The organism is Bathymodiolus heckerae thiotrophic gill symbiont (genome assembly GCF_900128515.1).
Lineage (GTDB): Bacteria > Pseudomonadota > Gammaproteobacteria > PS1 > Pseudothioglobaceae > Thioglobus_A.
This window is the reverse complement of the sequence record NZ_FQTP01000002.1, coordinates 1-42,330: the sequence shown is the minus strand read 5'-3', so window position 1 is coordinate 42,330 and position 42,330 is coordinate 1. Positions and strand designations below refer to the sequence as shown.

50 protein-coding genes and 2 pseudogenes are annotated in these 42,330 nt (G+C 38.3%); 17 read left to right on the top strand and 35 right to left on the bottom strand.

The window, feature by feature from the left end; translation table 11 throughout:
- From ubiB to BTHERMOSOX_RS00525, 13 genes are all read right to left on the bottom strand, one after another.
- A partial coding sequence (gene ubiB, locus BTHERMOSOX_RS00585) for a 2-polyprenylphenol 6-hydroxylase (RefSeq protein ID WP_138118490.1) occupies positions 1-1,284 on the bottom strand: 1,284 nt, incomplete at its 3' end.
- Between the two features lie 2 nt (positions 1,285-1,286).
- Positions 1,287-1,799 (bottom strand): ubiquinone biosynthesis accessory factor UbiJ, encoded by a 513-nt coding sequence (locus tag BTHERMOSOX_RS00580; RefSeq protein ID WP_138118478.1) that lies wholly within the window; start codon positions 1,797-1,799, stop codon positions 1,287-1,289.
- 9 nt (positions 1,800-1,808) lie between these two features.
- Complete coding sequence (ubiE, locus tag BTHERMOSOX_RS00575) at positions 1,809-2,549, bottom strand: bifunctional demethylmenaquinone methyltransferase/2-methoxy-6-polyprenyl-1,4-benzoquinol methylase UbiE (RefSeq protein ID WP_138118477.1); 741 nt, start codon at positions 2,547-2,549, stop codon at positions 1,809-1,811.
- A 5-nt stretch (positions 2,550-2,554) separates the two neighbouring features.
- Positions 2,555-3,691 carry a citrate synthase gene (locus BTHERMOSOX_RS00570; RefSeq protein WP_138118476.1) on the bottom strand — a complete coding sequence of 379 codons (1,137 nt, stop codon included), beginning with the start codon at positions 3,689-3,691 and terminating at the stop codon, positions 2,555-2,557.
- 16 nt (positions 3,692-3,707) lie between these two features.
- On the bottom strand, positions 3,708-4,055 hold the full coding sequence (gene erpA, locus BTHERMOSOX_RS00565) for an iron-sulfur cluster insertion protein ErpA (protein WP_138118475.1): 348 nt from the start codon (positions 4,053-4,055) through the stop codon (positions 3,708-3,710).
- Between the two features lie 13 nt (positions 4,056-4,068).
- A complete protein-coding gene (argC, locus tag BTHERMOSOX_RS00560; RefSeq protein WP_138118474.1) occupies positions 4,069-5,106 on the bottom strand; it encodes an N-acetyl-gamma-glutamyl-phosphate reductase in 1,038 nt (345 codons plus the stop codon).
- Positions 5,107-5,145: 39 nt separating this feature from the next.
- A complete protein-coding gene (locus tag BTHERMOSOX_RS00555; RefSeq protein ID WP_138118473.1) occupies positions 5,146-5,562 on the bottom strand; it encodes a hypothetical protein in 417 nt (138 codons plus the stop codon).
- The gene (locus tag BTHERMOSOX_RS00550; protein WP_138118472.1) at positions 5,559-6,848 is read right to left on the bottom strand and encodes an AAA family ATPase; all 1,290 of its coding nucleotides are present in this window, start codon (positions 6,846-6,848) and stop codon (positions 5,559-5,561) included. Before BTHERMOSOX_RS00550 ends, BTHERMOSOX_RS00555 begins: the two co-directional genes overlap by 4 nt.
- Before the next feature lies 1 nt (position 6,849).
- A complete protein-coding gene (accC, locus tag BTHERMOSOX_RS00545; protein ID WP_138118471.1) occupies positions 6,850-8,208 on the bottom strand; it encodes an acetyl-CoA carboxylase biotin carboxylase subunit in 1,359 nt (452 codons plus the stop codon).
- Positions 8,205-8,633, bottom strand: a complete 429-nt coding sequence (gene accB / locus BTHERMOSOX_RS00540; protein ID WP_138118470.1) for an acetyl-CoA carboxylase biotin carboxyl carrier protein — start codon at positions 8,631-8,633, stop codon at positions 8,205-8,207. Before accB ends, accC begins: the two co-directional genes overlap by 4 nt.
- Positions 8,634-8,639: 6 nt before the next feature.
- Positions 8,640-9,083, bottom strand: a complete 444-nt coding sequence (aroQ, locus tag BTHERMOSOX_RS00535; RefSeq protein ID WP_138118489.1) for a type II 3-dehydroquinate dehydratase — start codon at positions 9,081-9,083, stop codon at positions 8,640-8,642.
- A gap of 95 nt (positions 9,084-9,178) precedes the next feature.
- Entirely contained in the window at positions 9,179-11,401 is a 2,223-nt protein-coding gene (locus tag BTHERMOSOX_RS00530; protein ID WP_138118469.1) for a protein-disulfide reductase DsbD, read from the bottom strand.
- A gap of 129 nt (positions 11,402-11,530) precedes the next feature.
- On the bottom strand, positions 11,531-12,169 hold the full coding sequence (locus tag BTHERMOSOX_RS00525) for an adenylate kinase (RefSeq protein ID WP_138118468.1): 639 nt from the start codon (positions 12,167-12,169) through the stop codon (positions 11,531-11,533).
- Positions 12,170-12,505: 336 nt separating this feature from the next.
- On the opposite strand from BTHERMOSOX_RS00525, the gene BTHERMOSOX_RS00520 reads away from it, so the two are divergent.
- Positions 12,506-12,670 carry a PIN domain-containing protein gene (locus BTHERMOSOX_RS00520; protein ID WP_138118467.1) on the top strand — a complete coding sequence of 55 codons (165 nt, stop codon included), beginning with the start codon at positions 12,506-12,508 and terminating at the stop codon, positions 12,668-12,670.
- A 152-nt stretch (positions 12,671-12,822) separates the two neighbouring features.
- Complete coding sequence (locus BTHERMOSOX_RS00515) at positions 12,823-14,055, top strand: DUF711 family protein (RefSeq protein ID WP_138118466.1); 1,233 nt, start codon at positions 12,823-12,825, stop codon at positions 14,053-14,055.
- Positions 14,056-14,068: 13 nt separating this feature from the next.
- Here BTHERMOSOX_RS00515 and BTHERMOSOX_RS00510 read toward each other — a convergent pair whose 3' ends face one another.
- The 5 genes and pseudogenes from BTHERMOSOX_RS00510 to grpE all read right to left on the bottom strand — a co-directional run bounded on the left by BTHERMOSOX_RS00510 (position 14,069) and on the right by grpE (position 15,847).
- On the bottom strand, positions 14,069-14,353 hold the full coding sequence (locus BTHERMOSOX_RS00510) for a type II toxin-antitoxin system RelE/ParE family toxin (protein ID WP_138118465.1): 285 nt from the start codon (positions 14,351-14,353) through the stop codon (positions 14,069-14,071).
- Positions 14,353-14,619, bottom strand: a complete 267-nt coding sequence (locus tag BTHERMOSOX_RS00505) for a CopG family ribbon-helix-helix protein (RefSeq protein ID WP_138118464.1) — start codon at positions 14,617-14,619, stop codon at positions 14,353-14,355. The genes BTHERMOSOX_RS00510 and BTHERMOSOX_RS00505 overlap by 1 nt, the downstream gene beginning before the upstream one ends.
- A 179-nt stretch (positions 14,620-14,798) precedes the next feature.
- The gene (locus tag BTHERMOSOX_RS00500) at positions 14,799-14,993 is read right to left on the bottom strand and encodes a type II toxin-antitoxin system RelE/ParE family toxin (protein ID WP_249360559.1); all 195 of its coding nucleotides are present in this window, start codon (positions 14,991-14,993) and stop codon (positions 14,799-14,801) included.
- A 5-nt stretch (positions 14,994-14,998) separates the two neighbouring features.
- A pseudogene (locus tag BTHERMOSOX_RS12025) lies at positions 14,999-15,218 on the bottom strand (ParD-like family protein).
- A gap of 83 nt (positions 15,219-15,301) precedes the next feature.
- Positions 15,302-15,847, bottom strand: a complete 546-nt coding sequence (gene grpE / locus BTHERMOSOX_RS00490) for a nucleotide exchange factor GrpE (RefSeq protein ID WP_138118463.1) — start codon at positions 15,845-15,847, stop codon at positions 15,302-15,304.
- 80 nt (positions 15,848-15,927) lie between these two features.
- Here grpE and BTHERMOSOX_RS00485 point away from each other — a divergent pair, with 80 nt between their 5' ends.
- Together BTHERMOSOX_RS00485 and recN are read left to right on the top strand one after the other, a co-directional pair.
- The gene (locus BTHERMOSOX_RS00485; protein ID WP_138118462.1) at positions 15,928-16,749 is read left to right on the top strand and encodes an NAD(+) kinase; all 822 of its coding nucleotides are present in this window, start codon (positions 15,928-15,930) and stop codon (positions 16,747-16,749) included.
- A gap of 14 nt (positions 16,750-16,763) precedes the next feature.
- The gene (gene recN / locus BTHERMOSOX_RS00480; RefSeq protein WP_138118461.1) at positions 16,764-18,431 is read left to right on the top strand and encodes a DNA repair protein RecN; all 1,668 of its coding nucleotides are present in this window, start codon (positions 16,764-16,766) and stop codon (positions 18,429-18,431) included.
- Positions 18,432-18,472: 41 nt separating this feature from the next.
- Here the strand turns inward: recN and BTHERMOSOX_RS00475 are convergent, their stop codons facing one another.
- Complete coding sequence (locus BTHERMOSOX_RS00475; protein WP_138118460.1) at positions 18,473-19,759, bottom strand: NAD(P)/FAD-dependent oxidoreductase; 1,287 nt, start codon at positions 19,757-19,759, stop codon at positions 18,473-18,475.
- 170 nt (positions 19,760-19,929) lie between these two features.
- Here BTHERMOSOX_RS00475 and BTHERMOSOX_RS12020 point away from each other — a divergent pair, with 170 nt between their 5' ends.
- Genes BTHERMOSOX_RS12020 through BTHERMOSOX_RS00430 form a run of 9 tightly spaced genes read left to right on the top strand, consistent with a single transcriptional unit; the run spans position 19,930 to position 26,659 of the window.
- Positions 19,930-20,193, top strand: a complete 264-nt coding sequence (locus tag BTHERMOSOX_RS12020) for an ATP synthase subunit I (protein WP_171004604.1) — start codon at positions 19,930-19,932, stop codon at positions 20,191-20,193.
- The gene (gene atpB, locus BTHERMOSOX_RS00465) at positions 20,175-21,038 is read left to right on the top strand and encodes a F0F1 ATP synthase subunit A (RefSeq protein ID WP_138118458.1); all 864 of its coding nucleotides are present in this window, start codon (positions 20,175-20,177) and stop codon (positions 21,036-21,038) included. The genes BTHERMOSOX_RS12020 and atpB overlap by 19 nt, the downstream gene beginning before the upstream one ends.
- Positions 21,039-21,078: 40 nt before the next feature.
- A complete protein-coding gene (atpE, locus tag BTHERMOSOX_RS00460) occupies positions 21,079-21,315 on the top strand; it encodes a F0F1 ATP synthase subunit C (RefSeq protein ID WP_138118457.1) in 237 nt (78 codons plus the stop codon).
- Between the two features lie 36 nt (positions 21,316-21,351).
- Entirely contained in the window at positions 21,352-21,822 is a 471-nt protein-coding gene (locus tag BTHERMOSOX_RS00455) for a F0F1 ATP synthase subunit B (protein WP_138118456.1), read from the top strand.
- A gap of 9 nt (positions 21,823-21,831) precedes the next feature.
- Complete coding sequence (locus tag BTHERMOSOX_RS00450) at positions 21,832-22,380, top strand: F0F1 ATP synthase subunit delta (RefSeq protein WP_138118455.1); 549 nt, start codon at positions 21,832-21,834, stop codon at positions 22,378-22,380.
- Positions 22,381-22,407: 27 nt separating this feature from the next.
- Positions 22,408-23,949 carry a F0F1 ATP synthase subunit alpha gene (gene atpA, locus BTHERMOSOX_RS00445; RefSeq protein ID WP_138118454.1) on the top strand — a complete coding sequence of 514 codons (1,542 nt, stop codon included), beginning with the start codon at positions 22,408-22,410 and terminating at the stop codon, positions 23,947-23,949.
- Between the two features lie 9 nt (positions 23,950-23,958).
- On the top strand, positions 23,959-24,822 hold the full coding sequence (gene atpG, locus BTHERMOSOX_RS00440) for a F0F1 ATP synthase subunit gamma (RefSeq protein ID WP_138118453.1): 864 nt from the start codon (positions 23,959-23,961) through the stop codon (positions 24,820-24,822).
- 37 nt (positions 24,823-24,859) lie between these two features.
- Positions 24,860-26,242 carry a F0F1 ATP synthase subunit beta gene (atpD, locus tag BTHERMOSOX_RS00435; RefSeq protein WP_138118452.1) on the top strand — a complete coding sequence of 461 codons (1,383 nt, stop codon included), beginning with the start codon at positions 24,860-24,862 and terminating at the stop codon, positions 26,240-26,242.
- Positions 26,243-26,659: a F0F1 ATP synthase subunit epsilon gene (locus tag BTHERMOSOX_RS00430; RefSeq protein ID WP_138118451.1), complete on the top strand. Its 417-nt coding sequence runs from the start codon at positions 26,243-26,245 to the stop codon at positions 26,657-26,659. It begins immediately after the preceding gene.
- Here the strand turns inward: BTHERMOSOX_RS00430 and BTHERMOSOX_RS00425 are convergent.
- From BTHERMOSOX_RS00425 to rpmH, 8 genes are read right to left on the bottom strand one after another with little or no spacing between them, the layout of a single operon-like run.
- A complete protein-coding gene (locus tag BTHERMOSOX_RS00425) occupies positions 26,656-26,955 on the bottom strand; it encodes an MGMT family protein (protein ID WP_138118450.1) in 300 nt (99 codons plus the stop codon). The two genes, BTHERMOSOX_RS00430 and BTHERMOSOX_RS00425, sit on opposite strands and share 4 nt — an antisense overlap.
- Positions 26,952-27,485: a 3-deoxy-manno-octulosonate-8-phosphatase KdsC gene (gene kdsC / locus BTHERMOSOX_RS00420; protein ID WP_138118449.1), complete on the bottom strand. Its 534-nt coding sequence runs from the start codon at positions 27,483-27,485 to the stop codon at positions 26,952-26,954. Before kdsC ends, BTHERMOSOX_RS00425 begins: the two co-directional genes overlap by 4 nt.
- Complete coding sequence (gene ampD / locus BTHERMOSOX_RS00415) at positions 27,482-28,000, bottom strand: 1,6-anhydro-N-acetylmuramyl-L-alanine amidase AmpD (protein ID WP_138118448.1); 519 nt, start codon at positions 27,998-28,000, stop codon at positions 27,482-27,484. Before ampD ends, kdsC begins: the two co-directional genes overlap by 4 nt.
- Before the next feature lie 18 nt (positions 28,001-28,018).
- The gene (locus tag BTHERMOSOX_RS00410; protein ID WP_138118447.1) at positions 28,019-28,882 is read right to left on the bottom strand and encodes a TauD/TfdA family dioxygenase; all 864 of its coding nucleotides are present in this window, start codon (positions 28,880-28,882) and stop codon (positions 28,019-28,021) included.
- Positions 28,875-30,506, bottom strand: a complete 1,632-nt coding sequence (yidC, locus tag BTHERMOSOX_RS00405; RefSeq protein ID WP_138118446.1) for a membrane protein insertase YidC — start codon at positions 30,504-30,506, stop codon at positions 28,875-28,877. Before yidC ends, BTHERMOSOX_RS00410 begins: the two co-directional genes overlap by 8 nt.
- Positions 30,507-30,525: 19 nt before the next feature.
- Positions 30,526-30,747, bottom strand: a complete 222-nt coding sequence (yidD, locus tag BTHERMOSOX_RS00400; RefSeq protein WP_138118445.1) for a membrane protein insertion efficiency factor YidD — start codon at positions 30,745-30,747, stop codon at positions 30,526-30,528.
- Positions 30,747-31,088, bottom strand: a complete 342-nt coding sequence (rnpA, locus tag BTHERMOSOX_RS00395) for a ribonuclease P protein component (RefSeq protein WP_138118444.1) — start codon at positions 31,086-31,088, stop codon at positions 30,747-30,749. The genes yidD and rnpA overlap by 1 nt, the downstream gene beginning before the upstream one ends.
- Positions 31,089-31,101: 13 nt before the next feature.
- Positions 31,102-31,242 carry a 50S ribosomal protein L34 gene (gene rpmH / locus BTHERMOSOX_RS00390; protein WP_053951347.1) on the bottom strand — a complete coding sequence of 47 codons (141 nt, stop codon included), beginning with the start codon at positions 31,240-31,242 and terminating at the stop codon, positions 31,102-31,104.
- Between the two features lie 153 nt (positions 31,243-31,395).
- Here rpmH and dprA point away from each other — a divergent pair, with 153 nt between their 5' ends.
- Genes dprA through topA form a run of 3 tightly spaced genes read left to right on the top strand, consistent with a single transcriptional unit; the run spans position 31,396 to position 35,362 of the window.
- Positions 31,396-32,490, top strand: coding sequence for a DNA-processing protein DprA (dprA, locus tag BTHERMOSOX_RS00385; RefSeq protein ID WP_138118443.1), 1,095 nt, complete (start codon positions 31,396-31,398; stop codon positions 32,488-32,490).
- Entirely contained in the window at positions 32,487-32,978 is a 492-nt protein-coding gene (locus BTHERMOSOX_RS00380) for a Smg family protein (protein WP_138118442.1), read from the top strand. Before dprA ends, BTHERMOSOX_RS00380 begins: the two co-directional genes overlap by 4 nt.
- Positions 32,978-35,362 carry a type I DNA topoisomerase gene (topA, locus tag BTHERMOSOX_RS00375; RefSeq protein WP_138118441.1) on the top strand — a complete coding sequence of 795 codons (2,385 nt, stop codon included), beginning with the start codon at positions 32,978-32,980 and terminating at the stop codon, positions 35,360-35,362. Before BTHERMOSOX_RS00380 ends, topA begins: the two co-directional genes overlap by 1 nt.
- A 547-nt stretch (positions 35,363-35,909) precedes the next feature.
- Here topA and BTHERMOSOX_RS00370 read toward each other — a convergent pair.
- The 8 genes and pseudogenes from BTHERMOSOX_RS00370 to BTHERMOSOX_RS12015 form a co-directional block, all read right to left on the bottom strand.
- Positions 35,910-37,178 (bottom strand): APC family permease, encoded by a 1,269-nt coding sequence (locus tag BTHERMOSOX_RS00370; RefSeq protein WP_171004603.1) that lies wholly within the window; start codon positions 37,176-37,178, stop codon positions 35,910-35,912.
- A complete protein-coding gene (locus BTHERMOSOX_RS00365; protein WP_138118439.1) occupies positions 37,171-37,491 on the bottom strand; it encodes a cupin domain-containing protein in 321 nt (106 codons plus the stop codon). Before BTHERMOSOX_RS00365 ends, BTHERMOSOX_RS00370 begins: the two co-directional genes overlap by 8 nt.
- Positions 37,481-38,212 (bottom strand): YqcI/YcgG family protein, encoded by a 732-nt coding sequence (locus BTHERMOSOX_RS00360; protein ID WP_171004602.1) that lies wholly within the window; start codon positions 38,210-38,212, stop codon positions 37,481-37,483. Before BTHERMOSOX_RS00360 ends, BTHERMOSOX_RS00365 begins: the two co-directional genes overlap by 11 nt.
- 240 nt (positions 38,213-38,452) lie before the next feature.
- Positions 38,453-38,749, bottom strand: a complete 297-nt coding sequence (locus BTHERMOSOX_RS00355) for a sulfurtransferase TusA family protein (RefSeq protein ID WP_171004601.1) — start codon at positions 38,747-38,749, stop codon at positions 38,453-38,455.
- A gap of 4 nt (positions 38,750-38,753) precedes the next feature.
- Positions 38,754-38,906, bottom strand: a complete 153-nt coding sequence (locus BTHERMOSOX_RS00350; RefSeq protein ID WP_212744621.1) for a hypothetical protein — start codon at positions 38,904-38,906, stop codon at positions 38,754-38,756.
- Positions 38,907-39,125: 219 nt separating this feature from the next.
- On the bottom strand, positions 39,126-39,500 hold the full coding sequence (locus BTHERMOSOX_RS00345; protein WP_138118436.1) for a heme oxygenase-like domain-containing protein: 375 nt from the start codon (positions 39,498-39,500) through the stop codon (positions 39,126-39,128).
- 84 nt (positions 39,501-39,584) lie between these two features.
- Positions 39,585-40,601: a thioredoxin family protein gene (locus BTHERMOSOX_RS00340; protein WP_138118435.1), complete on the bottom strand. Its 1,017-nt coding sequence runs from the start codon at positions 40,599-40,601 to the stop codon at positions 39,585-39,587.
- 93 nt (positions 40,602-40,694) lie between these two features.
- A pseudogene (locus BTHERMOSOX_RS12015) lies at positions 40,695-41,529 on the bottom strand (IS30 family transposase).
- Positions 41,530-41,801: 272 nt separating this feature from the next.
- Here BTHERMOSOX_RS12015 and BTHERMOSOX_RS00320 point away from each other — a divergent pair.
- Positions 41,802-42,330: inverse autotransporter beta domain-containing protein (locus BTHERMOSOX_RS00320; protein WP_171004599.1), on the top strand; the 529-nt coding region annotated here is incomplete at its 3' end.

Genomic DNA, 42,330 nt, shown 5'->3' with positions numbered 1-42,330 from the left:
CGTTAAATCTTCTAAAAAAGGTTTGGCGGTTGACCAGAGGTCTAATTGAGGATAAAGCTGTCTACCTAGCCCCTCGATGTTTAATAAGGTTTTGTCTAATAATAATAACTGCGGCTGAACGCTGATATCAAAATTCTTAGCCTCTCGGATTAAATCCAACAGCACTTGACCAAAAGAAATTTCTCCCAAGGGCTTGTCAAACATTGGGCTGCAGATTTTTTTAACAGCAGCTTCAAATGCTTTCTCATCAGTATGCGCACCAATCCAGCCAGAGTCAATATAAACCTGTGCTACTTTTTGATAATTTTGATTGAAAAAAGCTAGAAATATGTCTGCCAAGAAATCTTTATCTTCTTCGGTTAATGTGCCCATGATGCCAAAATCTACACCAATGTATCGACCCTTATCAGAGACAAAAATGTTGCCTGGATGCATATCTGCATGGAAAAAATTATGCTTGAAAACTTGGGTAAAAAAGATAACCACACCTTCTTCAGCCAGACGTTTCATGTCAATGTTTTTAGCTTTAAGGGTTTCAATCTCACCAATTGGGGTGCCGTAAATGCGCTCTGTTGTTAGTACCTTGATACCACTAAGCCGATGATAAACTTTAGGTATGTATAAAAGGCCAGAGTCTTCAAAATTTGCTCTAAGCTTGTCACAATGACCTGCTTCAATGCGCATGTCTAGCTCATCATTAATGATCGACTCAAACTCTTCAACAATTTCAATTGGCCTGATTTTTTTAGCCACTGGGTGATTGTTGACTAATTTTGCCAAACTGCGCATTAGCTTGATATCACCAGCAATCAATGTATCAATATCAGGACGTACAATTTTGACAACAACTTCATGGCCGTCTAGCGTGGTTGCTGTATGTACTTGTGCAATTGAGGCACTGGCCAAAGGCTGATCATCAAATGTTTTAAATAGCTGATCAATGCTAGATCCAAGTTCTTGCTCAATAATGCTTCTTGCAGATTGAGTATCAAAAGCTGGACAGCTGTCCTGTAGTTTCTTCAATTCAAGGCTGATATCAGTAGGCAACAAATCAGGCCTAGTTGAAAGGGTTTGGCCAAATTTAATATAAATAGGGCCGAGCTCTTCAAGGGCTAGACGTATGCGCTCGCCTCGTGTAAATTTTTTGACTGGAAAATAATGCCAAGGGATTAAGTATAAAAGAGGCCTGAAGCCTTTTAGTAGTGGCGTTGAAAGTATAAGAGAGTCCAGGCGATAGCGCATTAACACTCGTGAAATTTTAAAAAATCTAAATAGACTGTTCACGATTAGTGATGTTTATTTTTATACAATTTTGAAACGACTGGTGTAATCATCAACTTGCTTAATCCATCCTTTATAGCATCAATAGGGTTGCTTGAATTTTGTACAACTTGTTTAAAGTTTTTGGCTATTTTCCCCACCCCATGAGCAACTATATCGTCTGTGTACTGAGATAAAACCTCTTCTAAATCAATATCAACAGACTGAAGCATGTCAACCAGTAATTGTGCAGTTTTAACGTCACCATGAGTAACAATTTTGTCTTGTCTAAGGAGGTCGGTTAAATCTTCGCCTTTAAACAAGGCAAAAAATACACCAGCATTGAGGCTGATGTTAACGTCACTATGTTGACCTGTATCACTGACAGCAAAAATCCGATCATTAGTGCAAATAAAGTTGACATCGAGCGGCAAGTCTTTCAATGAAAATCGAATGGTTTTACCGTCTAAAGGCTTAAGGTTAATTGCACCAGTTTGAATTAAGTAGTTGAGCGCCTGTTCAAGAGCAAAATGTTGCATAAGGCGACGTTAGACTTTGATGCCTTTATGTAGAGCAACAATGCCACCTGACAGGCTGTGGTATTCGCAAAAGCCAAATCCCGCATCCAGCACCATATTTTTCAAGGTTTCTTGATCAGGGTGTTTGCGGATAGATTCAGCTAGATATTGGTAAGATTCTTTATCGTCAGCGATGAGATCGCCAAGGGCCGGCATAACATTGAATGAATAAAAGTCGTAGAATTTTTTAAGAAACTCAGAATCTGTTTTTGAGAATTCTAAAATTAACAAGCAGCCACCTGGTTTTAAAATTCGGTGAATTTCAGCTAGTGCCTGATCTTTATCTGTAACATTTCTAAGGCCAAAGGCAATAGAGACGCAATCAAAAGTATTGTCTGCAAAGGGTAAAAACTGAGCGTTTAGCTGAACAAAATCTACGCCAAAAACCCCTTTATTGATTAAGTTTTTACGCCCTTCGCCAAGCATTGCGGCGTTAATATCAGACAGGATAACATGGCCAGATTCACCTACTTTTTTACGAAATGCGATGGCTAAATCCCCTGTTCCACCAGCAATATCTAAAACCTTATCACCCGTTTTAACATTAGAAGAGGCAATGGTGTAGCGCTTCCATAATCGGTGCGCGCCGAACGATAGCACATCATTCATCAGGTCGTATTTGCTGGCAACAGAGTCGAACACACCTCGAACTAAATTTTGCTTATCTTTGGTGGCGACGTCTTTAAAGCCAAAATGTGTTGTATTATCCATAAATCTTATTTTGTTGGGTAGGCCCTGAAGTCGCTACCTGTATAAATTTGGGTTGGGCGGAAGATGCGATTATGTGCCACTTGCTCGTGCCAGTGCGCTGCCCAGCCTGCTGATCTTGCCATGGCAAAAATTGGTGTAAAGTGTTCTTTTGGAATCTTAAAAATTTCTGAGTATAAAATGCCAGAATAAAAGTCTACATTAGGAAAAACACCTTTAGAAGATAGCAGCTCTTCACAAATCCGCTCTACTTCTAGTGCTGTTTCAAAACGTTTAGACAAAGTAATTTTGGATTTTTTGACATAGGCGTTAATCATTTTTTGCAATATTTTTGCCCTAGGGTCTTTGACACTATATTCCCTATGCCCCATGCCCCAAATAACTTGTTTATTCTTTAGGCGATTTTCGATATAGCCACGTGCATTTTTAGCTTCACCAATCTCATCTAACATTTTAAGCACGTCTTCATTAGCGCCACCGTGTAGTGACCCTGCTAATGTACCAACTGCTGCAGAGATTGAAGCAAAAGGGTTTGCCAATGTTGAAGCGGTAACCATGGCTGAAAAAGTACTGGCATTAATCGTGTGCTCTGCATGCAAAATTAGACAGGCGTCAAATAGCTGCACGATGTCATCATCTGGCTCTTCGCCAAAAGACATATACAAAAAGTTTTTTGCATAAGACATATTCTTGCTAGGTGGAATAGGGTCATAGCCAGCGCTAATTCTTGCCCACATGGCAACCAGAGTACTCATGTTGGCAATAATTTTAGTCAGTGCACTTTGAGTAAAAGCTGAGTCGGGATCTTTGGCGCCAGCATCTGGATAGAAGGTAGCCATGGCTGCAATAGCAGTTTGCAATACATCCATAGGGTGGCCACTGGCCGGCAGCGCCCACATCATTTGTCTAATGTTGCGCTTTACTTCATAACGCTTGTGCAGTACCAAGCGAAACTCTTCTAAAGCTGTTTCGCTCGGTAATTCACCATCTCTAAGCAGCATTGCAACTTCTTCGAAAGAGGCGTTTTTTGCTAAATCTTCGATAGAGTAGCCACGATAAGCCAGGATGCCATTTTTTCCGTCAATAGAGGAAATGGATGATTCTGTTGCTGGAACGCCTGCGAGACCTGGAATGTATTCAATCATAATAAGCGCTTAAACGTTAAACCGAAAAAGACGAACCACAGCCGCAAGTTGTTTTTGCATTTGGGTTGTGAATGATAAAGCGAGAGCCTTGTAAATCTTCAAGATAATCAACCGTTGCGCCCATTAAATATTGATAACTCATTGGATCTACAACTAGTTGAACGCCGTTATTTTCAACGCCAGAATCTCCTTCCTTGTGCTCTTCATCAAAGGTAAATCCGTAAGAAAATCCGGAACAGCCACCGCCAGTAATATAGACGCGTAGACGCAAATTGTCGTTTTTCTCTTCTTCTATTAAAGTTGAAACTTTGCTGGCAGCACTATTGCTAAAAATAATGTCTGCTTCTTCTAATACTTCTGACATGGTGTCTCCTAATTTAAGGTAGCAAGCCAATAGATGATAGTCCAGACTTCTCGTCTAGACCAAACATGATGTTCATATTTTGAACAGCTTGGCCTGATGCGCCCTTGACTAAATTATCAATGACGGATGTTATTACCAACTTACCGCCAACTGCTTTTTGTGCAGCAATTTGGCAGAAGTTACTTGATTTGACATTACGCGTTGCGCACGCAGTGCCCGCGCCAAGCACGGTAACAAAATGCTCATCTTTGTAAGCATTCTCAAAGATTAATTGTACATCAACGTCAGACTCTAATAAGTCCACATAAATTGTGGACTCCATGCCGCGAATCATTGGTACTAAGTGCGGGATGAAGGTTAGACCAATAGATTTTCCACCTGCTAACAAGCTTAACTCTTGTTTAATCTCTGGATAGTGACGATGACCACTAACGCCATATGCTTTAACGGATTCGCTGGTTTCACATAGTAGCATTGCTTGGTTTGCACCACGCCCTGCACCGCTCACACCCGTTTTAGAGTCAACAATAATGCTTGATAAGTCGATTAAATTCTTTTCAATTAAAGGTTTAAGCGCCAATAAAACAGTAGTTGGAAAACAACCTGGATTACCAATTAATTGAGCATTCCTAATTTGCGAACGATTAATTTCAGACAATCCGTACACTGATGACGCCAATAATTCATCTTGGAAATTTTCCAAGCCGTACCATTGGGCGTATTCATCTTTGTCACGCAATCGGAAATCTGGCCCTAAGTCAATTACTTTGATGCCTTTATCGATAAAGTTGCCGGCAGTTTTCATGGCCACACCATGTGGTGTTGCAAAGAAAATAACGTCGCATTCATCTAGGATTGCATCATCAGGCGCTGTAAAAACTAATTTTGTTTGTCCCGCTAAAGAAGGGAAGAATTCACCAACAAGCTGTCCTGCTTCTGAGCGAGAGCTGATTGCAATCACTTCTACACCTTTATGGTTGTGAAGGTGTCTTAGTAGTTCGATCCCGGTATAACCGGTGCCGCCAATAATTCCTGCTTTAATTTTGCGCATAAACTAACTTGTTAAAATGAAACTCTTTTTTATTTGAATCTATATATTTTTTTGTTGAATTCGTCTAGTTTTAGTTGTTCTTTTACTCATCTTTTTTGTACGAAGCACCAATAAAGCATATGAATATTCACCTTCTTCAAAAATATTTAAAAACAAATTAATAATGTGTTTTGAATGATCTAGCTGCGTTTCTGCCCCTTTAATTACTTTTCTATCTTGAGAATTTTTTAATTCACAAAATAATAGCCTCTTTCTACTATGATCAGCCAAGACATAATCACAAGCCTTTAGGTTTTGAATTGTTTTGTTGCAAGGCTTAATAATCTTGTCTAATTCAAAATACTCAATCGTTTGATCAGCCTCTAGTTGCACTACGTGCTTCTGCTGTTTCTTTCCAAGTAATGTTATTTCTTGTTTTGAGTTTGTTTGGGTTTTAAAAAAATGGTCAAACATCATAATCGTGCCTCTAAGCCATCCCTAATTGTGTTTAATTTATTAATTTCTTTATCCATACTACCAACTTCCATGCCGTATTTGTCAATATTACACTTAGTCATGCCGCCATTCTCAGCAATATAGGCGCTAACCTTATCAGGATTGATTATATTATTATTTTTGTAGTGATTTTTTTTCATAAAACTGTCTTTATCGTCAAAGTCACTATTGAGCATTATTAAGTTATTTAACTCCAGAACTAAAGTGTCACTATGTGTGGTTAGCATTATTTTTAAATCATTATTAATACAATCTGCAATTAGTTTTGCAAGTAATCTTTGTTTAGCTAAACTTAAATGACTTTCTGGCTCATCAATAATAATTAAATCTCCAGGTTTCGCCTTGTGCTTTAAGAAAAAATACAAACTGGATAAGGCGCGAACTGAAGCAGATGTTAAGTAAATGGGGATATCTATTTTATTATCACCATGCCGATTGTTAGAGAGTCTCACCTCATTACCGTTATATTTTAACTTACCGCCTATCATCTTTTTTATGTGAGTAGACAGGTCAATTTTTAAAGTAGTCTTGCCTTTTTGAATGGTTTCAATAGCACGTATAAAATCAATATTGTCTTTTACAGGTAAAGCATATCTGGAAGAGTAATCACGAATTAAGTCAAAAGGATTTATTTCTTTGCTTTTTTTAATATGATCTACTAAAGTATTAATATTTAAATCTAAATCTTTTTGGAACAGGCTAATTCCTAATCTTTCAGCAACCGAAATAAATACATCAGGAATGTCAAATAATAATGTTAGTAGTGCTTGGTTAATTTCATAAATAATTATATTGTTTAAACCAGTGTCTTGATTTTTTATCGTAATCTCAAACCATTCTTTGTTAGAGTCAATAATAATACTAGAACCACCTATGTTGATAGTCTGTTTAGTTTTTTCTGTTGATAGGCTTAAATTTGATAAAGATATTATGGGTATATTTTGATTCTCACTAGAAAACACAAAAGAATGTATTTTTTTAGCATAGCTCTTAGCAACGCTCTTGATAATATCTTCTAAATTCAATTTGGCTTTATTAATGGTAATTTTATTATTAGCGAGTAAATCACTTTCCATTTTTTTTGTTAAAATCTCAATATTAATAGACTTAAAAGCTTTTAACAAGCCATATAGAGCATAGGCAAAATAGGTTTTTCCATTATTATTATCACCAAAAATTAAAGTTAAATCATTGACTACAATTTCCGCTGATTGAATGGGTTTAAAGCCTTCCAGTTTAAAATTCATTTTAGTTTTCTCCCAGCATTTTTTCAAGGTAGTGAATGTTCATGCCACCTTTTTGAAATACCTTATCTTTCATGATGCGAGCTTGCAAGGGGATGTTAGTTTTAATACCGTCAATGACCATTTCACTGAGTGCAGTTTGCATTTTGATAATTGCACCAAGACGCGTGTCAGAATAGGTAATTAGCTTACCAATCATTGAATCGTAATGAGGCGGCACTGTATAGCCGTTGTAAACATGCGAATCAACACGAACGCCTAATCCACCAGCAACATGGTATTGAGTGATCTTGCCGGGAGACGGCATAAAGTTGTTCGGATCTTCAGCGTTAATACGACACTCGATAGAATAGCCTTTAATGACAACTTCATCTTGAGTAAAAGATAGTGGCTGACCATCGGCAATTAAAATTTGCTCACGGACAATATCAACACCAGTAATCATTTCAGTAACAGGGTGTTCAACTTGCACACGCGTATTCATTTCTATGAAATAAAACTCATCATTTTCAAACAAGAATTCAAACGTGCCTGCACCGCGATAGTTGATAGCTTTACAAGCATCAGCGCAAACTGTACCAATTTTGTTACGAAGTTCGGGGTTGATACCAGGAGCTGGCGCCTCTTCGACAACTTTCTGATGGCGGCGCTGCATAGAGCAATCACGCTCACCAAGATGCACAGCATTGCCGTGCTCGTCAGCTAAAATTTGAATTTCAACATGGCGAGGCGTGGTTAAAAACTTCTCCATGTAAACTTCTGCATTGCCAAAAAAGCTTAATCCTTCAGTTTTGGCAAGCTCAATTGAGGCAAGCAAGTCCTCTTCTTTTTCTACTACTTGCATGCCACGTCCACCACCACCACCAGAAGCTTTAATAATAACTGGTAAGCCAATGTTGCGGGCGATTTCCATATTTTTAATTGGGTTTTCGCCTAGTGCGCCATCAGATCCAGGCACACAAGGTACGCCAGATTTTTGCATGGCTTCAATGGCCGCAACCTTATCACCCATCACGCGGATATTTTCCGCACGAGGTCCAATAAAGATAAATCCACTTTCTTCAACGCGTTGAGAGAAGTCAGCGCTTTCTGATAAGAACCCATAGCCTGGATGAATCGCATCTGCATGCGTTACTTCTGCTGCAGCAATCAATGCCGGAATGTTTAAATAGCTATCAGCCGAAGGGGGTGGGCCGATACAAACCGCCTCATCAGCAAGTCGTACGTGTTTAAGATCTTTGTCTGCTGTTGAATAGACAGCAACCGTTTTAATGCCAAGCTCTCTACAAGCTCTTAAAATCCTAAGTGCAATCTCACCGCGATTGGCAATTAGAACTTTTTGAATTTTATTTAAAGCGATCATTGAATAATAACAAGTGTTTGACCAAATTCAACAGCATCACCGTCTTTGCATAAGATTTCAGTCACAGTGCCTGATTGATCCGCTTCAATTTGGTTCATGATTTTCATCGCTTCAATGATACAAATTGTATCGCCTTGGTTAACATGTTGACCAACTGAAACAAATACACCAGAAGTTGGTGAAGCTGAGCCGTAAAAAGTACCAACCATTGGAGAAGTGATTGGGTGGCCATTGATAGTTGCTGGTGTGTCAACTGCTGACTCAACAACCGCTACTGGTGCTGCCATTGCTACTGGTGCTGTAGCTATAGGCGCATTGCCATAGCGTGAGATACGAACTGATTCTTCACCCTCGACAATTTCAATTTCTGCCATGCCAGATTGTTCTAGCAATTCCATTAATTTTTTTACTTTACGAATGTCCATGTCTTTCTATCCCTTTAATTTAATGTGTTTAATTGCTGCACTGAGTGCGAATTCATAGCCTTGTGAACCAAAGCCAGAAATAACGCCTTGTGCGATGTCTGAAAAATAAGATTTTTTACGGAAATCTTCACGCTTGTAAACGTTAGACAAGTGCACTTCTGTAAATTCAATGCCAACTGCCAATAAGGCGTCACGTAGCGCAACGGAGGTATGTGCGAATGCTGCTGGATTAATCATAATGTATTTTGTACCATTGCTACTTGCTGCGTGAATTTTTTCAATCAATCCAACCTCGGAATTGTCTTGATGGTGTTCGAGTATAAGACCTGCATCTGCTGCTAATTTGGTTAAGTTGTTAACAATATCGTCAAGTGTTTGAGCACCGTAAAGATCTGGCTCACGTGTACCGAGCATGTTTAGATTTGGGCCATTTAGTAATAAGATGTCCATAACACTCACAACAAGTTTCAAATAAACATGATTTTACCACCAACATCACGCATCTTAGTCGTTTTTGACTGACTTTTAGCGACTAAGTTTTGTGTTTATTTAACCTTGTTGAGGTGCTCAAGATAGCCTTGTGCATTAATTTCGCCAACAATACGCTGGCCGCGATGCTCAATACCATTTTTGAAGAATAAGATCCCTGGCGGACCGATGATATTAAACTTAGTCATTAATGCTTTATCAACAGCATCGTTAGCAGTGACGTCAGCTTGTAGAGCGATGACATTTTTCATGGCGTCAACAACGCTGTTGTTTGAAAATACAAAGCGTTCGAGCTCTTTACAAGAGATACACCAATCAGCATAAAAATCAAGCATGACAATCTGGTTATTCTTTTGAGAGCGAACCAATGCTTGATCTAAATCTTCAATGCTTTTAATTTTCTCAAATTGTATATGAACCTGTGCTACCTGAGTGCCTGACGTGCCCCAGCCTGATAGTGGTGCTAGCATGTCGCCACCACCTCTAGCCACCAAACCCCATAGCAGAATTCCGTAGAACATGACTAGCAAGCCAATAGCTTTAAAGATGCGAATCCAGGCGCTTGGTGTATCACCAAGTTTGTTAAGCACGCCCATGGCAATTGGTGCAATACTAAAGATTGCCGCCCAGAGCGCTAATGAGGCGATTGATGGAATAACGCGCTCAATTAGCCAAATAGCAACTGCCAACATCAAGATGCCGAAGATGTATTTAACATTATCCATCCAGCCACCAGCACGTGGCAATTTAGATACGCCAGCGCCAATTAGGATTAGCGGCGCACCCATGCCTAAACTCATTACAAACAAGGACAATCCACCTAACAGAGCATCGCCAGTTTGACCGATGTAGATTAGAGCACCTGCCAATGGCGGCGCCACACAAGGGCCGACAATCAATGCCGATAAGAATCCCATAATCGCAACACCAATTAAATGACCGCCTTCTTGATTATTACTAATATTGGTAATTTTATTTTGTAAGCCAGCTGGTAATTGAATTTCGTAATATCCAAACATTGAAAAGGCAAGTGCCACAAAAATTAAACTGAAGACCGCGAGAATCCAAGGTGTCTGGAATAACACTTGTAAATTTTCACCAAAATAGCCTGCTAAAACGCCAGCCATTGAGTAAGTAACACTCATCGCTAAAACGAAAACGATCGACATAATTAGTGCTTTGCGCGTGGTTATTTCACCTTTTTGACCAACGATAATGCCCGATAAAATCGGAATCATTGGAAATACACAAGGTGTTAGCGATAATAGTAAGCCAAAACCAAAGAAACTCATTAATACCCAAAATAAATTATCTTGCTGAAGTAGGGCTGCAATCTGATCTGTTTCGTTTAATTCTACGTTGGGCTGTAATGCAGATTGTATCGCATCTGAAGTAGTGCTCGTCGCATTGGACGAGCCTTGTATTGGTAACACTAAATCAACCTTTTTCTCTTGTGGGGGATAACAAATGCCACCCGTCCAACAACCTTGGTATTTGGCAATAAAACTAATATTCTGACTCTTAATATTGCGTAAAGGCACTTCAAGCACCAACCTGCCCTTGTGAATTTGAACCTTGCCAAATAAAGGATCATCTTTAATTTTTCCTTTGGGAAAATCAACCTTGCCAATTTCTGCACCTTTGACATCAATAAAGAATTTATCATGATATAAGTAGTATTCAGGATGAATATCCCAAGCAACTAATAATGTATTTGATTCAAATACATCGACTGAAAATTTAAATGCTTCGTCTGCAGGTAAAGGTTCATCAGAGATTGGCGTGATTTTTTCAACAATAGATTGAGCGCTTTGTTTGGCTTTTGAGAACAATTCAAAAGCATTGTCAACCAGTGAAGGCCTTTGCATGGCGCTAATATCTAGTGCGGCAGTTTTGGTAATTGGCGGGTAGCAAACGCCTAAATCGGCGCAACCTTGAAAAGTAACATTTAATAATAATGAGTTTGCATTGCCTCTTAAGATTGGAATTTTGACATCTACAGTATTTCTGTAAACACCAATCTTGCCAAAAAATTCATCATTTTTTATTTTTGCGGGTGGAAATTTAGCCACACCAAGTTGATCTGAATAGTCACTTGATATTTTTATTTTTTCTTTATAAAGGTAATAATCTTTGGCAATATCCCAGCTTAATACAATTTCATCATTAACTACTTTTGCTTTGAAAGCAAAGGCCTTGTCAGCCGGCAGCAGTTCGCCCTGAGCTTGAGTAAAAGTTGATAACAGTAATAAAAATAAAGGCAGTAATAAACGCTTCATGAAATCTCTCCTCACGATGATTAGAGTTATTATAAGTCATTTTGGGGTTTATAAGCAAGCATTAAAAAACCCCAAGCACTTTCACACTTGGGGTTTTTAGCTTTATGCTACCTATTCGGCTAGCAAATATTAGCCGATTCTTGTTGTAATCGCATCAATCACCGCTTGAGACGAAGTAGCGTCAACGCTAAGTAACAAGCCTTCTTCTTTATAGAAGCCTACTAAAGGTGCGGTTTGATCGTTGTAAACATTCAAACGATTGCTGATTGCCTCTTCAGTTTCATCTTCACGTTGTACGGCGGCACCACCACATTTGTCACATACGCCTTCAACTTTAGTCGGGTTAGACTTGGTGTTGTAAATTGCACCACAAGCTTCACAAGTACGACGTGTTGTTAAACGATCAAGAATCACATCACGTGGAACATCGATTTCAACAGCTGCGTCTAATTTTTCTCCCATTTTTTCAAGTAGTGCTTTTAAAGCTTCTGCTTGTGGAATTGTGCGCGGGAAGCCGTCTAATAAGTAGCCAGATTTACAATCATCTTCTTGTAAACGCTCTTCCATAATGCCCATGATTAAATCGTCAGATACTAAGTCACCTGCTTTCATTGCTGCTTGTGCTTGTTTGCCTAGCTCTGTACCTGTTGCAACTGCACCACGCAAAATATCGCCTGTAGAGATTTGAACTGAACCGTCAAGCTTAGTTAGTAATTTTGCAACTGTGCCCTTGCCTGCGCCTGGTGCACCTAAAAGAATTAATTTCATAGTGTTTCCTTGGAATAAGTTAATAAAAAATTCAACCTTACCGTTTTAATCTTTAAGGTCAAAATTGAGCAAAAATTATATCATAGAGATGTGGTGTTTACAATCTAAGCATAATTTACACTCATTGTTAAAATTTCCGAAATTTTTGGTTTTTAGAACGGACAAGGCTCAATCTAAGTTAAAAACGGCATTATTTATGCAGTAAATAAAGGTTTTGTGGTAATTAGACCTTGTAAAAGACAAAATTAGAAATGCAGTATTTGTATGAAATTGGTAGAATAAAAAACCTTGCCAGAGGTTGTTTTAAAATCCTTGCGCTAGTCTATTGGTTTGGTTGTGGCGACCACCGAGAGTAGCGTTATATTTGATAGCGCTATTAAAGTTGACTGGACGCGAGATGTATTTGATCGATTAATTGTTGCTCAAGCAATGGCTGATAAGGCTGAGTTAATTACTAAAGATGGTAATATCCTTAAGCATTATAATAAGGCTGTTTGGTAATTTTTTAGTTAAATCCTTTTTCGTTCTGAGCACAGCGAGGAAATGCCCTTGGGGTACAACAAGAAAATTCGGGTCTATTTTTAAAAAATAGAGGCGGCATCAAATAGAATACTCCTGTTGTTTATAATGAATTTTAGTAAAACTACAATAATATGAACTATAAGAATAAAGATCTTTGCAAGATAAGAACAATAACTACTTTTTTGTCATTGAATGATAGAAAAGAAACGTGGAATAAAGAAATAATAAAAGCATCAAAATTTTGCGCTGATCTATCTACAGAATTCCAAAAAAATAATTACACAGTTCAATCAGTCAGAATTGTTACAAACCCATTTGGAGAGTATTTAAATACTGACAGTTTGGAAAATGCAAAGATAGATTTGGCCTATCTTTCTGAGTTGTTAAATTCTGCTAATACATCTGGAGTTAGAATTAGATTTGCAATTGGAGAGGCAAAAACCCAAGAAGAAATAGAAATCCTTCCAGAGCTGGTTAAAGAGTTCGGGGATTTATGCAATGTATGCGTTAATGTAGGAACTGATGATTTCGGGGTTCTTGACAATAACTTAATCCAGCATTGTGCAAAAGCAGTTAGCAGGATTAGCACCATTACACCAAGAGGTGAGGGAAATTTTAACTTTACAGTAAATTTTAATTGTGATCCGCTTATACCTTATTTTCCCGCTAGTTATCATAGGAGAGAGTTGGGTGATAGGTTTGTTATAGGCCTTGAAACGCCAGATTTGCTTGTTAGTGTTTTAAAAGAATTTAATGGTGCCACAAACGATAAAGATCACAATAAGCTATTTGAAGGCTATTACAACGCTATGAGTGAGGCGTTACAATATCACATTTCTATGATTGATAATATCATTGACAATTCAAACATTGAAAAACCATTTAAATTTTCTGGTTTTGATAGCTCCGCAGCACCATCAAAAAATTGTTCAAGTATGGTTGAAGTTTATGAGCAAATGGGTGTTGAGTATTTTGGTGCAAGTGGAACGGTTGAGGCATCATCTTTGTTAACCAAAGTATTTAAGTCTGTTAATGGTGTGGATCTGGTAGGATTTTCCGGACTTATGCTAGCGTTAACGGAAGATGTTGGTTTGGCGCAAGGTACGATTGATTCAAATTTTGATATCCACTCCTTGTTAACCTATAGTTCTGTTTGTGGCATTGGTTTAGATACAGTTCCGATTCCAGGCGATACATCTATAGATAAGATATCTGCCCTTATGAGAGATACAGGAACAATGGCATTTCGATTAAATAAGCCACTCACTGTTCGTGTTTTTCCAGTTCCAGGCTTAAATACTGACGATATAACAAGTTTTGAAAGTGATGATTTGTGCAATTGCGCAGTGCTCAACGTTCCATAACCCCTTTATTTTTTTATTCATTTCCCTCATTTTCCTTGTCATGCCACAATTTTAATATGAAAATATCGTCATTAGCAACAAGATATCGAATGGTGTAATTACCAACAAATAAATCTCTTATCTTTTTTGGATCTGTCGCCTTGCTAACTTCAATGCCAATTTGAGAAGATATGGATAATTTGTTTATTTCCTGCTTTAATTCACTTGATATCCTGCTTGTGGCAGTTGGATTCTTATCGGCAATAAACTCTCGCAAGCGAATTAGATCTGATAGAACTCCAGTGGTATGGTGAATCATTATGCAGTTGGTTGTGATAACTCATCATCACCCCTCCAACTATCCATCCATTTTTCAACAGCGTCTGAACTAACAACTCTGCCATTTTTCACATCATCCAGCGCTTCAAGCGTGTCTTGCCAGCGGCCTTGATCCATTGCTTGACGTGCAACAAACTCTTTAACTGCTTGATTAATTAGATAGTTTTTACTTCTGTTTAATTTTTTAGTTAAGTCTGCAAGCGGTTTTTCAATTTCTGAATTTAGGCGAATACTAGTAACACCCATAATAAAATCGTTGTAGTTATTTGTAATACGTTGCTTAATAAATTGGGGATTTTTATTGCTCTTTATAAAATTGATGGGAACAGCATCCGTTAATTTTAGTGTTTAACTCGTTTCTTTAGATCTCGATAGAAATTTTGATGAACATCAATTTTAATAAGTTCCAAATTAGATTCTATAAATCAGTAAGCTAACAGGTATTGCTGGGTCTTTACCTTGTATTTATAAACAAATATTCTAACCAGATCGCCTTTTTTCTCAACACCCGTATCCGGGTTTTCGATCACTGTATGAACAGCCTTATCTAGTGCTAATTTATCATTCTTTGATAATTTTTTGACCTTTCTTTCAAAAGTTTTTGACTGATAAATTTTCACCCAGATTAGCCGAATTTAAATTCAGACTTTTCTCCAGAGTCTAGTTCCTCAATACTCACTAACAGATCTTTAATAAATTCATAGGACAGATCTGGGTTATCATACAGCGCACTTGCCGATACGCGCCCAATACTCTACTTGGCCTGTAACAGAGCGGTGCTCTACTTTAGAATACTTCTTTGCGTTGCTAGCCAGTTCATCTGAAATTCTTACTGCTGTTGACATTGTTGTACCTGTTTATTAGTTTGAGTACATTATGTTGCACAATGCAACTAATAGCAAAAAAATAGCTTGTTGTAGGTTGGCTGCTACTGAACCACAATCACCATCGCTGGACGAACCAAGCGGCCGTTTAAAGTAAAGCCGTGTTGTATCACTTCTAATACTGAATTGGACTCTTTGTCTGGCATTGGGATCATGGTAACTGCTTCATGGAATTCTGGATCAAATGTTTCGCCAGTAGGGTTTAAAAGCTCAACACCAAATTTTTCCATGGTTGATAAAAATACTTTGTCTGTCATTTCCAAGCCTTCGGTAATGATTTCAACTGAAGTGCTCTCGTCTTTAGCCGTTTTTAAGCCCATTGTTAATGAATCTTTCACTTCAAGTAGCGCTTTTACAAATCCGTCTAATGCAAATTTGTGCGCATTTTCAAGGTCTTTAGCATTTCGACGTTTTAGATTTTCCATTTCCGCTTGTGCGCGCAATAGCTTCTCCCAGTTGTCTTTGGCAGATTGTTGGGCCGCCTCTAGCTGAGTTTCTAAATCATCTTCTGGCGCTTCTTGCTCGGCAGCCTCAATGTTTTCATCTTCAACTTTTTCAACGCTCTCGTCTTGCTCTTGTTTTTTTGCCATCTTGTTGTCCAATTAATGTATATTTGTAGCCAGTTATATAGTGGTTATTTTAAAGAATTCAACCTTGAGTGATTAAGAAAATGTTTAATACAATTGGCATCATTAGCAAACCCAATGATCCTGTCAGCAAAGGCACGGCAGACGAGCTATGCGCGTTTCTAGAAGAGCGCGGTGTTGGTGTGGTTGAGGGCAGGGAGTTAATTTCCGAGCAGGCAGATTTAATTATTGTGGTGGGCGGTGATGGGTCCATCTTAAATACTGCCCGTACTTTTGTTGATAATAATATTCCAATTTTGGGGATTAATTTAGGTCGTTTAGGCTTTCTAGCGGATGTATCTGCTGGGAAGATGTTTGATATAGTTTCCCAAGTGCTAGAAGGTGAATTTACTAAGGAAGAGCGCTGCTTGCTTTCTTGCCAAATTGAGCAAGATGGACAGGTTGTACATCAAAGTGTGGCATTAAACGATGCAGTTATTAACCGCCAAGACGCTTTGAAGATGATCGAATTTGATGTTTATATTGATGGTAAGTTTGTAAATAATCAACGCGCTGATGGATTGATTATTACCACGCCTACGGGATCAACAGCTTATGCATTATCAAGCGGCGGACCTATTATGCACCCAGGTGTTAATGCAATTGGCCTGGTTTCAATTTGCCCGCACACCATGAGTCATCGCCCGTTATTAGTACCGGGCGGTAGCGAGGTGGTGGTTCGTATTAAGGAGAGCAGTGAAGGCGTGAGCGTGCATATTGATGGACAAGAGTCCTTCCCGATTTTGCCGGGTCAGGAGGTTCGCGTGCGCCAACACGGCGGTTTTATTCATTTATTGCATCCAAAAAATTATGATTATTTTGAAATTATTCGCTCAAAATTACATTGGGGATCTAAGCTCTCGTAAGCCGGTATAAAAAAATGTTATCGCAGTTATCTGTAAAAAATTTAGCCGTTGTTGAAACTCTAGACCTATCTTTCGAGCCAGGCATGAGTACAGTTACGGGTGAAACAGGCGCAGGAAAATCTATTCTTTTGCAGGCATTGAGCTTGTCACTCGGTATTCGGGCCGATTCAAATTTGGTGCGTCATGGCAAAGATAAAGCCGATGTAAGCGCAGTTTTTTCCGTGGATCAAAACCAAGCAGTTCAAGGTTTTTTAGCAGAGCATTCTCTGGAAGACGAGGGTGAGTGTATTCTACGCCGCGTGATTACCAGTGATGGGCGCTCTAAAGCCTTTATTAATGGCAGTAGTACACCCTTGTCAATTGTACGAGAGTTGGGCGATTTACTGATTGACATACATGGCCAGAATGAACATCAATTGTTATTGCGCCCTGATCAGCAGTTGCAATTATTAGATGGTTTTGCACGATTGAATGACGATAAAGATGCGCTAAATTTGATTGTTAGAGAGCATAAAACACTGGCTGATAAGATCGGCCAATTAAGTAATAATCAGGATATTATCGAGCAACAGCAAGCGCTTTATTCTCATCAGCTTAAAGAACTTGATGAAGCGATGCTTAATCAAGATGAACTCAATAGTATTGAGGCGGACTTTAAAACTAGTGCTAATGCACAAACAATTACTGAAAAAACTTCCAATGTATTGGCGCAGCTGGAAGATGAATCCGGCGCCAATGCACAGCTATTATCCTTAAGTGCTAGCCTATCTGAAGCGCTGCAGATGGATGAAAAACTGCGGACGGGTTTTGAGTTAATTAACTCAGCACAAGTACAAGCTCAAGAAGCTATTTACGAATTGACACAATATTTAAGCAAGCTTTCAACCAATGAGCAAAGTGCACAAGAAATGGAAGAGCGAATTTCTGAATTGTATGGCTTGGCTAGAAAGCATGATTGTCAAATTGAGGCCCTGCTAACAGCACGTGATCAGATCGGACAAAAATTAGATGAGATCGGTGGCGGGGCAAATTCTATTGAAGAAATGAGCCAGCAATTATCGGTTATTAATGATCGTTATCAGCTCAAAGCACAAGCATTAAGCAAAGTCAGAGTTGAAAAAACACGGGCGTTGTCAAAACTAGTCACTGAGGCGATGCAAGTATTGGGCATGCCAGGTAGTGAATTTAAAGCAGAACTTAATCAAAAAACTGACGGTGTTCATTTGAATGGTAATGAAAGTGTGGAGTTTTTGGTAAAAACCAATATGGGGCAGGAATTCAGCCTACTTAAAAAAGTAGCTTCTGGCGGTGAATTATCAAGAATTTCGCTGGCTATTTCAGTGGTCGGTAGTGATAGTGAATATACACCAACCTTGATTTTTGACGAAGTAGACGTGGGTATTAGTGGTGCAGTTGCAGAAGTGGTGGGTAAAAAATTGCAAGATTTGGCAAAGAATTATCAAATTATCTGTATCACGCATTTGGCTCAAGTAGCTGCCTTTGGCCATCAACACCTACAAGTTAGTAAGGTTCAGCAAGATGATAGCGTACAGACAACTGTTATCCAGCTTACAAACGATCAGCGAGTGGAAGAGGTGGCGCGTATTGTGGGCGGTGCAACCATTACTGATAAAGCCAGATTGGCTGCAGAAGAAATGATTTCTGCCAGTAGAGTAAGGTAATATCCAAAAAAAAGCCGCTTTCGCGGCTCTTTTTAACCAATCTATTTCTTTTTTAAACGCTCAATGCCCAACATCTTAAAGATGTACTTTTGATAGGATGGTTCAGAATTGCCTGTTTTCATGTTACGAATAAAGAACTTTTCGAAAGCAATTTTAGCCAAATGCATCATCCTGCCTTTTTTTGCCCAAGTGACATTTCTAGGTGGAATCTGGGGCATGGCAACAAACGCAGCACCAGTATCACCCATGTCAGCAATACAAACCGCATTCCAAGTAGGGATGTGTGAAGGTGATTTTCCAGCAATCATTTCTTCAATATTGTGCACCACAGCAGTCACCATTGACTCAATCATGTAGCCTGTTTTTGGCGTACCACACATAACTGGCGTGGCTTCAACAGGCGGGATGGCGATATTAACACCGACTGAAAAAATATTTTCTTTAACAGGTGATTGCTGATAATCATTAATCATGACAAAACCACGTGGATTAACATAGCCCGCATCAATTTCTGCTAATTTTGCAACAGTATCAACCCCTTTAAAGGCCGGTAGCATCATTGTGTGCATGGTGGCAACTTCATGGGTTTTAATGGTTTTTCCTTCATCGTTGACTTCATCGACATTGACTGTATCAGCAGTAACTGAGGTTACCTTTGCATTGATAATCCATTTGATATGACGTTGTCTAAATTCAGACTCAAGTAGTCCTTTAGAATCACCAACACCACCCAAACCTAAGTGGCCAATATAAGGCTCAGCCGTAATAAAGGTTATCGGGCATTTGTCGCGAATACCACGTTTTTTAAGATCGGTGTCCATAATACAAGCAAACTCATAAGCCGGACCAAAGCAAGACGCACCTTGAACCGCACCTACAGCGATTGGACCACCACCATTAGCGCAGAATGTTCCCCATTCGCTAGAAGCAACTTTGGCGTGAGCCGTTGTACAAATTGAAACGCTGTGCCCTTCAGGCCCCAAACCCTCAACCTCATCAAAGGCTAATTTTGGGCCAGTGGCTAACACTAAATAATCATAATCAACGACTTGATCGCCAACCATTACTTGGTTATCATTCGGCTTGATTTGCGTCGCTTCACCAATAATAAGGTTAATATCTTTGCGCTCTAAACGCGGTGCTAATTCAAAGCTGATATCGTCTTCACTACGCCAGCCAACAGCCAACCAAGGATTTGACGGAATGAAATTAAAGTTTGGATTGTTAGAAATAACGGTGACTTCATGATCATTACCCAAAGTCTTCTTCATATCGTAAGCGAAGGGCAATCCGCCCGTACTTGCACCAATAACGACAACATGTGCCATATACTCTCTCCTCAGTAGTATTTAGTTCAAAACGTAACCATTATTGAGATAAAGAGTAAGTTTGTCAAGTAAACATGCAAAACTAAAGCGCTTTAATTTGAAAAAAAGCAGAGTAAAGTTGCTATTTTTATTAGAAAGTGAATAATTGATAGTATATAATATTGCGATCTATGGAATACATTGCTGGCATTTTGATTGCGGTACTAAATCAAGGCCTACTTAATTGGCGGCTTCAACAATTAATCCGTAGAAAAAACACCAACCCTAAAAAAATTGTAAATTTGGCTAGGGTTTCATTGGTTGAAAGGCTTATGTTGGTGGGAGTTTTACTAGTATTTGCCATGCAACGCTTTGATCCACTGAGTGTTATATTAAGTTTTTTTTTTATTAATTTAAGTTTTTCTTTTTACAATTCATGTCAGTCGAAACCCTAACAACCTCAGAATATATTAAACACCACCTAACCAATCTGACTTACGGTCAAATTGATGGACATTGGGGATTTGCGCACACCGCAGAGCAGGCCTCAAGCATGGGGTTTTGGTCAATCAATGTTGACTCCATGTTTTGGTCTTTGGCAACGGTACTCATTTTCTTTTTCGTTTTCCGTGTTGCTGGCAAAAAAGCCACAACCGGCGTGCCAACCGGCTTTCAAAACTTTATTGAAATGGTGATTGAATTTGTTGATAACAGCGTTCGCGATTCCTTTAATTACCAAAACAAATTAGTGGCGCCAATGGCATTGAGTATTTTTGTTTGGATTTTTCTGATGAACTTCATGGACTTAATCCCGATTGATTGGCTGCCACAAATCGCGGCGTTATCGGTTGAAGCAATGGGCGGAGACCCACATTCAGCTTTCTTTAAAGTAGTGCCATCAACCGATCCAAACATCACTTTTGGTATGGCAATTTCAATCTTTATCTTGATTTTATATTACAGCATCAAGCACAAAGGCTTGGGTGGATTCTTATCAGAGCTGGCTTTTCATCCGTTTGGAAAATGGGGACTACCAGCAAACTTATTGCTTGAAGGTGTTTCTTTAATTGCCAAGCCAATCTCATTAGCGCTGCGTTTATTTGGTAACATGTATGCTGGCGAGATTATCTTTATTCTAATTGCCACGATGTATAGTGCGCATATTGGTTTTGGTATATTTGGCGGTATCTTGCAAGTTGTTTGGGCGTTGTTCCATGTTTTGATCATTACTTTGCAGGCTTATATCTTTATGGTGCTGACCATTGTATACATGGATATGGCGCACCAAAAAGATCATTAATGTAGCGTATAATTTTTTTTAAATAAAACAGGAGATAGAAATGAATGAAGTAAGTGCAATGTTGTATATAGCAGGTGGTTTGATGTTGGGTTTGGGCGCTTTGGGCGCTGCAGTTGGTGTGGGCGTATTGAGCTCAAAAGTACTAGAAGGTGCTGCGCGTCAGCCAGAGCTTGTTCCTATGCTAACGTCTAAATTCTTTATGTTTATGGGTATTGTAGATGCGGTACCGATGATTGCAGTTGGCATGGGCTTATACGTATTATTTGGTGTTGCTTAAATCTTTTCGTACCTCATTTTTAATTAAGGCAGACTTATGAATATCAATGCTACGTTAATTGGTCAATCAATTGCATTTTTCATTTTTATCTATCTGGTCAAACAATACGTTTGGCCGCCGCTGATCGCAGCCATGGAGGAGCGCCAAAAGCGCATCGAAGTTGGTCTACTTGCAGCGGAACGTGGTTTATCTGAGCAAGCGGAAGCTGAGCAAAGAGCACAAGAGTTAATTAGCCAGTCTAAAGATCAGGCGGCAGAGATTATCGCTAACGCTTCTAAGCAAGCATCAAATATGGTGGAAGAAGCTAAAGATGTTGCAATTCAAGCTGCTGACAAAGTTAAGTCAGCTGCTAGCGCAGAGCTTGAGCAAGATACCACACGTGTCCGTAATGAACTACAAGAGCGAGTATCGGCATTAGTTATGCAAGGCGTTAATGCAGTGTTATCTAAAGAAGTAGATAGCAAGACGCATAAAGACATGCTATCTAAACTGTCTCAAACGTTATAGTAAACGATTATGGAATTAGTTACAATCGCTAAACCTTACGCAAATGCAGTTTTTTCAATTGCTCAGCAGGATGAATCACACGATGATTGGAAGGCTGTATTAGAAGCATCTGCAGCTTTAGTTGTGGATGATCAAATGCAAGTTTATTTAGATTCACCAAGTGCTTCAAAGCAAGATAAAAGTAGTGCTACTCAAAGTCTTGTTGCTAGCGTTATTGATCGTAAATTAAACACCAAGGAAAATGAATTTTTATCATTAATTTTGGCGAATGATCGAGCTGCAGTACTACCAAGTATCTTATCTTTGTTTGAAGACCGATCGAATTCGTTTGACGATGCAAAAGCGTTTAGCGTGATTAGCGCCTATAAGCTGACTGCTACTGAAGAGAAAAATATTGTTAAGGACCTTAGTGAGAAGTACAATGCCAGTGTAAGCATTGAAACAACTATTGATGAGTCGCTGGTTGGCGGTCTGATTATAAAACTAGGGGACAAAGTGATTGATTTATCAATCAAAGCTCGTACAGATGAGCTTAACTTACGTCTGACAACACATTAATTATAAATTTATATAAAAGGAAGAGTTATGCAATTAAACGCCAGCGAAATTAGTGATTTAATTAAAAAACAAATAGAAGGTTTTGACTTTGGTTCAGAAGCTCGCACAGAAGGTAGAATCGTAAGTGTTAGTGACGGCATTGTTAAAATCCACGGCTTAGCTGACGTTCAATTTGGTGAAATGCTTGAATTCCCGGGCAACACTTTTGGAATGGCACTTAACCTTGAGCAAGATTCAGTTGGTGCGGTTGTATTAGGTGATTACCTTCACCTTTCAGAAGGCGACATTGTTAAATGTACTAACAGATTGGTGGAGGTGCCAGTTGGTGAAGCAATGTTGGGACGTGTTGTGAACCCGTTAGGCCAGCCAATTGATGGCAAAGGCGCAATTGCAACAACAGGCTCACTTCCTTTGGAAATTATGGCACCAGGTGTAATTGAGCGTAAGTCAGTTGACCAGCCGATTCAGACAGGTGTTAAAGCAATTGACGCAATGGTTCCAGTTGGCCGTGGTCAACGTGAGCTAATTATTGGCGATCGCCAAACAGGTAAAACAGCAGTTGCGATTGATGCAATTATCAATCAAAAAGACACGGGCATTCGTTGTGTTTATGTTGCGATTGGTCAAAAAGACTCATCAGTAGCAGCAGTGGTTCGTAAATTAGAAGGGCATGGTGCTTTAGAGAATACGATCATCGTTAATGCAGGTGCAGCGTCATCTCCAGCACTACAATACATCGCACCATATGCAGGTTGTTCAATGGCTGAATACTTCCGTGATCGTGGTGAAGATGCATTGATTGTTTATGATGATTTGACCAAACAAGCATGGGCTTACCGTGAAGTATCATTATTACTTAAGCGTCCACCAGGACGTGAAGCTTACCCAGGCGACGTATTCTACTTGCATTCTCGTTTATTAGAGCGTGCATCGCGTGTAAATGCCGAGTACGTTGAAAAAATGACTAACGGCGAAGTAAAAGGTAAAACGGGTTCATTAACAGCATTACCAATTATTGAGACTCAGGGTGGCGACGTATCAGCATTCGTACCAACAAATGTAATTTCAATTACTGATGGTCAGATCTTCTTAGAAACTGATTTGTTTAACGCGGGTGTAAGACCAGCGATTAACGCCGGTTTATCAGTATCTCGTGTTGGTGGTGCAGCGCAAACAAATATCATTAAGAAATTAGGTGGAGGTATTCGTTTAGACTTGGCTCAGTACCGTGAATTACAAGCATTCGCTCAGTTTGCGTCAGATCTTGATGCTGAAACAAAAGCACAAATTGATCGTGGTCAGCGTGTAACAGAGTTGATGAAACAAAAGCAATACTCTCCACTATCAGTGGCCGAGCTTGCAACCTCATTATTTGCCGCTAACTCTGGCTCACTAGATGATATTGATGCAAAGAAAGTTGTTGATTTTGAAGAAGCTTTATTAAACTACATGAAGTCAAATCAGGTTATGTTAATGGATGAAATTAACAAAGACGGTGAATACAATGACGATATTGCTAGCAAGTTACAAGTGGCAATTGATGATTTCAAAGCAAACCACACTTGGTAATTAAATAATATGGCAGCTGGAAAGGAAATTAGGACGCAGATCGCGAGTATTAAAAATACTCAGAAGATCACTTCGGCCATGGAAATGGTGGCCGCGTCTAAAATGAAAAAGGCCCAAAATAGAATGGAGGCATCACGCCCTTATTCTGAAAAAATCACTAAGGTGGTTGGTCATTTAGCAAACGCACATCCTGAGTTCGAACACCCTTATATGAAAGAGGTCGGTGAGCTTAAGCGTGTTGGTATTATTATCATCTCGAGTGATCGAGGTTTGTGTGGTGGTCTAAACACTAACTTGTTTAGAAATATTTTAAGACAAGTTACAGACTATCAAGCTAAAGGTATTGAAGTTGACATTTGTACGATTGGTAAAAAAGCTACCGCTTTTTTCAAAAATTCTGGTTTAACCATTAAGTCTGTCTTAACAGACTTAGGTGATGCGCCACATTTTGACGACCTATTAGGTACGGTTAAAGTGATGTTAGATGCTTATGACAACGATGAATTCCAGCAATTGTCAGTCGCCTACAATAAATTTGCTAACACCATGACCCAAGTGCCAACAACTGCACAGTTGATTCCAATGGTTGCATCTGATGCTGAAGGTATGGATCATCGTTGGGATTATATTTATGAGCCAGACGCTGAAGAAGCATTAAGCGCATTGTTAGTTAGATATATTGAGGCACTTGTTTATCAAGGTTTAGTTGAAAATATTGCTTGTGAGCAGTCATCTAGAATGGTTGCCATGAAGAGTGCAACAGATAATGCTGGTGACATGGTAGATGAGTTAGAGATGGTTTACAACAAGGCAAGACAGGCAGCAATTACTCAGGAAATTTCTGAGATTGTAAGTGGCGCGTCAGCAGTATAGAATTTAAAAATAAAGATTTAAAAAAAGGAAGAGCAAAATGAGCAGCGGAAAAATTACACAAATTATTGGCGCGGTTATTGATGTCGAGTTTCAGGCAGATAACGTTCCAAATATTTATGATGCCTTGATTGTTACGCAAACAGGCCTTACTATTGAAGTACAGCAACAGCTGGGTGATAACACGATTCGTGGTATTGCTATGGGTGGTTCAGAAGGTTTGAAACGTGGTCTTGAAGTAACAAGTACAGGTTCTCCAATTCAAGTTCCAGTAGGTACTAAAACTTTGGGTCGTATCATGAACGTGCTAGGCGAGCCAATTGACAATGCTGGTGATGTTGGCGCTGAAACACAGTGGGCTATTCATCGTCCTGCTCCTGCTTATCATGAGCTTGCCCCTGCTGCAGAATTATTAGAAACCGGTATTAAAGTAATCGACTTGGTTTGTCCGTTTGCTAAAGGTGGTAAAGTTGGTTTATTTGGCGGTGCTGGTGTTGGTAAAACTGTAAACATGATGGAGCTTATTCGTAACATTGCGATCGAGCACTCAGGTTACTCAGTATTTGCTGGTGTTGGTGAGCGTACTCGTGAAGGTAACGATTTCTATCATGAGATGAAAGAATCAAACGTACTTGATAAAGTATCGTTAGTTTACGGTCAAATGAATGAGCCACCAGGAAACAGATTACGTGTTGCATTAACTGGCTTAACAATGGCTGAGTATTTCCGTGACGAAGGTCGTGATGTATTATTGTTCATTGATAACATTTATCGTTACACGCTTGCGGGTACTGAAGTATCTGCACTATTAGGTCGTATGCCTTCTGCAGTAGGTTACCAGCCTACGTTAGCCTCAGAAATGGGTGCATTACAGGAGCGTATCACTTCGACTAAGAAAGGCTCTATTACATCAATTCAGGCGGTATATGTACCAGCAGACGACTTGACAGACCCTTCTCCAGCAACAACATTTGCTCACTTGGATGCAACGGTTGTATTGTCTCGTCAAGTAGCAGAATTGGGTATTTACCCTGCGGTAGATCCACTAGATTCAACTTCTCGTCAGCTTGACCCATTAATTGTTGGTGAAGAGCACTATGAAGTGGCTCGTGGCGTACAAGGTGTGTTGCAGCGCTATAAAGAATTAAAAGATATTATTGCAATTTTGGGTATGGACGAATTATCTGAAGAAGATAAGCAATCTGTATCACGTGCACGTAAAGTTCAGCGTTTCTTATCTCAGCCGTTCTTCGTTGCTGAAGTATTTACAGGCTCTCCAGGTAAGTATGTCTCTCTTAAGGACACAATTTCTGGCTTTAAGGCGATTCTTGATGGTGAGTTAGATGATCTTCCAGAGCAAGCATTCTACATGATGGGCTCTATTGAAGAGGTTCGTGAAAAAGCTGCTGCGGGGAAAGTGTAAATGTCAACGATTCATGTTGATATCGTAAGTGCTACTGAGTCGTTATACTCAGGAGAGGCTAAGTGTGTGTTTGCTCCTGGTAATAGCGGCGAGCTAGGTATTTATCCTCAGCATTTACCACTTTTGTCAACATTGCGTCCTGGCGAAGTTCGTGTGGAAACTGAGAGTGGCATTGAGTCAATTTATGTTTCTGGCGGTATTGTTGAAGTACAGCCAACGGTTGTGACTATTTTTTCTGATACAGCTATTCGTGCGCATGATTTAGATGAATCTAAAGCCTTAGAGGCGAAACAAAGAGCAGAAGAAGAAACGGCTAACGCTGATACGGATCAAGATATTACTTCTACTCAGGCTGCTTTAGCTGAGTCTATGGCACAATTACAATTGATTTCTAAGATGAGAGGCAAGAAGCGTTAAACGCAAATTTCATCAAAATCTATAATTTTGTTGTTAACTACTTGAATGCCTTCTTTTTGAAGGCGTTTTATTTTCACAGATATGTCATCTGCAAGACCACCCAACTCCCCATTTGATTTAACCACTCGATGACAGGGCACCCTAGGTGCAAAGGGGTTTTTATTCATAGCAGATCCAACTGCTCTATAAGCATTGGGATGGTTGATTAGTTTGGCTAAACCTTTGTAGGTAATAACAGAGCCTGCGGGAACGTATTGTTCAAGCGTATCGTAACAGAGTTGTTGAAAATCGGTCACACCAAATATTTAGCCATTGCTAGATCGTAGTTCTCTTGAGATTTTAAAATAAAATCACACACTTCTCTAACTGCACCATGGCCACCTTTTTTATCAGTAACAATGCAGGCATTTTCTTTGACCAACTCATGTGCATTGGCAACTGCAATTGGCAAGCCGATTTTACGCATCACTGGCAAATCAATAATATCATCACCAACATAAGCCACTTGCTCTGCAGTCAGAGATAACTTAGCCAATAGCTCATTAAATGCAATTAGCTTGTCACTTTGACCTTGATAAAAATGTTCAATATTTAAATTATTCATTCGATGGGCAACATTTTGTGTGTTTCTTGCGCTGATCACTGCAGGTTCAATACCATATTCCTTTAATAATTTAATGCCTAGTCCATCTAATGAGTTGAAACGTTTTATTTCTGTACCATCATCAGAAAAGTAAAGCCCACCATCGGTAAGTACACCATCTACATCAAATATAATCAGTTTAATTTTTTTAGCACGCAAATAGGCTTTGTTTAATAAGTTCATGTTAATTGACTCCATTCAAATGCAGGTCCGGGATCGGTTTTTCTACCCGGAGCGATATCACTATGCCCAACTACGTTAGTAATTGGGTAGTGAAATTTTAAAGTTGATAATACGTGATTTAACGATTGATATTGTTTTGTTTTGTAGTTGATATCGTCAGACCCTTCTAATTCAATACCAATAGAGTAATTGTTGCAATCGGCTGTACCATTATAAATTGAGTTGCCCGCATGCCAAGCACGTTGGTCAAAATCTACAAATTGAATAATTGACCCATCACGCTTAATTAGCAAATGAGCAGATACCTTAACACCCTCAATTGTCTTAAAATAATCATGCTTGCTAATGTCAAGCTTATTGGTAAAGAAATCTTCAATATAAGGGTTATTAAATTCAGAGGGCGGCAATGATATATTGTGAATAACAATCAGTGTTATTTCGGCATTTAACGGACGTTGATTGAAGTTTTTAGAAGGGTTTTGTGTTGCACTATCCAGCTGATGATTAATAATCATGTGAATAATTATAACCCTTTATTGAATCTTATTAAAATAACGTCCGCGTAGCATTAGTCTTGGCGAATCGGGTGTATCTATAAATGCAGTGCGCTTGTGTAAGATGTTATTGCAAATCAAGCCTTGGTTGGCGCTCATAGTGTGTGAAAAATGATACTCGGTAGTATCGGCCAGTAGTTGGTCAAGTAGCGCAACTGCTTGTTTGATTTCATCCGAGTTATAAAATTCAATGTTTTTCTTTCGTTGCGTGTAACGCATTGATAGTTGATCGGTTGATTCATCGATGAAGAAAATTGGGCCGACAGATGTTTCACGGCTTATTTTTCCATCAACAATATGTGCTGGAATGCTCATGGCTTTTGCATGTATTAGTGCCTTAGCCACATCTGGATTTTGCTCTCTTAATAGCAAGTAAACCATTTGATGGTCAATCCAATTATTCTCCCCACCCGTGTGGGCAGGGTTGACACAAAATAAAGAGAAGACACGAATTCTATTTTCTATAGAATTATAATAGCCATCAGTATGCCAGCCAATCGCACGATTGGTATACGGAATAAATTCAGCCTGATCTTTTTGGTCGCTTTGAGTAATATGTGCCAAACCTTGATCTTTTGCATATAAGTGCTGATCAAAGGCTTGCAAGCCAAACTGTTGATTAAATTTGATTAAGCTTGTTTCATAATTTTGCAATTGCGGTGTTTGAAATAATGCAAAGTTATTGTGCTCGCACAAAGTAACAATCTGATTCTTTTCAACTTGCGTTAATTGTTCAGGATTGCTAACTTCTATTAAACAGTCTTCAACATGAGTGTCAGTATTGGCAAGTTTTCGATCTCGCCAAAATTGGTAGTCATCAACCGAAGTGATGATATTAGCCATTAATTCTCTTGTTGATAATCCATTGCTGTGTAATTGACAAGATGTTGTTAACTACCCAGTAAAGTACTAATCCTGATGGGAACCATAGGAAGAAAATTGTAAATACAAACGGTAGTGCCATCATAATTTTGGCCTGCATTGGATCAGGCGGTGGCGGGTTAAGTTTCTGTTGTACGAACATAGAAACACCCATGATCAGCGGAAGAATGTAGAATGGATCTGGTGCTGAAAGGTCTAACAAGTACCAGAATGGTGTTTGACGCAGCTCAACCATTTCTAATAGTACCCAGTAAAGAGAGATGAACACTGGGATCTGTACTAAGATCGGCAAACAACCTGCGGCAGGATTGATCTTTTCCTTCTTGTATAACTCCATGGTTTTTTGACCCATTTTTTGTTTGTCATCACCATAAGTTTCTTTTAGTTTGGCCAGCCTTGGAGATAGTTTTCTCATGCCGGCCATTGAGCGGTAGGACTTCTCACTAAGCTTGTAAAAGGCTAGCTTGATTAAAATTGTTAGAATAATAATCGCATAACCCCACGACTGTACAAACGAATATATCCAATGCAACACTTCTGATAACGGCTTGGCAATAATAAATAAAATACCGTAGTCAACTGTTTTGTCTAAGCCTGGCGCCAGGCTATCAATGCGCTCTTGCTCTTTCGGACCAATGTACAAAGCATTTGTACTAAGTGTTGTAGTAGTACCTGCTGCAACACTTTGAGCAGGGTTAACAATGGTTAATAAGTATTTTCCGTTGTTAATTTTAGAAGAGTAGTTATGAGTATTTTGTGCTTCAGGAATCATGGCGACAAAGAAATAATGCTCAATCATAGCCATCCAACCACCTTTAGAAGTAGTTTTTGGCTGTTCATCAAATTCATCAAATGCTATCTTTTCAAAAACCTCTTGATCGTCATATTTCGCACCACCTGTATAAGTAGGCATCATTATGTTTGACTGATCTAAAGCGTTGCGTACTAGTTGTGTATAGCTTGTAACATCAACGCTGTTGTTAGAGTTGTTGCTCACTTGGTAATCTACATTAACAACATAACTACCCTTAGTAAAGTGATAGTTTTTGGTAACAACCGTACCATTCTCACTTTTCCAAATCAAAGGCACAACTAAGCTATCGCCCTGCATTTGATAATAACTTTGACCCGAGCTAAAAAATGAATGATGCGTAGGCATTTGTTTACTTGGTAGCAAGCCACTTTGTGCCTGGAAAAGCTCACCAGATTTATCGCTTAATAATTGAAACTTGGGTTCAGATCCAAGTTCAATTGGGTAATCATTGAGCCATGCATTGGTGATGGTGCCACCTTTGCGACTAATTTCTAGTGTTAGTAAATCAGTATTAACAGTGACAAAAGAGCCGCTATTAGTTTCTTTAGCGATAGGTACATCTGCTGTGGCTAATGTTGTGCTGATGGCACTTGGTACATTAAGCGCCTGATCATTTGTATTAGATGCAACGTTGGTCGCTGTATTTGCAGTTTTTGGCTGGTAGATTAAATTTCCATTAGTATCAACGGCATGTTGTCTATCCCACTGTTCATTAAGCAAGAACAAACTAAGAAGAATAGCAACAATAAGGAAAATTTTTTGATTGTTCATCGGTATTTTTTAAGTTAAATTAAATTATTTTTTTTGGTACTGGGTCATATCCACCATCATGCCAAGGATGACATTTGCTGATACGTTTTGCACTCAAGGCAAGGCCTTTAAAAAACCCATGATTCTTAACAGAATCATAAGCATATTGAGAGCAAGTCGGTTGAAATCGACAGTTAGAGCCAAGCATTGGGCTAATAAATAGCTGATAAAATTTGATCGGAATAAGCAATAAATAGCGCATTATTTAGTTGCTACTTTAGTCAGTAGCATTAATAAATCTTGTGCAATAGTGACGTTATTTGCAGTTTTGGCATGTCTTGCCATGACGACAAATTCCCAATTTTTAAATTCAGCTTGCTGTAATCGAAAAGTTTCACGCGCAATACGTTTAAAGCGATTTCTTTCAATCGCTAGATGGTGTACTTTTTTAGAAATAGCAAGCCCAAGTTTGGCTTTAGTTGTACTTGTCTTGATGGCCATAACCTGCCAATATTCCCCCCTAGTCATATTACCATTATTAAAAATGGATTTGTATTCACTAGGTTTTAATATTTTAGATTGGCGGGCTAATCTAAAAGACATTTACAGATCGGTATTAAGCTGTTAAACGCTTACGTCCTTTTCTTCTGCGCGCATTAACAACTGCACGACCTGCTTTGGTGCTCATTCTTGATCTGAAACCGTGTTTACGTTTACGTTTAATAACACTCGGTTGAAAGGTTCTCTTTTGCTTCATAATGAATATCGCTCAATAAAATCTTGCAATTTTACCATAACTTAACGAGATTTGTATTAACAGTGATGAATATAGATTCTAATAATTGACAGATTCTATCATTGTTATAAAGTGCTACAATAACAAGCATTCAAGGGTTATTATTAGGATCTAATGGATTTAGTTTATTGGTTGTTGTTATTAAAGGCGCCACATTTAGGTGTTAAAACATTTTACAAAGCCTTGCAATATTTTGAGTCGCCACAACAGGTGTTTTCTTCAAGTCATACTGAAAGGCTCAACTCGGGATTATTTCGCAAGCCCACTTTAGAATATTTGACCACAATAGATACATCCTTAGTGCAGACTGATCTTGATTGGCTTGAGGGGGATGATTGTCACATACTAACATTGATTGATGAGAATTATCCATCACAACTAAAAACCATTGCTGATCCACCACCTTTATTATATGTCAGAGGCGATATTTTTTGTTTGTCCAAGCCGCAGCTTGCTATTGTTGGTAGTAGAAATCCGAGCACAGGCGGCAAGCAAAATGCATATCAATTTGCTAATCAGCTAGCAAATCTTGGGCTGGTTATTACTTCAGGCATGGCTAGCGGTATTGATGCGCAGGCGCATATTGGTGCATTAGAAGCGCAAGTAAACACCATTGCGGTTTGTGGTACAGGGCTGGATAGAATTTATCCTGCTAAGCACAAATCCTTAGCGCATCAAATTTCACTACAGGGCGCATTGGTTTCTGAATTTTGTATTGGAACAGCGCCAATTGCAAGTAATTTTCCAAGGCGTAATCGTATTATTAGTGGATTGAGCTTAGGTACACTAGTGGTAGAGGCTAGCATTAAAAGTGGCACCATGATTACTGCAAAACTAGCTGCTGATCAAGGAAAGGAGGTATTCGCCATTCCTAGTTCAATCCACAATCCATTAGCTGAAGGTTGTCATGATTTAATCAAGCAAGGCGCAAAATTAACCAGTAGTATTAATGACATTATTAATGAGTTGCCCGAGGGGTTATTGGGTAATATATCATCCATAAAAACCAGTCAATCAACAAAACAGGTGGACAAAACAGGGTTTAACGTATTAAAATGTCTCAGCTATGAGGCTTTGACGGTTGATCAATTAGTTGAAAAAACCAAACTTAGCCCGCAACTAGTAACACAAGAGTTGTTGTTACTAGAGCTTAACGGCCAGATTGAAAGAACCAGCTCGCAAGGCTATATATTAAATAAACCAATATGACGCATAATATTCTAGATGTTTTAACTTATATGTTTGATTATCTTTTCGAAGAGGCAGAACATAATGACGCCCATGAAATCGATGATATTGAATTAAAAGCTCATTTATCTGATGCAGGTTTTGATGTTATTGGCATTGATAAGGCATTAAATTGGCTTGAAAATATAGCCGCTTTGCAAGATGGAAAGATCAAGCCTTTTAGTACTGTATATCAATCAAGCATGCGAATTTATTCGGAAGCTGAGCAGAAAAAATTGGATTCAAAATCACGTGGATTTTTATTATTCATGGAAAATATTGGCCAGCTAGATGCTAATCAGCGCGAAATGATTATTGAACAAGTGATGTCATTGGGCGAAGCAAAAATTGACTTAGAAGATCTTAAATGGGTGGTAATGATGGTGCTAGGTAATAGTGTCGAAGGTGAGATATCAGCGCAATGGCTTGAGTCCATTGTTTTTCTTGACGAAAAACGTACTTTACAATAATGGCTAAGAATTTAGTTATTGTCGAGTCTCCTGCCAAGGCCAAGACGATTGAAAAATTTCTAGGCAAAGATTATGCGGTTAAGTCTAGTATCGGCCATATCCGCGATATGCCAAAGAAAAACATGGGCATTGACATTGAGAACAACTTTGAGCCAACTTATGAAGTAACAGCTGACAAAAAGAAAGTTGTTGCAGAATTGCGCAAAGCCGTTAAAACTGCAGAAAAAATTTATCTTGCAACGGACGAGGATCGTGAGGGTGAGGCCATTGCTTGGCATTTGTTAGAAGCATTAAAATTACCAAGAGACACCCCTAGAATCGTTTTTCACGAAATTACCAAAGGTGCAATTACTAACGCGATTGTTAAGCCAAGAACCGTAGACTATGATTTAGTTGATGCACAGCAAGCGCGTCGTATTATTGATCGACTAGTAGGTTTTGAAATCTCTCCAGTGCTTTGGCGCAAGATTTCAGGTGCGCGTTCAGCAGGACGTGTTCAATCTCCAGTGATGCGACTGGTGGTTGAGAGAGAACGTGAAATCACTAAACATACTTCTATTTCGACTTATAAAGTCAAGGCAGAATTGGTTAATGGTAATGGCGAAGTGGTTGATGTTAAGTTAAACAAAGATTTTGATTCAAAAGATGAGGCTTTGGCATTTGCAACCAAACTTCTATCATCTGATTTAACTGTTTCGTCTATTGAAAAGAAGCCATCTAAGCGCTCTCCAAAAGCACCATTTATTACTTCTACATTGCAGCAAGAGGCGTCGCAAAAGCTTGGTTTTTCAGTTAAACAGACCATGACTATTGCACAAAATCTATATCGTGAAGGTTCAATTACCTACATGAGAACAGACTCATTTACTTTGTCTGAAACAGCTATTGAGGCGGCAGGTAAAGTGATTGAGCAAGAGTTTGGTGCTGAATATCATAGTGAAAGACGTTTTAAAACCAAGGATTCTGGCGCTCAAGAAGCGCATGAAGCTATTCGCCCAACTGACTTAACCAAGTCAAGTATTTATGGCGTAGACGAACAAACAGCTCGACTCTATAGTCTGATTTATAAGCGCACGTTGGCATCTCAGATGAGTGATGCTAAATTACAAAAAACACAAATAAAAATTAGACTATCAAATGCGCAAGAAATATTTTTGGCAAATGGCGAAATTCTAATTTTCCCTGGATTTTTAAAGGTTTACGATTACTTATCAGCCGATGATAAGTTATTGCCTGATTTGCAAGAAGGTGAACAATTAACGTTAGCCAGTTTCTCTGCAAGGGAAAGTTTTTCACGTGCTAAACCAAGATATACCGAAGCTTCATTAGTTAAAAAAATTGAAGAAATGGGTATTGGCAGGCCTTCTACGTTTGCCACCATGGTATCAACCGTGCAAGATCGAAACTATGTTACCAAAGAAACCAGAGAGGGTTTTGAACGTGAGTATGAGTTAATTGAAATTGAAGAAGGTAAAGTTGTAGAGTCAAAACCAAGTGAGACTACGGGTGCGGAAAAAAATAAATTGTTCCCAACCAATGTTGCTTATTTATTGAACGATTTCTTGGTAAAGAACTTCAGCAATATTATTGATTACGAATTTACTGCAAAATTAGAATCCGATTTTGATACGGTTGCGACAAAAAATGTACCTTGGAAAAATGTTGTTAAGAATTTTTATGAGCCATTTCACGCTCAAATCGTAGCTGCTGCTGATATTTCAAGAGAAGAAACTCATGGTATGCGTGAGCTCGGTAAAGATCCGAAATCTGATAAACCGGTTAGTGTTCGTTTTGGTCGTTATGGTGCATTCGCACAAATTGGCCACAAGGATGACGAAGATAAGCCTACTTTCGCCGCACTTAGAGGCACATTAGATATTGAAACTATCACCTTAGACGAAGCCTTAGAATTATTCAATATGCCTAGAACCGTTGGTGAAACTGATGACTTTGGCGTCATTAAGGCGAACTATGGGCGTTTTGGCCCTTATATCCAATACGGTAAAAAGTATGTTTCGTTAAAAGAGGTTTCTCCTGAGGAGGTAACGTTAGAAACAGCCTTGGAACTAATTGCAGCTAAAGAAAAATTTGATGCTGAACGTATTATTAAAACTTTCGATGATAGTGAAATCCAAGTCCTGAATGGTCGTTTTGGCCCTTATGTTTGGAATGGTAAAAAGAAAGGCAAGGGTCAAAAAAATATTACCATTAAGAAAGTTTTTGGCGATAAAGATCCTGCTGATCTTACCCTTGAAGAATGCAAGAAAGCTGTTTCTGGCAAGCTAAAGCCTAAAACTAAAAAACGCAAAAAAGCAGCACCTAAAAAAGCCACCACTAAAAAAGCAATAAGTAAGGTCGCTAAAAAACCAGCCAAGAAAAAGTAACCGGTGGCATAGCCTTATTATCACACAGCCTTTTTGTATCGTTGCGGTGTAAAATGCATAGCAATTATTATTAAGGGTCATAACGGTACTTTAACATGATTTTAAATATGCTTAAGTTGTCATGACCCATTAAATTATAACAAACTTTAGTCTGTGATATTTAAAGATAAAGTGTGATGAGTGCTTGCCCACTAGGATTTACTCTCCTAGTTTTTTACACATAACACCGCCATCTCCAAGGAGTATAGCGATTGATGTTGCTAATGTGGTGTTAATCACCTTTCTTGTGCCTGTGAGGCTTAAGTGATGGCGTATTCCCGGGAGTGTCTTCATTATCTCGTTGACGCTTATCTGGCTTCCCAGTCGATTTAGCAGTTCTTTTTGGTCCTGGTTTGGCTCCCTTAGCATTCCCCTTTAATGGCGCCTAGTATTATTGCTGAGCGCTTTAATTACATGTGGGCTAATTATGTGAATTCAAGTGTCAGTATACATAATGCTTGAATTCAGCCAACGCGTTAGCGGTCGACAAGAATGGTTTGCTATGTTTTTATTTCCACGATTTGTATTTACTCATAAAATACCCAAAACTAAGCAAAACAATAGGGTACAGCAACTCAACACCAAATGTACCCATTGTTATTACAACAATCATAAGGGAGATAATGCCAAATATTTTTTGTTTTTTTGTTTCAGATATTTTTATATAAGCTAAAACCGCCATGCCGTATAAAATAAAGAAGTTTTGACCTGTAAGCCTCAACAAATCATTAACTTTCAAAATATTAAAATAGTTTAAAATTAGCACTGTTGAAAAAAACAAACATGTAACTACGAGCGATGCTCTAGGCACTTTATTTACACTTAACTTGGCAATTGACGCCGGAAGCAAACCCTCTCTAGCTGATGAAAATACTAGTCGTGATGCAGCCCAAATTGCACCAATAAGGTTTGCTAAGATAATAATAAATGACAGTACTCCAACTAAATTTCCAGCCATACTGCCAAATACCTGTTGTGCCAAAGCCGATAAAGGGGCTGTACCTAGCAATACATCATCAATGGGGACAATCAACTGTATAGATATTACTAAAAGAAAATACAAAATAATCACTATAAAAAAACTAAGTGCAACTGAAATGGGGTAGTCTCGCTTCGGATTCTTGTACTCCTCAATTGTAAAGGATAACATTTCCCAGCCTGTATAAGCAAAAAACACCATGCCTAATAAAGGGAAAATATTACTTATTTCAATATTTGAAATTCTGTTTATTCCTTCTCCTTTATATTCACTTACAAATACAAGTGACAATATTGGTATTAATAGTAATGCCAAAACTAGAGTTATTGCTAAATATTTTTGTATATTTCCTGAAATAGCCGCGCCCAAATAGTTTACTGTAAATGCAGCAAATATCATTAATAGCGATATAGTCAGAGTAATAATTTCAAATTGAACATCTACAAAAATTAATGTATTTACATAATAACTACCAGTTAGAGCAATTGCCGGAATACCCAAGCCAAAAGTACCCAGCAACATCACTTCTGTTGCACTAGATATGTGCCTAGAAAATACATTTTGCATAAACCCTGCAACTCCTCCAGCAGTTGGGTATTTTGCACCTAATGCGGAAAATATTACAAGTAAAGGAATAACCAGTAAAGCGCAAATAACCCAAACATAAATTGACGATGCACCAGCATCTTGATAAGCTAAACCAGGAAGCAACAAAAGACCGCTTCCAACAACGATGGTTATCCCCAAGCCTACGGCTTGGCTAATGCTTAATGACTTTTCTAACTTATTATTAATCATTTTTATTATCCTTAAGCTCAAATGCGATAATGTATAAACAACCATTTTTTCCAGCAACCGATGAGTGAACTGTTTCAGAGGTTAATAAAATTCTATCTCCAGAAGTGCAGGTGATATTCTCACCATCAACTGTAAATATTATCTCTCCACTAATAATTAATAACGTTTCATTTGTTGAATGTGTGTGTGCTTTATGTTCTCGACAGGAGGCATCTCTTTGCACTTCAACAGAGCCTGTTTCGGGTAACAATATCATAACTGCCTGCTCCATTGTTACAGGACTTCCTTTTTGTAAGACCACTTTATCGATCATGTTGCTTCTCTTTTAATTGAAATGGGCATTTTTTGTTATTTGTTTCATTTGTATCTGAAAGATAGTATTGTAACCATTCTTTATTTTTTTTATCTCCATAAGTTCCTAATTCTGGATGCACATCAATATCATCATATGATTTTAGTATTTCTCTTACTATTTTTTTAGATTTTCTCCCTGCTGGTTTTTGTAAGAATTCAAATACCCAGCGCGGTTGAAGCGTAATCATAAAAGTACCTGCATATCTGCTTCGTCTTAACTTGTGAGCTGGGTTATTGCATACAACAAAAATAGGCTCTTCAGAGAATGAGAATTCCCAGAGGTAATGCTCCGGATCTTCTGAAATCTCTTTTGGCCAACTAGATGAATCAATATAGTTTAATCTCTGTAATATAGACCAAAAATCTCGCTCATAATTTTGTATTGAGCGTATTTTCGAGTCTGGCTTAAAGAACACCACCAGAGATGTATTTTTCCCGTATGTTCTAGAATTTTTTACATATTCTTCTAAGACTATTGCTAAGGGGTAAATATCTGGATCTCTAGCTTGCGAATTTGAAAAATAATATCTTACTTGCTGGTTTTTGACACCTGCTGTGCCAAAAACACACGGGAACTTTTCATTCTCATTTGTCATTGTGGTATAGAATTCTTCAAAAACTACATTTTTCCACTGCTCTTTTTGTTCTCTTGCCTCTTGCAAGTTTAAAACTTTTGGCATTAGCCTCTCCTTTTGAAACATAACTATTTACTATGACTGTATTCTGAATATTGGTATCAATTTAATACGTAAATCATAATTTTCAGTGCGAATATACTATTTATACTCTGATTACAGCGTGATATTGGGTATATTGATATAGTTCCCACTAGATGAGATTTAGTAAACCTGAAGTATTAAACAGAGCCATATAGCTCTATCTCAAAATTCGTGATAGTTGCGAATCCAGCTTTAAAAAAATTAATTGATAATATTTATTTCAAAATGTTCTTCTTGTATCGTAGTCTTTAAAAAAGTATACCCTTTACTATTGCACCAAATTTTTACGTCACTTTCACATGGAAAATAGCTGGCTAATAAGGTTATTTTTGAATTTTTATCTAGCTTATCGACCTCTCTATTTATTGAAAGAAGATACCCTGGGCATGTCGGCCCTCTAACATCAGTATGATATTGTGAATCATTTACTTTTGTAACAATCGCACCTATTGTGCCAAGATTATCATGATCAAATAATTTATCGATCCATGGAAACACTATGCTATCTCCATGATTTTGTCTCGTACATTTGTAACAATTCATCCCAGACATAGCCTCTTAAAATAAGAGATTTCTTTACTTCTATTTCAATAGTTTTATAATCAGATGGATCTATATGCAATGCCAGCAATAAATTAGCATCGTCATTGTACATTTGATCTCTATCACCATGTCTATCAAAAAATGCATAATTTACATTATTATTTTCAAACTTGGAAATTAACGATTTTTTTTAACAAAGGGAAATTATTAGGTATGGTCAATTCACCACCAGATCCAAGCCAAGCCAGCGCTGTTGAAAACGAACCCTTGCTGATAGCATTAGACAAGCCATCACCCAACAATTCTATTGTGTATAGATTTGGCGGCTCTGTTATCTTTTTAAATCGTATCCAATAGAATCAGGCATTGACAAATAAAGATTGTAATGGCAGTTATATAATTTACCTCTTCCCATTTCTTCATATAGATTATCAAACAACATAAATCTACTTTCGATATCTGGCGCCACTCCCGATAAATTAGATAATTCAGCGGTAAAAACTCGAATATGCTTTGAAAATTGTGCATGTACAAAAGCAACAAATTCTTTTTCAAATAATCCTTTAGACATTTTAATAAGTAACGGATGATTGAATACATTCATGCTCTTAATAGATTCTTCTAAATTTAAAATGAATCTCAAATTTTTTTGTACATCTTTTGAATTTAACTGCTCTTTACTATATGGGCTTTCTAAGTTTTCCATTTATTTTCCTTTTTATAATTAAGTCATTCTCTAATTAGTGCTTTATGCGCAATTTATTTTTTAATAAGGCCACTACTAATTAACCTACTTACTAATATCAATATCAATACCTTGCTCGAGCAATTCTTCCTGCCTTTCTACAGGATAAGCATTGTAAGTTTTAAATTCTTGATAAGAGCCACCACTCACATAACGCAACACTTCTTGAAAGTGAAACTTGTATAAGAGTCCGTCAATGCGGGTAATTTCACGGCCTTTATCAAATAAGATAATGTCAGGCCTATAGTTAAGTTTGAGTTGTTTAGCCCAATCTTTAGGCGTGGTTTTATTGCCTTTATTGTCAATAATAGTTTGAGTTGAGTCAGCATCAAAGCGCACTACTTTAAATGCTCTAAATTCATTAATTACAGCCTCATCTTCAAGTGTTGTGTTATGAAAATATGCACAAGAATCACAATTTTTATCTTCAAAGATAATGGCCAATGGTCTTTTGATTATAGAAAAATCAATAAACTGTTTAAACGTCACATTGCTTTGCAATTGGTAACTGCCGGTTTCTTTAGATTTTTCAATATATTGGGCTAAAGTTGAATCTTTGTACGCTTTATCGTGCACATAAGCCAAAACCTGTTTAAATTTCTCAGGCTTGCGATAGCCGTTAGTTCGGGCTACGGCTTCATTGTTTTGATTCAGGAAAACAATGGTTGGTGTGTATTGCACACCAACTTTAGTGGCTAGCTCTTTTTCAGTTAAAGATACATCTTCAGTAATGACCACTTCTTTACTGCCAAGAATATTAATAGCAATCACATCAAAGTGTTGTTGGATAAACTCTTTAAGAAATGGCTTTTCAAAATTCTTTATCATCTGATTGTAATAAGGACATTCACTCAAATAAAAAAACAACATAACGTGTTTATCCTCTTCTTTTGCCTCATCAACATCATCAGCAATTTCTAAAAAGCTGGCTTTAAACCAAGGCAACATTGTGTACGGTGCGCCACCAGTAATAGCACCGGTTTTTTCTGGTTGTTGTGCATAAGTGATATTGGAAAATATCAATATAATAAAAATAATGGATTTTAAGTTTGTAATATTCATGTCCGCTCCTCAATAGCTACTGTATTGTGTGACCGCCAATACTTTGGTTTTATTATGTTTATTCATGTAAACTTTAAACACGGTGAATTCGACTCATAAGTGCACCACTTCCAATTGACGAGCATCCACACCCGTCATCTCTAAAAACACCTGGCAAGGTGTTTTAAATCCTAAACACTTTCTTGGTCTAGAATTCAATGTATTTACTTGCTCATGTCCAACAAATTCCTTGCCATTGTCATAGGTAATAGAGCGCACAAGATCTTTAATTGGTTTGAGTAGAGTGCTTATGGCAGCACTAACCCCCTCTTTGTGTTTTACTATTCAGTGGGTAGGCTAGTCTTAACTTTGATATGCGCTCATCCAGAGTAACAATAACACCTTGATGTGCTTTACCAATGATAGTGTCAGCCTCAAAATGCCCAAATTCATCTTGGTTATTAGCAGCCTCGCTACGCTCGTCTATATCAACTCGATTGGGAATGCCTGTGCGATTGTTTACATAGCCATAACGCTTGCGATAAGGCCTACCTTGATGGCGTAAATATTTATACAAATTACCGCCACCCAATTTATCTTTGAGTAGGTAACGATAAATACTCTCATGGTGAAGTTTAAGGATATTGTTAGTGTCAAGCCAGCCACAGACTTGTTCAGGTGACCAATCAAGCTTTAAACAATTACGAGTCAATTTTTTACAACTATCATCAAGTTTGACAAGCTTACGTTTGTCTTAATGTCTTTGCTGTGCAAAGTTATCAGCTTGAACATAACGATAGCCTCGTCCTCCAGTATTACGCCTTATCTCTCTTGATATGGTTGTGTGCGAGACGTTTAAATCCTTAGCAATTGTTCTTATAGATTCATCATTCTTACGAGCAATATTGATATAATGCCTTTGCTCAAGGGTTAGTTGTTTGTACATAATCCACCTGTTTTTTAGCGAGGACCGATGATTATAAAACACCGGCTAATCTTTGAGCCTAAATTCAAAGATTAAGTGTATTTTTTTCTTTTTACTCACAGGGCACAAATCCTTGACCTACGGCCAAGTAAAAAAATACACGCTTTGCAGTTACACTAGGTGGTGCGTTTATGATGTGAATTTAAGTTTCTATTTTTGGATTGAGGTATTCATAATCTTGCACTGCAAGGGGGGTACGTGGTAGAATGCGAATTACTATTTAATTTTTAACTAAAATGACAACATTAAAAAACAAAAAAACTAACCAAGCACTCACATCTCTAGGCGGGGGGGAAACACTCCCTAGTGCACTAACCAAGCTTAAACAGCTTTTTGTATTTTTATTACTAACCCTATCACTCAACACTACCGCCGTTGATGCTCGCCAAGCAGGCGAGCAAATACAATCTCAAATAGTCAATAAAGCCATCAGTACTACTGAGGGCTATATCAACACCCAAGCCAACGAGCTTATTAATAACTTTGGCAAAGGTAGAACTTCAATCAGCATCAAGGGTATTGAATCAGATAAGCCAAGCTATAGTATCGATACCATTCAGCCTATTAGTGAATTCAATACTGACATTCAAGAGCTAACTTACGTCCAAGGCTCAGTGTTTTCTGGTGAGAACGAAGGTGAGCGTCGCAACACCATTAACCTAGGTATTGGACAGCGCTACCTAGTAGAAGATCAGCGTGCCATTGCAGGTATCAATGCGTTTTTTGACTATGAAGATTCATCTAAACATAAGCGTGCATCACTAG

Excerpts from the sequence above, each read along its gene's own strand:
- atpG (WP_138118453.1), top strand. The coding sequence starts at position 23,959 with ATGGCAGCTGGAAAGGAAATTAGGACGCAGATCGCGAGTATTAAAAAT.
- grpE (WP_138118463.1), bottom strand. The coding sequence starts at position 15,847 with ATGGCAAAAAAACAAGAGCAAGACGAGAGCGTTGAAAAAGTTGAAGAT.
- aroQ (WP_138118489.1), bottom strand. The coding sequence starts at position 9,083 with ATGGACATCTTATTACTAAATGGCCCAAATCTAAACATGCTCGGTACA.
- BTHERMOSOX_RS00505 (WP_138118464.1), bottom strand. The coding sequence starts at position 14,619 with ATGGGTGTTACTAGTATTCGCCTAAATTCAGAAATTGAAAAACCGCTT.
- BTHERMOSOX_RS00410 (WP_138118447.1), bottom strand. The coding sequence starts at position 28,882 with ATGGCTAATATCATCACTTCGGTTGATGACTACCAATTTTGGCGAGAT.
- BTHERMOSOX_RS00345 (WP_138118436.1), bottom strand. The coding sequence starts at position 39,500 with ATGGAAAACTTAGAAAGCCCATATAGTAAAGAGCAGTTAAATTCAAAA.
- rnpA (WP_138118444.1), bottom strand. The coding sequence starts at position 31,088 with ATGTCTTTTAGATTAGCCCGCCAATCTAAAATATTAAAACCTAGTGAA.
- ampD (WP_138118448.1), bottom strand. The coding sequence starts at position 28,000 with ATGATTATTAATCATCAGCTGGATAGTGCAACACAAAACCCTTCTAAA.
- kdsC (WP_138118449.1), bottom strand. The coding sequence starts at position 27,485 with ATGAACTTATTAAACAAAGCCTATTTGCGTGCTAAAAAAATTAAACTG.
- atpA (WP_138118454.1), top strand. The coding sequence starts at position 22,408 with ATGCAATTAAACGCCAGCGAAATTAGTGATTTAATTAAAAAACAAATA.
- ubiE (WP_138118477.1), bottom strand. The coding sequence starts at position 2,549 with ATGGATAATACAACACATTTTGGCTTTAAAGACGTCGCCACCAAAGAT.
- BTHERMOSOX_RS00550 (WP_138118472.1), bottom strand. The coding sequence starts at position 6,848 with ATGAATTTTAAACTGGAAGGCTTTAAACCCATTCAATCAGCGGAAATT.
- BTHERMOSOX_RS00525 (WP_138118468.1), bottom strand. The coding sequence starts at position 12,169 with ATGAAATTAATTCTTTTAGGTGCACCAGGCGCAGGCAAGGGCACAGTT.
- BTHERMOSOX_RS00555 (WP_138118473.1), bottom strand. The coding sequence starts at position 5,562 with ATGATGTTTGACCATTTTTTTAAAACCCAAACAAACTCAAAACAAGAA.
- argC (WP_138118474.1), bottom strand. The coding sequence starts at position 5,106 with ATGCGCAAAATTAAAGCAGGAATTATTGGCGGCACCGGTTATACCGGG.
- BTHERMOSOX_RS00485 (WP_138118462.1), top strand. The coding sequence starts at position 15,928 with ATGTTTAATACAATTGGCATCATTAGCAAACCCAATGATCCTGTCAGC.
- BTHERMOSOX_RS00450 (WP_138118455.1), top strand. The coding sequence starts at position 21,832 with ATGGAATTAGTTACAATCGCTAAACCTTACGCAAATGCAGTTTTTTCA.
- BTHERMOSOX_RS00360 (WP_171004602.1), bottom strand. The coding sequence starts at position 38,212 with ATGCCAAAAGTTTTAAACTTGCAAGAGGCAAGAGAACAAAAAGAGCAG.
- topA (WP_138118441.1), top strand. The coding sequence starts at position 32,978 with ATGGCTAAGAATTTAGTTATTGTCGAGTCTCCTGCCAAGGCCAAGACG.
- BTHERMOSOX_RS00455 (WP_138118456.1), top strand. The coding sequence starts at position 21,352 with ATGAATATCAATGCTACGTTAATTGGTCAATCAATTGCATTTTTCATT.
- yidC (WP_138118446.1), bottom strand. The coding sequence starts at position 30,506 with ATGAACAATCAAAAAATTTTCCTTATTGTTGCTATTCTTCTTAGTTTG.
- atpB (WP_138118458.1), top strand. The coding sequence starts at position 20,175 with ATGTCAGTCGAAACCCTAACAACCTCAGAATATATTAAACACCACCTA.
- BTHERMOSOX_RS00475 (WP_138118460.1), bottom strand. The coding sequence starts at position 19,759 with ATGGCACATGTTGTCGTTATTGGTGCAAGTACGGGCGGATTGCCCTTC.
- erpA (WP_138118475.1), bottom strand. The coding sequence starts at position 4,055 with ATGTCAGAAGTATTAGAAGAAGCAGACATTATTTTTAGCAATAGTGCT.
- BTHERMOSOX_RS00370 (WP_171004603.1), bottom strand. The coding sequence starts at position 37,178 with ATGATTAATAATAAGTTAGAAAAGTCATTAAGCATTAGCCAAGCCGTA.
- BTHERMOSOX_RS00340 (WP_138118435.1), bottom strand. The coding sequence starts at position 40,601 with ATGAATATTACAAACTTAAAATCCATTATTTTTATTATATTGATATTT.
- BTHERMOSOX_RS00530 (WP_138118469.1), bottom strand. The coding sequence starts at position 11,401 with ATGAAGCGTTTATTACTGCCTTTATTTTTATTACTGTTATCAACTTTT.
- BTHERMOSOX_RS00515 (WP_138118466.1), top strand. The coding sequence starts at position 12,823 with ATGAACTATAAGAATAAAGATCTTTGCAAGATAAGAACAATAACTACT.
- rpmH (WP_053951347.1), bottom strand. The coding sequence starts at position 31,242 with ATGAAGCAAAAGAGAACCTTTCAACCGAGTGTTATTAAACGTAAACGT.
- BTHERMOSOX_RS00570 (WP_138118476.1), bottom strand. The coding sequence starts at position 3,691 with ATGATTGAATACATTCCAGGTCTCGCAGGCGTTCCAGCAACAGAATCA.
- BTHERMOSOX_RS00350 (WP_212744621.1), bottom strand. The coding sequence starts at position 38,906 with ATGTACAATGACGATGCTAATTTATTGCTGGCATTGCATATAGATCCA.
- accC (WP_138118471.1), bottom strand. The coding sequence starts at position 8,208 with ATGATCGCTTTAAATAAAATTCAAAAAGTTCTAATTGCCAATCGCGGT.
- BTHERMOSOX_RS00430 (WP_138118451.1), top strand. The coding sequence starts at position 26,243 with ATGTCAACGATTCATGTTGATATCGTAAGTGCTACTGAGTCGTTATAC.
- BTHERMOSOX_RS00510 (WP_138118465.1), bottom strand. The coding sequence starts at position 14,353 with ATGATTCACCATACCACTGGAGTTCTATCAGATCTAATTCGCTTGCGA.
- atpE (WP_138118457.1), top strand. The coding sequence starts at position 21,079 with ATGAATGAAGTAAGTGCAATGTTGTATATAGCAGGTGGTTTGATGTTG.
- accB (WP_138118470.1), bottom strand. The coding sequence starts at position 8,633 with ATGGACATTCGTAAAGTAAAAAAATTAATGGAATTGCTAGAACAATCT.
- BTHERMOSOX_RS00380 (WP_138118442.1), top strand. The coding sequence starts at position 32,487 with ATGACGCATAATATTCTAGATGTTTTAACTTATATGTTTGATTATCTT.
- BTHERMOSOX_RS00580 (WP_138118478.1), bottom strand. The coding sequence starts at position 1,799 with ATGCAACATTTTGCTCTTGAACAGGCGCTCAACTACTTAATTCAAACT.
- BTHERMOSOX_RS12020 (WP_171004604.1), top strand. The coding sequence starts at position 19,930 with ATGGAATACATTGCTGGCATTTTGATTGCGGTACTAAATCAAGGCCTA.
- atpD (WP_138118452.1), top strand. The coding sequence starts at position 24,860 with ATGAGCAGCGGAAAAATTACACAAATTATTGGCGCGGTTATTGATGTC.
- yidD (WP_138118445.1), bottom strand. The coding sequence starts at position 30,747 with ATGCGCTATTTATTGCTTATTCCGATCAAATTTTATCAGCTATTTATT.
- BTHERMOSOX_RS00365 (WP_138118439.1), bottom strand. The coding sequence starts at position 37,491 with ATGATCGATAAAGTGGTCTTACAAAAAGGAAGTCCTGTAACAATGGAG.
- recN (WP_138118461.1), top strand. The coding sequence starts at position 16,764 with ATGTTATCGCAGTTATCTGTAAAAAATTTAGCCGTTGTTGAAACTCTA.
- dprA (WP_138118443.1), top strand. The coding sequence starts at position 31,396 with ATGGATTTAGTTTATTGGTTGTTGTTATTAAAGGCGCCACATTTAGGT.